Origin of the sequence: Geomonas silvestris, from assembly GCF_014193515.1 — a bacterium.
GTDB lineage: Bacteria > Desulfobacterota > Desulfuromonadia > Geobacterales > Geobacteraceae > Geomonas > Geomonas silvestris.
This window is the reverse complement of sequence record NZ_BLXX01000001.1, coordinates 806,854-859,627: the sequence shown is the minus strand read 5'-3', so window position 1 is coordinate 859,627 and position 52,774 is coordinate 806,854. Positions and strand designations below refer to the sequence as shown.

General features: G+C 64.6%; 49 protein-coding genes and 1 tRNA gene (1 of these 50 cut by a window edge). 29 read left to right on the top strand and 21 right to left on the bottom strand.

Annotated elements, in window-relative coordinates; translation table 11 throughout:
* The 3 genes from GMST_RS03645 to GMST_RS22540 form a co-directional block, all read left to right on the top strand.
* The coding region (locus GMST_RS03645; protein WP_443093438.1) for a CxxxxCH/CxxCH domain c-type cytochrome at positions 1-1,927 on the top strand (1,927 nt) is incomplete at its 5' end.
* A 75-nt stretch (positions 1,928-2,002) separates the two neighbouring features.
* Entirely contained in the window at positions 2,003-2,284 is a 282-nt protein-coding gene (locus GMST_RS03640; protein WP_183353243.1) for a hypothetical protein, read from the top strand.
* Between the two features lie 42 nt (positions 2,285-2,326).
* Positions 2,327-2,482: an FmdB family zinc ribbon protein gene (locus GMST_RS22540; protein ID WP_371873102.1), complete on the top strand. Its 156-nt coding sequence runs from the start codon at positions 2,327-2,329 to the stop codon at positions 2,480-2,482.
* A gap of 165 nt (positions 2,483-2,647) precedes the next feature.
* On the opposite strand, the gene modA is transcribed toward GMST_RS22540, so the two are convergent.
* From modA to GMST_RS03625, 3 genes are all read right to left on the bottom strand, one after another.
* Positions 2,648-3,391, bottom strand: coding sequence for a molybdate ABC transporter substrate-binding protein (modA, locus tag GMST_RS03635; protein WP_183353242.1), 744 nt, complete (start codon positions 3,389-3,391; stop codon positions 2,648-2,650).
* 305 nt (positions 3,392-3,696) lie between these two features.
* The gene (mobA, locus tag GMST_RS03630; RefSeq protein ID WP_183353241.1) at positions 3,697-4,287 is read right to left on the bottom strand and encodes a molybdenum cofactor guanylyltransferase; all 591 of its coding nucleotides are present in this window, start codon (positions 4,285-4,287) and stop codon (positions 3,697-3,699) included.
* 10 nt (positions 4,288-4,297) lie between these two features.
* Positions 4,298-4,486, bottom strand: a complete 189-nt coding sequence (locus GMST_RS03625; RefSeq protein ID WP_183353240.1) for a twin-arginine translocase TatA/TatE family subunit — start codon at positions 4,484-4,486, stop codon at positions 4,298-4,300.
* A 336-nt stretch (positions 4,487-4,822) separates the two neighbouring features.
* Between GMST_RS03625 and GMST_RS03620 the strand changes: the two genes are divergently transcribed.
* From GMST_RS03620 to GMST_RS03610, 3 genes are all read left to right on the top strand, one after another.
* Positions 4,823-5,800, top strand: a complete 978-nt coding sequence (locus GMST_RS03620) for a carboxypeptidase-like regulatory domain-containing protein (RefSeq protein ID WP_183353239.1) — start codon at positions 4,823-4,825, stop codon at positions 5,798-5,800.
* 317 nt (positions 5,801-6,117) lie between these two features.
* Positions 6,118-7,782, top strand: a complete 1,665-nt coding sequence (locus tag GMST_RS03615; protein WP_183353238.1) for a methyl-accepting chemotaxis protein — start codon at positions 6,118-6,120, stop codon at positions 7,780-7,782.
* Between the two features lie 267 nt (positions 7,783-8,049).
* Positions 8,050-8,898, top strand: coding sequence for a YitT family protein (locus tag GMST_RS03610; RefSeq protein ID WP_183353237.1), 849 nt, complete (start codon positions 8,050-8,052; stop codon positions 8,896-8,898).
* A 96-nt stretch (positions 8,899-8,994) separates the two neighbouring features.
* Here GMST_RS03610 and GMST_RS03605 read toward each other — a convergent pair whose 3' ends face one another.
* Positions 8,995-10,677, bottom strand: coding sequence for a methyl-accepting chemotaxis protein (locus GMST_RS03605; RefSeq protein ID WP_183353236.1), 1,683 nt, complete (start codon positions 10,675-10,677; stop codon positions 8,995-8,997).
* Positions 10,678-10,881: 204 nt separating this feature from the next.
* On the opposite strand from GMST_RS03605, the gene ppk1 reads away from it, so the two are divergent.
* From ppk1 to GMST_RS03560, 9 genes are all read left to right on the top strand, one after another.
* Entirely contained in the window at positions 10,882-13,179 is a 2,298-nt protein-coding gene (gene ppk1 / locus GMST_RS03600; RefSeq protein ID WP_246399176.1) for a polyphosphate kinase 1, read from the top strand.
* A 31-nt stretch (positions 13,180-13,210) separates the two neighbouring features.
* The gene (locus GMST_RS03595) at positions 13,211-14,263 is read left to right on the top strand and encodes a uroporphyrinogen decarboxylase family protein (RefSeq protein ID WP_183353235.1); all 1,053 of its coding nucleotides are present in this window, start codon (positions 13,211-13,213) and stop codon (positions 14,261-14,263) included.
* A gap of 638 nt (positions 14,264-14,901) precedes the next feature.
* Positions 14,902-16,050: a hydrogenase small subunit gene (locus GMST_RS03590; protein WP_183353234.1), complete on the top strand. Its 1,149-nt coding sequence runs from the start codon at positions 14,902-14,904 to the stop codon at positions 16,048-16,050.
* 2 nt (positions 16,051-16,052) lie between these two features.
* Complete coding sequence (hybA, locus tag GMST_RS03585) at positions 16,053-17,075, top strand: hydrogenase 2 operon protein HybA (RefSeq protein WP_183353233.1); 1,023 nt, start codon at positions 16,053-16,055, stop codon at positions 17,073-17,075.
* On the top strand, positions 17,072-18,271 hold the full coding sequence (gene nrfD, locus GMST_RS03580) for an NrfD/PsrC family molybdoenzyme membrane anchor subunit (protein WP_183353232.1): 1,200 nt from the start codon (positions 17,072-17,074) through the stop codon (positions 18,269-18,271). Before hybA ends, nrfD begins: the two co-directional genes overlap by 4 nt.
* Positions 18,272-18,387: 116 nt before the next feature.
* Positions 18,388-20,088: a nickel-dependent hydrogenase large subunit gene (locus tag GMST_RS03575; protein ID WP_183353231.1), complete on the top strand. Its 1,701-nt coding sequence runs from the start codon at positions 18,388-18,390 to the stop codon at positions 20,086-20,088.
* A 71-nt stretch (positions 20,089-20,159) separates the two neighbouring features.
* A complete protein-coding gene (locus GMST_RS03570; RefSeq protein WP_183353230.1) occupies positions 20,160-20,714 on the top strand; it encodes a HyaD/HybD family hydrogenase maturation endopeptidase in 555 nt (184 codons plus the stop codon).
* Between the two features lie 464 nt (positions 20,715-21,178).
* Positions 21,179-21,556, top strand: a complete 378-nt coding sequence (locus tag GMST_RS03565) for a response regulator (RefSeq protein ID WP_183353229.1) — start codon at positions 21,179-21,181, stop codon at positions 21,554-21,556.
* A gap of 88 nt (positions 21,557-21,644) precedes the next feature.
* Positions 21,645-21,719 (top strand) — tRNA-Gly (locus GMST_RS03560).
* A 366-nt stretch (positions 21,720-22,085) separates the two neighbouring features.
* Here the strand turns inward: GMST_RS03560 and GMST_RS03555 are convergent.
* A complete protein-coding gene (locus tag GMST_RS03555) occupies positions 22,086-22,547 on the bottom strand; it encodes a hypothetical protein (protein ID WP_183353228.1) in 462 nt (153 codons plus the stop codon).
* Between the two features lie 203 nt (positions 22,548-22,750).
* On the opposite strand from GMST_RS03555, the gene GMST_RS03550 reads away from it, so the two are divergent.
* The gene (locus tag GMST_RS03550) at positions 22,751-23,014 is read left to right on the top strand and encodes a hypothetical protein (protein ID WP_183353227.1); all 264 of its coding nucleotides are present in this window, start codon (positions 22,751-22,753) and stop codon (positions 23,012-23,014) included.
* 125 nt (positions 23,015-23,139) lie between these two features.
* Here GMST_RS03550 and GMST_RS03545 read toward each other — a convergent pair whose 3' ends face one another.
* Positions 23,140-23,451: a hypothetical protein gene (locus tag GMST_RS03545; RefSeq protein WP_183353226.1), complete on the bottom strand. Its 312-nt coding sequence runs from the start codon at positions 23,449-23,451 to the stop codon at positions 23,140-23,142.
* A 560-nt stretch (positions 23,452-24,011) separates the two neighbouring features.
* Here GMST_RS03545 and GMST_RS03540 point away from each other — a divergent pair.
* Together GMST_RS03540 and GMST_RS03535 are read left to right on the top strand one after the other, a co-directional pair.
* Positions 24,012-25,391, top strand: a complete 1,380-nt coding sequence (locus GMST_RS03540; RefSeq protein ID WP_183353225.1) for a sigma-54-dependent transcriptional regulator — start codon at positions 24,012-24,014, stop codon at positions 25,389-25,391.
* A gap of 211 nt (positions 25,392-25,602) precedes the next feature.
* The gene (locus GMST_RS03535) at positions 25,603-26,031 is read left to right on the top strand and encodes a cytochrome c (RefSeq protein ID WP_183353224.1); all 429 of its coding nucleotides are present in this window, start codon (positions 25,603-25,605) and stop codon (positions 26,029-26,031) included.
* Positions 26,032-26,099: 68 nt separating this feature from the next.
* Here GMST_RS03535 and GMST_RS03530 read toward each other — a convergent pair whose 3' ends face one another.
* Positions 26,100-27,116, bottom strand: a complete 1,017-nt coding sequence (locus GMST_RS03530) for a metalloregulator ArsR/SmtB family transcription factor (protein WP_183353223.1) — start codon at positions 27,114-27,116, stop codon at positions 26,100-26,102.
* A gap of 440 nt (positions 27,117-27,556) precedes the next feature.
* Between GMST_RS03530 and GMST_RS03525 the strand changes: the two genes are divergently transcribed.
* The gene (locus GMST_RS03525; protein WP_183353222.1) at positions 27,557-30,700 is read left to right on the top strand and encodes an ATP-binding protein; all 3,144 of its coding nucleotides are present in this window, start codon (positions 27,557-27,559) and stop codon (positions 30,698-30,700) included.
* Between the two features lie 126 nt (positions 30,701-30,826).
* On the opposite strand, the gene GMST_RS03520 is transcribed toward GMST_RS03525, so the two are convergent.
* The 5 genes from GMST_RS03520 to pstS form a co-directional block, all read right to left on the bottom strand.
* A complete protein-coding gene (locus GMST_RS03520; RefSeq protein ID WP_183353221.1) occupies positions 30,827-31,390 on the bottom strand; it encodes a flavin reductase family protein in 564 nt (187 codons plus the stop codon).
* A gap of 46 nt (positions 31,391-31,436) precedes the next feature.
* Positions 31,437-32,432: a YhdH/YhfP family quinone oxidoreductase gene (locus GMST_RS03515; RefSeq protein ID WP_183353220.1), complete on the bottom strand. Its 996-nt coding sequence runs from the start codon at positions 32,430-32,432 to the stop codon at positions 31,437-31,439.
* 41 nt (positions 32,433-32,473) lie between these two features.
* Positions 32,474-32,662: a tautomerase family protein gene (locus tag GMST_RS03510; RefSeq protein WP_183353219.1), complete on the bottom strand. Its 189-nt coding sequence runs from the start codon at positions 32,660-32,662 to the stop codon at positions 32,474-32,476.
* A 286-nt stretch (positions 32,663-32,948) separates the two neighbouring features.
* A complete protein-coding gene (locus GMST_RS03505; RefSeq protein ID WP_183353218.1) occupies positions 32,949-33,428 on the bottom strand; it encodes a PilZ domain-containing protein in 480 nt (159 codons plus the stop codon).
* A gap of 367 nt (positions 33,429-33,795) precedes the next feature.
* Positions 33,796-34,827, bottom strand: a complete 1,032-nt coding sequence (gene pstS / locus GMST_RS03500; RefSeq protein ID WP_183353217.1) for a phosphate ABC transporter substrate-binding protein PstS — start codon at positions 34,825-34,827, stop codon at positions 33,796-33,798.
* 240 nt (positions 34,828-35,067) lie between these two features.
* On the opposite strand from pstS, the gene GMST_RS03495 reads away from it, so the two are divergent.
* The gene (locus GMST_RS03495) at positions 35,068-35,754 is read left to right on the top strand and encodes a response regulator (protein ID WP_183353216.1); all 687 of its coding nucleotides are present in this window, start codon (positions 35,068-35,070) and stop codon (positions 35,752-35,754) included.
* 128 nt (positions 35,755-35,882) lie between these two features.
* Positions 35,883-36,203 carry a hypothetical protein gene (locus GMST_RS03490; protein WP_183353215.1) on the top strand — a complete coding sequence of 107 codons (321 nt, stop codon included), beginning with the start codon at positions 35,883-35,885 and terminating at the stop codon, positions 36,201-36,203.
* Positions 36,204-36,495: 292 nt separating this feature from the next.
* On the opposite strand, the gene GMST_RS03485 is transcribed toward GMST_RS03490, so the two are convergent.
* Together GMST_RS03485 and GMST_RS03480 are read right to left on the bottom strand one after the other, a co-directional pair.
* Positions 36,496-37,125 carry a response regulator gene (locus tag GMST_RS03485; RefSeq protein WP_183353214.1) on the bottom strand — a complete coding sequence of 210 codons (630 nt, stop codon included), beginning with the start codon at positions 37,123-37,125 and terminating at the stop codon, positions 36,496-36,498.
* Positions 37,122-38,024, bottom strand: coding sequence for a sensor histidine kinase (locus GMST_RS03480; protein WP_183353213.1), 903 nt, complete (start codon positions 38,022-38,024; stop codon positions 37,122-37,124). Before GMST_RS03480 ends, GMST_RS03485 begins: the two co-directional genes overlap by 4 nt.
* A 486-nt stretch (positions 38,025-38,510) precedes the next feature.
* Between GMST_RS03480 and GMST_RS03475 the strand changes: the two genes are divergently transcribed.
* The 6 genes from GMST_RS03475 to GMST_RS03450 all read left to right on the top strand — a co-directional run bounded on the left by GMST_RS03475 (position 38,511) and on the right by GMST_RS03450 (position 43,706).
* Complete coding sequence (locus GMST_RS03475; RefSeq protein WP_183353212.1) at positions 38,511-39,032, top strand: V4R domain-containing protein; 522 nt, start codon at positions 38,511-38,513, stop codon at positions 39,030-39,032.
* An 8-nt stretch (positions 39,033-39,040) separates the two neighbouring features.
* The gene (locus tag GMST_RS03470) at positions 39,041-39,967 is read left to right on the top strand and encodes a GGDEF domain-containing protein (protein WP_183353211.1); all 927 of its coding nucleotides are present in this window, start codon (positions 39,041-39,043) and stop codon (positions 39,965-39,967) included.
* A gap of 166 nt (positions 39,968-40,133) precedes the next feature.
* Positions 40,134-40,370, top strand: coding sequence for a hypothetical protein (locus GMST_RS03465; RefSeq protein WP_183353210.1), 237 nt, complete (start codon positions 40,134-40,136; stop codon positions 40,368-40,370).
* 209 nt (positions 40,371-40,579) lie between these two features.
* Complete coding sequence (locus GMST_RS03460) at positions 40,580-41,092, top strand: Spy/CpxP family protein refolding chaperone (RefSeq protein ID WP_183353209.1); 513 nt, start codon at positions 40,580-40,582, stop codon at positions 41,090-41,092.
* 227 nt (positions 41,093-41,319) lie between these two features.
* A complete protein-coding gene (locus tag GMST_RS03455; protein ID WP_183353208.1) occupies positions 41,320-42,207 on the top strand; it encodes a YMGG-like glycine zipper-containing protein in 888 nt (295 codons plus the stop codon).
* Between the two features lie 485 nt (positions 42,208-42,692).
* Positions 42,693-43,706, top strand: a complete 1,014-nt coding sequence (locus tag GMST_RS03450; RefSeq protein WP_183353207.1) for an aldo/keto reductase — start codon at positions 42,693-42,695, stop codon at positions 43,704-43,706.
* A gap of 14 nt (positions 43,707-43,720) precedes the next feature.
* Here GMST_RS03450 and GMST_RS03445 read toward each other — a convergent pair whose 3' ends face one another.
* Together GMST_RS03445 and GMST_RS03440 are read right to left on the bottom strand one after the other, a co-directional pair.
* On the bottom strand, positions 43,721-44,506 hold the full coding sequence (locus GMST_RS03445) for a PhzF family phenazine biosynthesis protein (RefSeq protein ID WP_183353206.1): 786 nt from the start codon (positions 44,504-44,506) through the stop codon (positions 43,721-43,723).
* Positions 44,507-44,602: 96 nt separating this feature from the next.
* Positions 44,603-44,866 (bottom strand): DUF2917 domain-containing protein, encoded by a 264-nt coding sequence (locus GMST_RS03440; protein WP_183353205.1) that lies wholly within the window; start codon positions 44,864-44,866, stop codon positions 44,603-44,605.
* A gap of 218 nt (positions 44,867-45,084) precedes the next feature.
* On the opposite strand from GMST_RS03440, the gene GMST_RS03435 reads away from it, so the two are divergent.
* Entirely contained in the window at positions 45,085-46,524 is a 1,440-nt protein-coding gene (locus GMST_RS03435) for an aminotransferase-like domain-containing protein (RefSeq protein ID WP_183353204.1), read from the top strand.
* On the opposite strand, the gene GMST_RS03430 is transcribed toward GMST_RS03435, so the two are convergent.
* The 3 genes from GMST_RS03430 to GMST_RS03420 are packed head-to-tail and all read right to left on the bottom strand — an operon-like array spanning position 46,514 to position 50,238.
* Positions 46,514-48,151: a methyl-accepting chemotaxis protein gene (locus tag GMST_RS03430; RefSeq protein ID WP_183353203.1), complete on the bottom strand. Its 1,638-nt coding sequence runs from the start codon at positions 48,149-48,151 to the stop codon at positions 46,514-46,516. The genes GMST_RS03435 and GMST_RS03430 overlap by 11 nt on opposite strands.
* Positions 48,152-48,179: 28 nt before the next feature.
* Positions 48,180-48,485, bottom strand: a complete 306-nt coding sequence (locus tag GMST_RS03425; protein ID WP_183353202.1) for a hypothetical protein — start codon at positions 48,483-48,485, stop codon at positions 48,180-48,182.
* The gene (locus tag GMST_RS03420) at positions 48,475-50,238 is read right to left on the bottom strand and encodes a response regulator (protein ID WP_183353201.1); all 1,764 of its coding nucleotides are present in this window, start codon (positions 50,236-50,238) and stop codon (positions 48,475-48,477) included. The genes GMST_RS03425 and GMST_RS03420 overlap by 11 nt, the downstream gene beginning before the upstream one ends.
* A 279-nt stretch (positions 50,239-50,517) precedes the next feature.
* On the opposite strand from GMST_RS03420, the gene GMST_RS03415 reads away from it, so the two are divergent.
* A complete protein-coding gene (locus tag GMST_RS03415; RefSeq protein WP_183353200.1) occupies positions 50,518-51,423 on the top strand; it encodes an NAD(P)H-binding protein in 906 nt (301 codons plus the stop codon).
* Positions 51,424-51,792: 369 nt separating this feature from the next.
* Here GMST_RS03415 and cobO read toward each other — a convergent pair whose 3' ends face one another.
* Positions 51,793-52,437 carry a cob(I)yrinic acid a,c-diamide adenosyltransferase gene (gene cobO / locus GMST_RS03410; protein WP_183353199.1) on the bottom strand — a complete coding sequence of 215 codons (645 nt, stop codon included), beginning with the start codon at positions 52,435-52,437 and terminating at the stop codon, positions 51,793-51,795.
* Positions 52,438-52,622: 185 nt separating this feature from the next.
* Positions 52,623-52,774 carry the 3' portion of a methylmalonyl-CoA mutase family protein gene (locus tag GMST_RS03405; RefSeq protein WP_183353198.1) on the bottom strand. The gene runs 2,992 nt beyond the window's last position, so 152 of the gene's 3,144 nt are visible here — the last part of the coding sequence; the start codon falls outside the window, past its right edge; the stop codon is at positions 52,623-52,625.

Sequence of the window (52,774 nt, the reverse complement as noted above, 5' to 3'; positions counted from 1 at the left end):
CAAAAACGCCACCAACGGCCACACCTTCGCCTCCGGCGCGTTGCCGGTCTGTGCCGGCTGCCACGGCACCTACCTTACCGAGGCGAGCCTCGCTGCGGATCGCGCTTCCTTCCAAAACGCTCTGGAGATCCTCAGGGCGCAGCTCGCCGCCCGGGGCATCGTGACGGCCTCCCTGGCCAACGGCTTCGCCAACACCAACTGGGGCTCCGGGGAGCAGGGGGCCAACACCATGGGAGCGGCCTTTAACTACGTGCTGCTGGACGGCGAGCCGGGGGCCTACGCCCACAACCCGATGTACGCGCGGCAGCTGGTGCTCGACTCCATCGATTACCTCGACAACGCCCAGTTCGACAACTCGGTCGCCACTCTCGCGATCCCCAACCTGGTCGCCGCGGGTGCGATCAGCCAGGCCGTGGCGGACGGCTTCGCAGGGTACCAGGCGAAGGAGAGCTGCACCACCTGCCACGGCGGCAGCGCGGCCAGCGCGACCCCGATGGCCACCGGGGGACACAGCGCGCACCTTACCCAGGCCTACGGCCCGGGGAACTACTTCGGTAACGGAGTCGACGCCTGCCAGAACTGCCACCTGTTCGACCCGGCGACCCACCTAAACGGCTCGGTCGATCTCGTTAACGGCGCGGGTTCCGCCTGTGCCGGTTGCCATCCGGGCGGGCTCCCCTCCTGGAGCGGCGGGCGGCTCTCCTGCACCTCCTGCCATGCCGCGCAGCCGTCGGTGCTGCCAAACGGTGTGGCCGCGCCGTACCAGGCGAGCTTCCAAGCGAAAGGGCACGGGCGTTACGCCGCGAGCAGCACCTGTACGGTATGCCACGATCAAAACAGCCGCCACATCTCCGGAACCCTCGGCTCCTACACCCGCCTGGCCATCTCCGGCAATGCCCTGTGCGCCTCCTGCCACAACGACGGCGCGGTGGTCGGCCCGGCGTTTCTCAACATGAGCAGCCACTTCACCGCCAAGGGGAGCGGCCAGAGCATGGGGTGCGCCGCCTGCCACGACCCCCATGGCAGCGGCAACCATTCCATGATCAGGTCGAGGATCAACGGCATCGCCATCAGCTTTACCAACAGCACCACGGGGCTGGTGGATCTGAACACCAACCTCGGGCTTTGCCAGGTTTGCCACACCCTGACCACCCACTTCCGCGCCGGGGTTCCCGAGGGGGGGCACCCGACCACCGGCTGCCTGAACTGCCACCGGCACAACGCGGCGGGGGGCGCCTTCAAGCCGTTTGGCAGCTGCGACGCCTGCCACGGCTATCCGCCGGTCCCGCGGCGTGCGGGGCTCAGCTTCGGCACCCTGAACAACTGGTCCGGCGCACGCTTCGAGTCCTATTCGGGCGGCGGCGGGGCGCACCTGTCGCACGTGGCGAAGACGGCCAAGGCCTCCCAGGGGTGGACCAACTGCACGCCGTGCCACAACGACGGTGCCGCGCGGCACGCGATGGTGCTCCCCGTCAAGAACCACCGGGAGAACGTGACCGTGTCGGTGGCTCCCCAGTACGGCTTCGGGGCAGCGCCGCAGTTCGATGCCGAGAAGAGCTGCTCCAACGTCTCCTGCCACGCGGTGAAGAGCGGCAGCTTCAGCTACTACTCGTACAACGCCGGAACCGACGAGTACGACCTGATCACGGTGAACTACGGCGGAGCGCAGCGGACCCCCGCCTGGAGCGCGACCGGCCAGCTGTGCGCGGCCTGCCACGGCAACCCGCCTTCCGACGGCAGGGTCTGGCACAGCGGCCGCCACGGCAACCAGGGGCCGACCTCGAGCTTTAACCAGTGCCAGCTGTGCCACCCCGACGCAAGCGGCGTGAACGGGCAGGGGACCACGATCACCAATCCGGCGCAGCACCGCAACGGCACTCTGGACGTGCAGGGGGCGTTCAAGACGACCTGCTTTGGCTGCCACTGACGGGTACCAAACCTGTCACCTTTGTCTGAACCCGTTGGGGCTTACTCCCGACAGCTACCTGAGGAGGGTGTCTGCATGAGACGCTACGCTAACATCATCATGTGGTTGGGTGTTCTTTGCTTATTGTTCCTGCTGGCGGTGGTCTGCGCCGCAGAGACGGTTCCCGGCGGGACGACTCTGGCCACCGAAAGCGAGGTCCCGTCGTTACCGCCCAGAGGAAAAGTCGTCAGCGATACGGCACCGCCCAAAGCGGTCGTGGGGATGATTTGGCTCGATACGACCAGCAACGTCGAGTACATTTTCGACGGCAGCAACTGGGTCCCCCATGCAGCCCCGGCCGATCTGCCGCAACAGTAGCTGCAGGTGAGGTGCGCCGTGCCCAGGTATTAGTTCCGTTGCCTGCCGCGCGGCACCCGGTTCGAGAAGCTGCAGAAGCCTGATACAGCGGAGCTTCCCAGCTGCCCCGTCTGCGGTGCGAGCGACGTCGAAAAGGTCCGGTCTCCCTTCGCCGCAACGGCACACAGCGGCAGCGCGAGGTGCACACCGATCGGCTGAAAGGCATAAAGGGCGCCGGTCCGGCGCTTCTTGGTACGGTCTTCGTCGCTCGCTTCGACACCTGGGAGCGGTACCGCGACGCTGCTCGCGGAAAAAAAGGGCCACGTCTTTGGACGTGGCCCTTTTTGCGTTCCTGGTGCCGAAGGTTCTCGGGGGAGCTTCCTCCTAGCGCGCCGCAAAGCCGTGCTTCGCCAGCACCGCCTTGCCCTCGCCGCCGTGCAGGAAGGCGAGGAAGCCGGCGGCATCGGCGTTTCTTACGCCGGAACCGGTAAGCGCCATCGGGTAGGTCACCTTGGGGTAGAGCTCCTGCGGGACCGTGAAGAGTATCCGAGCCTGTTTGGCCTGCAGCGCATCGGTGCGGTAGACGAAACCGCCGTCGACCTCCCCGCGCTCGGCGTACATGAGGCACTCGCGCACGTCGCGCGCCATGATCAGCTTCTTCTCGAGCTGCTTGTCGAGCCCCGCCTTCTTGAGGGCCTCCATGGCGTACTCGCCGGCAGGGACGCTCTTGGGGCTGCCGATGGCGATGCGCGCAAGGCGGGTGAGGTCCTTCAGCGAAGCGGCCTTGCCGGGCTGACCGGCGAAGACCAGGGTGTTGTAGGTGAAGGTGCCGATGCTTGCCGCATCAAGCAGCTTCTTTCCTTTCAGGTACTCCACCCATTCGACGTTTGCCGAGATGAAGATATCTGCCGGCGCGCCGCTTTCGATCTGCTTGGCGAGCTGGCCGGAGCCGCCGTAGTTCTTCAGGAACCTCACGCCGGGGTGCGACCTCGCGTAGCTGTCGGAGAGTTCGTTGATAACCTCCTTGAGGCTTGCCGCCACCGAGAGGTGGACCTCGCCCGCGAGGACCGGCGTCGCGGTGAGGGCGAGGCAGCAGAGGGCCAACAGACCTTTTAGCAGTGATTTCATGGGAGTGCTCCTTTCGTTTCTGCGGGGGTAGGTACTCTGTACCTCAGGCCGTGGCCGTTTAGGTCGTGGCCGCTCAGGTCACCTCGGGTGGGCCAGGTCAGGCACTGCAGGGCGTTGTGTATCTCGTTACATTACGCGTGCCAAATCGGCTCATGCCTCGGTCCCCGGCGCTACCTGCGCGGTTCTGCGCCGGAGTGCCGCCCCTTGTGCTCGGTGGGAGCTGATCGTTCGACCGGCAGGTGCCGCAAAAAGCGGCAGGCATGCTGCCTGCGGCAACGGCCTCGCTCGCCGGCCTGGCGCAGCACTCACCGGGCGATGCGTGCGTATTCCTCGGGGGTGTTCAGGTTCACGAATGCGGTCCCGGCCGGGTCGAGGCGGGAGAGCTCGTCGCCGGTAAGGTAGCGGACCTTGAGCTGCGGGTAGTAGGCGTAGGCGCAGAACTCGCCACGCTCGAGTTGCTCTTTGATGGGGCTTAGACAGCTTTTCGCGTAGAGCGCGAACAGCGGCTCGAAGCCGTGTGCGGTGCGGGGGACCACGGCGTCGAAGCCGTCGCGCAGGGCGCAGAGGCCCCTGAGGACCTCGAGGTTGGGATAGGCGAGATCGCAGGAGGCCACGAAGACGTAAGGGGTGTCGGCCTTGGAAAGCCCGGTGTACAGCCCCCCGAGGGAACTTCCCGGGAAACGGTCGGCCAGGACGGGAAGGTCGTAATCGGCGAAGCGCTCCTCCCGGTCCCCCACCAGGAGAACCCGGGAAAACTGGGACCGGAACAGCTCGAGTACCCCCTCGACGAGCGGCCGGCCGGAAAGGGGGAGGAACGCCTTGTCCCGTCCCATGCGGCGGCTCTTGCCACCCACCAGGATGACTCCGGTTACCTCCTCTCCCCAGGTTTCAGGCATAGCGATACTCTCACACCTTTTGGTCAGGCTTCTCGTCTTCTTTGGGATTGATGATCTTGCCATCCTCTTCGCTGGCCTTCTTGAAATTTCTGATTGCGCCCCCCAGCGAGGAGCCCAGTTGAGGAATCTTGCCCGGCCCGAAAATCACCAGCATGATGACCAAAAGTACGATGAGTTCCGGCATCCCGAATCCAAACATCTGGCACCTCCCCGTCTGACAGTGGTTTGCCTTGCGGCTCTCTGTTTATACCAAAGGGGTGGGGTGCTGTGCAAGGCGTTTTGGAGTTTTTTAAGGATAAGCTCTTCCCGGCAGCCGGCACGCTGGTGCAGAAACTGTCGGCATTGCCCGGAACGGTCTCGGTGAGGCTGCGGCGGGCGGCTTCCCAATGTGAACGATTCAGGTTTTGAATTGTTAGAAAATATTTACTTTCTGTTTCTTTGTGCTTTATTTTTACCTGGGCGCAGGGCGACCCGCAGTCAACCAGGAGCCGGAGGTCGCGCGGCGGCAACCGGCCACCTCACGAGGAGAACGGTCATGAGCGGATGCAGACAAGCGAAGGTAGTCATGCTGGCACTTATCGTTGCGCTGGTGGGAGGGTGTGGAGGCGGCGGTTCCTCTCCGGGGGGCGGTTCGGGGTACCAGATCGCCGGAAGCGTGCGTAGCGGGGGCTCGGGGGTATCCGGGGTCCAGGTGGCGCTGGGCGGTGCCGCGAGCCAGCTCGCCTTTACCAACTCAAGCGGCAACTACAGCTTTAACGGCCTGGGTAACGGCAGCTACACGGTCTCCGGCACCAAGAAGGACTACTCCTGCCTCCCCCGCAGCGAGAGCCTCACCGTTAACGGCGCCAACGTGGTCGCCCCCGCCATTTCGGCCACCCCCAACCCGCCGGTCTTCTACGTGGTCGACGACACGAACCACCTCGCCCGGCTGGACTTGAACGCGCAGAGCGTCCAGATCATCGGCGACACCCAGACCTTCCTCAACGACCTGGCCTTCGACACCGCCGGCAACCTGTACGGCATCTCGGGAGACCAGCTCTTCCGCATCGACGTGGCTACCGCCCAGGTCACCCCGGTGGGGGCCCTGGGGACCACCGATGCCACCTCGCTGGAGTTCAGCGCCAACGGTACCCTGTACACGGCCAACAACGCCCTCTACACCGTCAACTCGACGACCGGCCACGCCACCTTGCTGGGGAGCGGCGGCGACATCCACTACAAGTCGAGCGGCGACCTGGTCTTCCTGGGGAACCAGCTCTTCCTTACCTCCATTTTCAACAGCTCCAGTAACGCCCTGGTGAGGCTCAACCCGGCAACCGGGGTGGCGACGCTTGTCGGCACCATAGGTTTCTCGGACGTTTTCGGCCTCTCCACCAACGACCAAATGACCCTGTACGGGTTCAGCGGCACCAAGGTGCTCAAAATCGATCCTGATACCGGGCGGGGAAACCTGGTCTGGGATACCCTGGGCGCCGGCGGGCTCACCTCCATAAACGGAGCTGCGGCACGCTGACGGCTCGCTTGACGCTGCAGTAAAACGAACGCGGCCGGATCCCCCGATCCGGCCGTTTTTTCGTCTCAATTCCGCCAAAACTGCTCTTTGTTTTGAGGAGTAAAACGTGTATCGGAAGATCGGCTACCTCAACCGAGAAAAAAGCTAAAGAATACCCCCGGGGTTCCGATAGGTCTTTGGTAAAGTAGATCTCATCAATCGTGCCGAGCGATGCGCTTGTTTTAAAACGGCGGCGGGTTTCCGCCGTCTTCCAGCACAGGCTTCCGGAAGCTGAGCGCGGGTGCCTGCGGGTCCGCAGAAGGAGAAAGGAGACAGCCATGAAGTGGTTCTACAACCTGCCGGTTTCGGCGAAACTGTTGTCCGGGTTCATTGCGGTGGCGCTGATAGCGGGCGGTATCGGCTACCTCAGCATCACCAAGCTGAGCGTCCTCGAAGCCAACGGAGAGGAGCTCTTCCAGCACAACACCAAGCCCCTGGGCGACCTGCTCGACGTCTCGACTGATTTTCAGAAGCAGCGTAACTACCTGCGCGACCTGGTGCTGGACCGCACGGCCGAGGAACGCACCAAGCATCTGGCGGCGCTGAAGGAGTTGGACAAGCAGATCCGCGAGTCGCTCAAGCTCGTAGAGGAGCAGGCGCGGACGCCGGAACTTAAGAAGGCCGTCGCCGCGGTCACCGGGACACTCGCGGGCTTGGACCCGGTGGCCCAGAAGATCGCGGGGTTCGCCCAGGCCGGGAAGAGCGAGGAGGCGTTCAAGGTGCTGCGCGACCCGGCAAGCGCCCAGGTAGTGAAGGCGATCGACGACGCCATCCAGAACCTCTCGGATGTCGAGGTAAGCCACGCCAAACAGAAAAACGACCTGAACGTGGCGACCGGCAGGGCCGCGGTCCGGCTCACCGTCTTCATGGTGCTGGGCGGGGTCTTCCTGGCCATCGCCCTCGGCATCGTGCTCTCCCGGCTGGTCAGCGTGCCGCTCAAAAAAGGGGTGGAGTTCGCGGCGGCAGTGGCCGGCGGCGACCTGACCCAGAAGATCGACCTCGACCAGCAGGACGAGGTGGGGAAGCTGGTGGCGGCCATGAACCTCATGGTCGAGAAGCTGCGCGAGATCGTCACCGAGGTGAAAGCGGCGACCGACAACGTTGCTGCCGGGAGCCAGGAGCTCTCCTCCGGTTCCGAGGAGATGTCCCAGGGGGCGAGCGAGCAGGCGGCGGCCGCTGAGGAGGTCTCCTCGAGCATGGAGCAGATGACCTCCAACATCAGGCAGAACGCCGACAACGCGATACAGACCGAGAAGATCGCGACCAAGTCGGCGGCCGACGCGCGCGAGGGTGGTAGCGCGGTGCAGGAGACGGTGGTCGCCATGAAGGAGATCGCCGGCAAGATCAACATCATCGAGGAGATCGCCCGGCAGACCAACCTCCTGGCCCTGAACGCCGCCATCGAGGCGGCCCGCGCCGGCGAGCACGGCAAGGGGTTCGCGGTGGTGGCGAGCGAGGTGAGAAAGCTTGCCGAGCGGAGCCAGAAGGCCGCGGCGGAGATCTCAGAGCTCTCTGCCCACTCGGTGGGGGTCGCGGTGCGGGCCGGGGAGCTTTTGGCCAGCATGGTGCCCGACATCCAGCGCACCGCCGACCTGGTCCAGGAGATCAGCGCCTCGAGCAAGGAGCAGGACAGCGGGGCGGTCCAGATCAACAAGGCGATCCAGCAACTCGACCAGGTGATCCAGTCCAACGCCGGAGCCTCGGAGGAGATGTCCTCGACCGCCGAGGAGCTCGCTTCCCAGGCCGAGCAGCTGCAGAGCACCATCTCCTTCTTCAAGGTAGAGGAGCGGCACGCTCCCCGGTCGACCGCCAAGCCCAAGGGCGCGGTGCGGCCCAAGCTGAGCCAGGCGAAGCTCCCGGTGGGCGAGGCGGCGCTGCCGCGTGCGGCGGGGGCAAGCCTCAGCCTCGACGCCGGCAGCGACGAAGCCTTCGAGAAGTACTGAGCCACCTCCCGGGGGGGCGCTCCCTGCGCCTCCCCGCACTCCCACCCCTTTCCCCAAAGCCGCACTGCCACTCCAACACCCCATGCCGACGAACCGACGCAGGTCGGGAACTGAGCTCTTCACCGGAAGCTCTCCTGCACGGCCCAGCGTCCCGTCAAGGAGCCGCCCTGTCGCCCGGTTCGAAATCTTGTCGACAGCGTCCGTTTTTTGAGTAATATGGGGGGCCGTGCACCCCATACCTCCACGCAGAGCGAGCACACGAGCCCGATGAAAAACCTCATCTCCGAAGCTAAAAACACCCTCCTGATCCTGCTCGGCATCCTCTCCGCCGGGATGGGGATCAAGGGCTTCCTCCTCTCCAGCCACTTCATCGACGGCGGGGTCACCGGCGTCTCGATGCTGCTCGCATCGGTGCTCGGCTATCCGCTCGCGCTCCTGGTCCCGCTCATCAATCTCCCCTTCATCGCCCTGGGCTACCGGCAGATCGGCTGGAAGTTCGCCCTGAAGAGCACCCTGGCGATCGCCGGTCTCGCGCTCTGCCTCGCCTTCCTGGACTACCCCGACGTCACCCCGGACCTCCTTTTGACCTCGGTGTTCGGCGGGCTCTTCATCGGCGCGGGGATCGGGCTCGCCATCCGGGGCGGGGCGGTGTTGGACGGTACCGAGATCGCGGCACTCCTCATCAGCAAGAACAGCCACCTCCTCAAGGTGGGGGACGTCATCCTGATCCTGAACATCTTCATCTTCTCGGCGGCCGCCTTCTTCCTCGGAATCGACAAGGCGCTCTACTCGGTGCTTACCTACCTCGCCGCCTCGAAGACCGTCGACTTCCTGATCCACGGCATCGAGGAGTACACCGCCATCATCGTGATGTCCGAGCAAAGCGACCAGATCCGCGAGGCGATCGTCCGGCTCTTGAACCGCGGGGTGACCATCTACCAGGGGCGGGGTGGCATGACCGGGAACCCGATCAACATCCTCTACTGCGTGGTGACCCGGCTGGAGATCGGGCGGGTGCGGGCGGTGGTGCAGGAGATCGACCCGGCGGCCTTCGTGGTGGTGCACCCGCTGGCCGACGCCTCGGGGGGGATCATCAAGAAGACCGCGGTGCATTGAGCCCGGGGGGGGCCGCCCACGGGATGCCGGACGTGAAAAGGGCGCCTTGAGGGCGCCCTTTTTGTTGGGGAAAAGCCTGGGGAAGCGGCCGGAAGGCTAGCCGCGGAAGCGGCGCACCAGCCCCTCGAGGTCGCCCGAGAGCCCGGTGAGCGCTGCCGCGGCCCCCTCGATCTCCCGGGAGTTCTGCACCCCCAGCTGCACCGTCCCCGAGATCTGCTGCAGGCTGTCGCTGATCTCGCGGGTGGTGGCCGACTGCTCCTCGGCGGCGGTGGCGATCTGGTTGATCTGCTGGGTCACCTCGACGATGCGGCGCTGGATCTCCTCCAACGCATTTCCGGAGCGGGCGGCCTCGAGCGTCCCGGAATGCACCTCCTGGACCCCCTGTTCCATCGCCTGCACGGCCTGCCGGGTCTCGGCCTGGATGCTGCGGATCATCTGGCTGATCTCGTGGGTGGCCTTGGTGGTGCGGTCCGCCAGGGCGCGCACCTCGTCGGCGACTACCGCGAAACCGCGTCCCTGCTCGCCGGCCCGGGCCGCCTCGATGGCGGCGTTCAGGGCCAGAAGGTTCGTCTGGTCGGCGATGTCCTCGATGGTCGCCACGATGCTCCCGATCTGGTCGCTTCTCACCCCGAGCTGCTCCACCACCGCCGCGGAGTGCTGCACCCTTTCCGCGATCCGCTCCATCCCCTCTACGGTGTTCTGGACGATGTGCGCCCCTTCCTGGGCGGTCTGGCTCGCCAGGTCGGAGTTCTGGGCGGCCAGGTGGCAGTTGCTGGCGATGTCCAGGGAGGTGGCTGCCATCTCCTCGCTGGCGGTCGCCGCGGTGTTCGCCTGACCCACGATGGCGTCGGTGGAGTTTGCCATCTGGTGCGCGTTGCCGTTGAGCTGCACGGCGGAGACCGAGATGGCCTGGGAACCTTCGTTGACCTGGTGCATCACCTGGCGCAGCTGCTCCACCATCTGGCGCATGGCGCCGTAGATGCCGCCGCGCTCCGCCTCGAAGCGGTGGCTCAAGTTACCCTGGGCCACCTCTTCGGCGATCCGGGCGAGTTCCGCCGGCTCGGTGCCGATCTGGCGCAAGAGCCGCCGCGCCACCAAAACCGATCCGAGCGAGGTGACGACGAGCATGGCGAGGACCGCCGCGATCATCAGGTAGACCTGGCGCTGGTGCAGCTCCTCGTGGACGAGGGCCGCCTTCTGCACCTTCCGGCTCAGGTCGTCCACGTAGTTGCCGGTCCCCACCACCCAGCCAAAGGGCTTGAAGAGCTGGGAGTAGCCGCGCTTGGGCTGCGGTTCGGTCTCGCCCGCCTTGGGGAACCAGTAGTCGGTGAAGCCGCCGCCGGCCACCCCCTGCTTGATGATCTCCTGGATCAGGTATTTACCCTTGGCGTCCTTGGTGTTGAGGCGGTTGGTCCCCTCGACCGGCTTGCCCAAAAGGACCACGTTCACCCCTTCGGTGGTGTCGGCCCAGAAGTAGCCGCTCTCCCCGTACTTCATGCCGCGCAACAGGTCGGCGCCCACCTTGCGCGCCGCCTCGGGGGTGAGCTCGTTACGCTGCTCCATGTCGGCGACCTTCTGCAGCATCGAGATGGCCGACTGGACCTGGCTCTTCGCCTGGCTGTCAAAATCGGCGAACAGGGACTGTCGGTAAGACTCCATGAAGCCCTTGTAGGACGTATTGTATTGGGTGAGCGCAATGGCGCTTACTACCAGCGCCGTTCCGATACTGCTAAAGAGAACCAGGCAAAGTACCTTGGCTCCGAATCCCATCTTACCCATTGCTCTCTCCTTTTTGGTGCGTACTATTGGGCAGTACTGCTGCAGTTATCGGACGAAGCGGCTGGAAACTGTAGAGTGTTTAATGTTATAGTTGATTCATCTCGTCGGGCGGAATCTGACACAGGCTTGCCGTCCCGGCGCAAGCTGGTAGTATTCAGGGGCTGTAACTATCGACGCGAGGGCCCTGGGGTCCGGGAGAATACGATGGAAGATCGTCCGCTCAAACTGGTGCAACCGCTCACCCGGCAGGAAAACCCCGCAGAAGCGCCTCCTGCCCCGGCTGCCGGCAAGGCGGCTGGTCCGGGGAAACCCGCGGCCAAGGCAGAAAAGGGGAAGGCGGGAAAGGGGAAGCCCGTCAAGAAAAAGGGGAAGGCGCACCCGGCGCAAAACGAGCCGGAGAGCCCCTTCGACCTGAGCGAAAGCCAGTGGTACTTAAACCGCGAGCTCACCTGGCTCGAATTCAACCGGCGCGTCCTGAACGAGGCGCTGGACGAGCGCACCCCGCTTCTCGAGAGGCTTAAGTTCGTCGCCATCGTGGCCTCCAACATCGACGAGTTCGTCATGAAGCGGATCGGCGGCCTGAAGCAGCAGATCGGCGCGGGCTTAAACGAGCTCACCCTGGACGGGCGCACCCCGCGCCAGCAGGTCTTCGAGTGCCACCTCTCCATCCGCGAGCTGCACGCCCGCGAGCGCGAGGCCTTCGCGAACCTGCGCCTTCTCCTGGAGCAGAAGGGGGTCGTCATCGAGAGCTGGGCGAGCCTCACCCCGAAGGAAAAAAAGCACCTGCGCGAGCACTACTACGCGAACATCTATCCGCTTTTGACCCCGCAGTCCATCGACCCGGCGCACCCGTTCCCCTTCATCTCCAACCTCTCCTTGAACCTCCTGGTGACCCTGCGCTACCCCAAGGCCCGCGAGTCCTCGCTGGCCCGGGTCAAGGTGCCGGTGGGGCTTGGGAGCCCGCGCTTCATCCGGGTAGGGAAGGGGGACCACTTCATCCCGCTGGAAGAGGTGATGATGCACAACCTGGACATGCTCTTTCCGGGGATGCAGATCCTCTCCTGCGAGATCTTCCGGGTGACCCGCAACGCCAACACCGAGAAGGACGAGGAGGAGGCGGACGACCTGATGGCGATGATCGAGAGCGAGCTCAAGGAGCGGCGCTTCGCCCCCATCGTGCGCCTGGAGATCGGCGCCGGGATGGAGCCGCTGCACCGCGGCAGGCTCGCCGCCGAGCTGGAACTCGACGAGGAAAACGACGTCTTCGAGGTCCCCGGCATGCTCGCCATGCGCGACCTCTTCGAGCTGACCCGGCTCGACTACCCGCGCCTGCACGACCCGGCGCACCACCCGATCGACCACCCGCTGCTGCTCACCAGCCGCAACATCTTCCACACCATCCGCGACGCCGGCTCGCTTTTGCTGCAGCACCCCTACGTCTCGTTTGCCACCTCGGTGGAGCGCTTCCTGCGCGAGGCGGCTACCGATCCCAAGGTGCGCGCCATCAAGATGACCCTCTACCGCACCTCCACCCAAAGCCGCATCATCGACTCGCTGCTGCTGGCGGCGCAAAACGGCAAGCAGGTCGCGGTGGTGGTGGAGTTGAAGGCGCGCTTCGACGAGGCGACCAACATCCGCCTGGCCGAGCAGATGGAGGAGGCGGGGATCCATGTGACCTACGGGGTGGTGGGGCTTAAGACCCACTGCAAGGTGATCCTGGTGGTCAGGCAGGACTACCAGGGGCTCAGGCGCTACGTGCACCTCGGCACCGGCAACTACCACGCGGAGACGGCGCGCATCTACTCGGACCTGGGGCTTTTGACCTGCGACGAGACGATCGGCCAGGACATAACCGAGCTCTTCAACTACCTGACCACCGGCTTCCTGGCGCGGCGCACCTACCAGGCGATCTTCCCGGCCCCCAAGCTTTTGAAGAAGGCCCTTTTGGAGCGGATCGAGCGCGAGGTGGCGCTGAACCGGGCCCAGGGCGGGGGGCTCATTCAGTTCAAGATGAACGCGCTGGAGGACGGCGACATCGTGAAGGCCCTCTACCGCGCCTCCCAGGCGGGGGTGAAAATCGACCTCTACGTGCGCGACACCTGCCGCTTACGGCCCGGGATCCCCGGGCTTTCGGAGCAGATCCGGGTGGTGAGCATCGTGGGGCGCTTTTTGGAGCACGCGCGGATCTACTACTTCAGAAACGGCGGCGCCGAGGAGTACTTCATCTCTTCCGCTGACGCCATGAAGCGCAACCTCGAGGCACGGGTGGAGATCCTCTGCCCGGTCACCGCGCCGGAATTGACCGGCGAGATCCGGCAGGCCTTCGAGACCTACGACGCCGACCACCGCTCCGCCTGGGACATGCTCCCGGACGGCAGCTACCTGCAGCGTCACCCGGCCGAGGGTGAGCCCACCGAGGGGACCCACCAGATGCTGATCGCCCAGGCCGCCAAGAGGCTCAAGGACTCGCTCAAGGAGAAGAAGAAACTTCCCCTGCACTGACCCTTGCGCGGCGACGCCTCCAGGAGCCCGGATGAACCCCTACCAGCGCGTGCAGAACGCCCTCACCATGGACCCCGTGGACCGGGTCCCGGTCGTCCCCCTGTTGGGGGCCTACGGCGCCCGGCTCACCCGGGTCGCGCTGCGCACCCTCTTCAGCTCGGCCGAGGCCTACCTCGCCGGCCAAAAGGCCCTGCAGGCTCAGTTCGGCTTCGACCTGGTGCTCGCCCCCTTCGATTTCAGCGCCTTCGCCGAGGCCTGCGGAGGGGAGGTGGCCTGGCACGAGGCGCAGGTCCCCAACACGAGCCGCCCCCCTTTCAGTCGCCCCGCCGAGGCGCTCGGACACCCGCTCCCCGATCCGCGCCTGACCGGCAGGCTCCCGGTCTTCCTGGAAACCACCCGCCGCCTCGCCGAGCTCTACCGGGGGAGGGTCCCGGTCGTCGCCGCGGTCCCCGGCCCCTGCATCTTCCCCGCGCTGCTCTTTGGCCTGGACCGCTGGATCGAGATCCTGCTCTTCAACGAGGAGGAGGCCCGGCGCCTTTTGACGCACACCGCCCCCTTATTCCTCGCATGGTCCCGGGCGCTTCTGGAGGCGGGGGCGGACTACCTCGTGGTCCAGGAAGGAATGGCCGTTTCGGAGGTGGCGCCGCGCAGCCTCTTCGTGACCCAGTTCCTCCCCCACCTGCTCGACATGTTCCACGAACTCAAGGCGCCCGTGTTTCTGAGCGGCACCGGCGGCTCGCTGAACCACAACCTCGACCTGCTCGCCGGCCTCCCCGGCCTGCTCGCCGTCTGCCCCGGAACGAGGGACGACCTCGCCCGGGCCCGCGAACTCGCCGGACCCCAACTCCCCATCGTCGGGAACCTGGACGGCCACCTGCTGCCGGGCCTCACCCCGGACCAGGTGCGCCAGGCCGGCCTCGACTCCCTGAAGCGCTGCGCGCCCGCCGGCCCCTTCCTCCTCGGCACGGCCGGGGCCGACCTCCCGCTTGCCACCCCGCCCGTCAACCTGAGGGCGCTCAAGGAGGCGGCAGAGCGGTTCGAGGCCGAGGCAAGCTACCTGAACGCCGCAGATCTCGTTTTATAAATCCCCTCCGCTCTCGCTGCTATCTTCACGCCTGTTCCCGGTAAAACTAATGTGCTTTATCTGCGCTACCCCTTTTTGACCGACCGGCACCGGGGAGCGCGCCTTTTTTTCTCATGAAGGGGCCTTCGCACGGCTTCGGGCGGCTCCCGCAGGTCCCGTGCTAAACACTGGGTAAAATTGAGAAAACCTCCCCGGATTGCCGACAGGGACACAGCGCCAAAAAAAATGAAAAAAAGCTCCTTACATCTCTTGACATTGTATACATTGGGATAGAATTAATTAGTGTGAGCCCAGCACTTCGCTCATCGATTTTTTTTGTTTTACTTCCACCACTTCCTGTTTCATTTCCGATGCCGGCGTCAGACAGCGCTTCCCGGTCCCCTGAAACTGCCTGCCCCCGCCGCTCCCTATAGACTTCTCCCGTACCTTGACAACCCATCGCGGAGCACCGGATCCCCATCCGCTGTTCCGCCCTAATACCACCCTGGCGGAACGCGCTCCGGCTGCAGGAGTGTGTCCGCATTCTGAAAACGTGACCTTGAGCAGCCAAAGGAGGTGAATCGCATCGAAATTCCGGAACTCGGCTTCGCATTAGGCCAGGATGGTAGAGATCATCACTGTTTTGATCGGAGGGAATTATGGAGACAGATGCGTTTGCAACAGTTGGTCGCCAATTGGGAGGGATCTCCCGAAGGGATTTCATCAAGTTCTGCACGGTGCTCGCCGCAGGGATGGGGCTGCCGCTTTCCGCCGGTGCCCGCATCGCCGAAGCCGTAGTCACCGCCAAACGTCCGCCGGTGATCTGGCTCTCCTTCCAGGAGTGCACCGGCTGCGTCGAGTCGCTGCTTCGCTCCAGCCACCCCACACTGGAACACCTGCTTCTTGACCTCATCTCGCTTGACTATTCCGAGACGCTCAGTGCCGCGGCGGGTCACCAGGTGGAAGAGGCCAAGGCCGACTCCATCAAGGCCAACAAGGGGCGCTTCATCCTGGTGGTGGACGGCGCGATTCCCACCAAGGACAACGGGATCTACTGCAAGATCGCCGGCAAGACCGCCCTCGAGATCCTCAAGGAGACGGCGCCCCACGCCGGGGCCGTCATCGCCATGGGCTCCTGCGCCTCCTGGGGCGGTGTGGCAGCCGCCGGAAGCAACCCCACCGACGCCGTCGGTATCGTCGAATTGCTCCCGAAGCAGAAGGTGGTCACCATCCCGGGATGCCCGCCCAACCCCTACAACCTTTTATCCACCGTCCTCTACTACATCACCTTCAAGAAGCTCCCGGAGCTCGACGAGAAGGGGCGCCCCAAGTTCGCCTACAGCCGGATCATCCACGAGAACTGCGAGCGCCGGCCGCACTTCGACGCAGGCCGCTTCGCCCAGCAGTTCGGCGACGACCTGCACCGACGGGGTGCCTGTCTCTACAAGCTCGGCTGCAAAGGGCCTGAGACCTATGCAAACTGCCCGACCGTGCTCTTCGGCGAGACCGGTGCCGGCACCTGGCCGGTGGGGATCGGACATCCCTGCTTTGGCTGCACCGAGCAGAAGGTAGGTTTCCAGACGCCGCTTTTCACCCTCGCCAACATCAAGGAACTCTCCCCGCCGGTCTTCTTCTCGGAGGCATTCCCCGACAAGTCCGGGATCTCTTCGGGGATCAAGGTGCTTGCCGCCGGTACTGCCGGAATGGCGATCGGCGTGGGCGGTACCGCCGCCCTGGCCGCCCTCAAACGCAGCGATGCTGACGACGAGGGTGACGAGAAGGGGCGGGGCGACGGCAAGGAGGTGTAGTCATGGCGATATCAAGACGCAAGTTCGTGAAGATCGTCGCCGGCACCGGAGGCGCCCTGGTCGCTTCAGGCACCCCCCTGGCTCCCCTCGCCCAGGCTCAACTCTCGACGGAGCTTCCCCCGCAGGCGACCGGTATCCTCTACGACGCGACTCTCTGCGTCGGCTGCAAGGCCTGCATGTCGAAGTGCAAGGCCGAAAACAACGTCCCCGGAGGCGCACTCTACAAAAAGGGGAGGAGTACGCCCCCCTACGAGAAAGGGAACCTCGAGGCCAACAACGGGATCTGGGACGCCCCGCGGGAGCTCTCCGGCGACACGCTCAACATCGTGAAGCTGTACAAAAACGGCAGCGCCGAGGTGAAGGACCGCGCCGTCAACGGCTACGCCTTCTTCAAGCAGCAGTGCCTGCACTGCATCTCGCCGGCCTGCGTGTCGGTCTGTCCGGCCGGGGCCTTCCGCAAGGACCCGGAGAACGGGGCCGTTTACTACCTGGCCGAGCGCTGCATCGGCTGCCGCTACTGCCAGCTCGCCTGCCCCTTCGGGGTGCCGCGCTACGAGTGGGACTCCGCCTGGCCCGAGGTGAGGAAATGCCAGCTCTGCAGGCACCGCCAGGAGAAGGGGGGGATCGCGGCCTGTGCCGAGGCCTGCCCGACCGGGGCCACCATCTTCGGGAAGGTGGTCGATCTGCGCGAGGAGGCCAAGAGACGGCTTGCGCTGCGTCCGGGCGAGGAGTACCGCTACCCGATCCAGGTGGTCGGCTCCAAGGACTGGACCCTGCGCGGCGCGGCCCACTACGTCGCCCAGATCTACGGGTTGAAAGAGGCCGGCGGGACCCAGAACATCATGCTCTCCGGTATCTCCTTCGAGCTTTTGGGGTTCAAGAACAACATCCCGAACTACGATCTTCCCCGCCTTACCTGGGCCTACATCTCCAAAGTCCTCTGGGTGTTCTTCTGGGTCTTCGCCACCGGCACTGCCACCTACCAGATCACCCACCGGAAGAAGGATAAGGAGGGGCAATCATGATCGACATGACACGCTACGCAGGACAGACCGCCGGGACCCTCCTGAACCGGCTCTTGGACGACTCGGTCAGCAGGCACCTCGGCATCAAGCTCGACACCCCCTTGACCCGCGTCATGCTCTCGCTGATAGCGCTTGCCGCGGTGGTCGCAGGATACCGCCTGGTGTTCGGTATCGGGGCGGCCAGCAACCTGAACGACCAGTGGCCCTGGGGGCTCTGGATCGGTTTCGACGTCCTGGGCGGGGTGGCCATGGCGGCCGGGGCCTTCATGATCGCCGGCGCGGTCTACATCCTCAACTGGAAGAAGTACAAGTGCATCGCCCGCGCCTCCATCCTGAACGCCTTCTTCGGCTACCTGTTGGCGGCCATCTCCATCACCCTCGACGTCGGTCGCTCCCTGGTCATCTGGCACCCCCTGGTGATGTGGCAGATCAACTCGATCATGTTCATCGTCGCCTTGCACCTGGTGCTCTACCTGAGCACGCTCGCCACCGAGTCGAGCCCGATGGTCCTGGAAAAGCTCGGCTGGCAGCGCGCCCTGGACGGGGTGCACCGGATCATGGTGGGGGCCGTCATGTTCGGGGTGGCGCTCTCGCTCTTGCACCAGTCCTCCCTGGGGGCGAACTACCTGATCGTGCCGGGGAAACTCTCGCCGCTTTGGTACAACAAACACCTCCCCTACCAGTTCCTGGCGTCCGCGCTGATGATGGGGTTCTCCATGGTGAGCTTCGAGACGATCCTCACCGGCAAGGTCTTCAAGCACTCGGTTCCCTTCGACGTGATCAAGGGGCTGGCCCGGGGGATCATGATCGTCGGAAGCTTCTACCTGGTCTTCAAGCTCTTCGAACTGGTGCAGGGGCCGGGTCTCCTGGCCCCCTTCGACGGAAGCCTGGAGGGTGGGATGTGGCTTCTTGAGATGGCAGTTGGGGTCGTGCTCCCGCTGTTACTCCTGGCGCTTCCCAGCGTGCGCCGCAACCGGAACAAGCTTTTTGCGGTGGACATCCTGGTCATCTTCGGCGTGCTGTTCAACAGGCTCAACGTCTGCATTTTCGGGGTGGCCCGCTACAACACCGCGTTCGGGGGGGACTACTTCCCATCTGCCATGGAATGGATCCTGACCCTGGGGATGATCGCCTTCGCGGTTCTCGGCTTCAAGCTCTGCGCGAAGTACCTGAACCTCTTCCCCGAGCCGCATTAGAGGCAGGGATTAAAGGCAGGGTTTGGGGACTGGGATTGGGGAGCTCGTGGGAGAACCCGAAACGAACCTAGAACGTAGAACCTAGAACTGATGTTCACATAAAGGAGGGCTTAGGCATGACAACCAGAATAACGATCGACCCGGTCACGAGGATCGAGGGGCATCTTAGGATAGATTGCGAGATAAACGGCGGCAAGGTCTCCAAAGCCTGGTCGTCGGGGCAGATGTGGCGCGGCATCGAATCGATCGTGCAGGGGAAGGACCCCCGCGAGGTCTGGCTCTACACGCAGCGCATCTGCGGGGTCTGCACCACGGTGCACGCCATCGCCTCGGTGCGCTCGGTGGAGAACGCGCTCGGCATGGAGATCCCCCTGAATGCCCAGTACATCAGGAACCTCATGGTGGCGGCCCACGCCATCCAGGACCACCTGGTGCACTTCTACCACCTCTCCGCGCTCGATTGGGTGGACGTCACCTCGGCGCTCAAGGCCGACCCAAAAAAGACCGCGGCCCTGGCCCAGAACAGCTCTAGCTGGCCCTTGCACAGCACCCAGGTCTTCTCGGACGCCCAGCAGCGCCTGAAAGCCTTCGCCGACACGGGCCAGATGGGGATCTTCACCAACGGCTACTGGGGGCACCCCGCGATGCGGCTCTCCCCCGAGGTGAACCTTTTGGCGACCACCCACTACCTGCAGGCGCTCGAGGTGCAGAGAAAGGCGAACATGATCGTCTCCATCCTGGGTGGGAAGACGCCGCACATCCAGAACCTCGCCGTGGGGGGCGTCGCCAACGCCATCAACACCGACAGTCCGGCGACCCTCACCATGGAGCGGCTCTACTACGTGAAGACCCTGATCGACGACCTCGGCAAGTTCATCAACGAGGTCTACTTCAAGGACGTCTGCGCCATCGGGGCCGCCTACGCCGACTGGACCGCCATCGGCGCCGGCGTGAAGAACTACCTGGCCGTCCCGGACCTGCCGATAGACGGCAAGGGGATCGCCTGCCTGCTTCCGGGCGGCTACCTCCCCGGCGGCGACTTCGCGAAGTTCCACCCGATCCGTTCCCTGCAGGACGAGTACTTCCAAAAAGGGGTCCACGAAAGCGTCAAGCACTCCTGGTACCAGGGCGAGTGGACCCGGCATCCCTGGGAAGAGGAGACCAAGCCCGAGTACACCGACTTCCAGGACAACGGCAAGTACTCCTGGGTGAAGGCTCCGACCTTCTACGGCCAGCCGGCCCAGGTAGGTCCCCTGGCGAACGTGCTGGTCATGTACGCGGCGGGGCACGAACCGACCAGGAAGTACACCGAGCTGGCCCTCAACACGGTGGGGAGCCAGTTGGGGCAGAAACTCTCGGTAGATGCGCTGCATTCGACCATCGGCCGCCACGCCGCCCGCGCCGTGCGCGCCGCGGTCCTCTACGAGGCCCTGCAGAGCCAGTGGCATAACCTCATCGAGAACATCGGGACCGGCGACGCGAAGACCTTCGTGCGCCCCGAGTTCCCCAAGGGTGAGGTGAAGGGGGTAGGGTACCACGAGGCGCCGCGCGGCGTGCTCTCGCACTGGGTGGTAATCAAGGACGCCAAGGTGAAGAACTACCAGGCGGTGGTCCCGTCCACCTGGAATTCAGGCCCGAGAAACGGCCAGGACGTCCCGGGCCCCTACGAGGCTTCCCTTATTGGGACCCCGATCGCCGACCCGCAGCGGCCGCTCGAGGTGTTGCGCACGGTGCACTCGTTCGACCCCTGCCTCGCCTGCGCCATTCACCTGACCGACACCGAGCATCAGGAGATCGTCGAGGTGCGCGCAGCGTAGCGGGGCTGTGGCAGCCCGATCGGACCGATCCGTCTGATCGGGCTTCAGAACACCTGCGGGAGGTAAAAGCCATGAACATCCTGGTACTGGGCGTGGGCAACCTGCTGATGCAGGACGAAGGGGTAGGGGTGCGTGCCCTCGAGGCGCTGGAGGCGCGTTTCCTGATCCCGCCCGCGGTGGAACTTCTGGACGGCGGCACCGCCGGGCTCGAGCTGTTAAACCAGCTGGCCTGCCGGGACGCGCTGATCATCGTCGATGCCGTGAACAGCGGCAGACCGCCCGGGACCGTGGTCCGCTTCGAGGGAGAGCAGGTCCCCGCGGTGTTTCGCAAAAAGATCTCCCCGCACCAACTGGGGATCTCGGATCTCTTGGCCGTGGCCAGGCTCACCGACCTCTTGCCTCAGCACGTGGTGCTTTTTGGCGTGCAGCCGGCACAGCTCGGCACGGGGCTGGAACTCTCCCCGCAGGTGGCGGGAGTCCTCGAGGAAGTGACCCTCCTGATCGCCCTCGAACTTGCATCCTTCGGCGCCGACCTGGTACCGAAGAGCGCAGCGCCCGCACCGGTACTGACCCCGAGCGGGAAGGGAGCGCCACCGGTGCGGCTTTCCTGCCGGCTACCGGCGTGAACCTCGGGGCCATCGCCCTCTCCCGGGGAGCAAGTTCGCCGCCCAGCTTAGCAGCGGAGCGGGGAGCGGGAAACTGGTGGCAGGGAGCGCGCACGGCATCGACCTGAGCGGCGGCAGTGCTACGGCTACCCTCGGGATGAAGTAATCCACAATTGATGGCAGTACCTCGGCCTCGCGCTCTCCGGCGCGGGGCATTTTTTTGCAGGCGGCCCGTGCCTCGTTCGGCGGGTAGGCGGACTCGTTCCCCATGGGTGCTGCCCCCTGGCCGCAGGCTTGTCACTACATCCTGCCATCGCCTGTGCAATCCAGGCCCCCGATATCTTGGTACTGTTTCATTTTTGCCGTTGACTCTGTTTTTTCTCTGACATATGCTGCAAGCGCAGGGGCGGAAAAGGGTAAATGTCAGGGGAAACCTGCCGAAAAGACAGAAGACTGGGCGTTCAGGAAAATCCGTGGAGGCGTGCATGGCACTTAAGGATGTCAGGGTACTCATAGTCGACGACGAGATTTTCTTCCGCACCGTGTTGCGTGAGATCATCGGGAAGATCGGCTTCACCATAGTCGGCGAAGCAGCCGACGGCGATCAGGCGGTCCGCCAGTACGTCGCCCTGCGTCCTCACATCGTCATCATGGACATCTACATGCCGGAGAAAAACGGCATCGAGGCGACCCGAGAGATGCTGGCCCTCAACAAGAGCGCCAACGTCCTCATCTGTAGCGCCTCCGACTACGACTCCGACACCCAGGCCGCCCTCGACGTCGGGGCCAAGGCGATCCTGAAAAAGCCCTTCGTCCCCAAGGAGATCTACGAAACCGTGAAGAAGGTGCTGGGGGGGAAGTAGGGGAGGGGCTACGCGCAGAAAAAATTACCGAGCTGCAACTTTTGCTTGACTGCTATCGGCGGTTTTGCTATAAGTCAGGACTCGTTGAGCGGGAATAACTCAGTGGTAGAGTGCAACCTTGCCAAGGTTGAAGTCGCGGGTTCGAACCCCGTTTCCCGCTCCAAATTACTAGATAAAGGGCTTAGCCGGCAAGGCTAAGCCCTTTTTTCGTTGCGCCTGCCGCTGTACGTGCCGACGGCGGCCGGGACTTCGTTGCGCTCCCGGGGGCTCATCGACCGGGTCGGTGCGTTGCGGCGTGCTCCCGATCGCCCCTCGCCTGCTCCCGAGTGCGGTCCACCCCCTCCCAAGAAGTTCTTCAGCGCCCCCGAAACCTTCCCAACTGGCTTGCGACGCTCTTAAACCGCTCCTTACAGGCTATCTCCCCTTGAGGACGCGCGCTGCGGAACGGGGAGTCGCCAAAAAGAAAAAGGACAGGCTGCCTGAAGGCAGGCCTGTCCTCTCTTTTCGAATTACCGCGACCTGCTAACGGTTATTTCGCGAGGTCCTTCGCATCGTTAACCGCGGCGTCCTTGGAATCCTTTGCCTTCTTTGCGACGGCACCCGCATTCTTCTTGGTGGCGGCCGCGCTGTCTTTCATCTTTTTCTTCTTGGCAGCCACGGCCTCCTTGTTCTTGGCGGACTGGGCCTGGGACTCGGCCTGCTTGGCTGCTGCTTTGGCCTTCAGGTCCGCTTCCTTCTGTGCGGTCTGATCGGCTACCTCTTTGGACTTCTTGGCCGCCGCATCCTTTTTGGCAGCCGCCTTGGCCTTGAGGTCGGCTTTCTTGTCGGCCGCCTTCGCCTTCAGATCCCCTTCCTTTTTGCCGGCCTGGTCCACCGCTTCGTTGCTCTTGTTAATCACGTGATCCATGCCGGCCATCGGGTCAGCACCGAAGGCAGCAGCGGCAAAAGTAAGGCTCGATACGACAGCGGTCAGCAAGACAATTTTTTTCATAGTACCCTCCATGAGATTCAAAAGATCTCGGTACCATATACAATATGGGGCCGGGCGGCAATAAAAAACGAGGCTCGCTGGCATTGGTTTGGAGGCCATTGCTATTGCGTAGTGCCCGGTTCTCAGACAGGCGCTGCTGTCTTGACTTCCCCTCTTTCAGTGCTTATTCTTAAGAGGTAGTCATACTCTGAGGAGGTAGCACTATGAAGAACTCAGCACTGTTTGTGATTGCAGCACTGGTTGTGTCGAGCAGTGTCCCCGTGTTTGCCAACGACAAAGATGAGTGCCTGCTCGCATCCAAAAACTGCAAGGCCGAAGTGGACAGTCTTCAGCAGAAAATGAAAAAGCTGAACGGCGAAATCAAGAAGGGTAACAAGGTCTACAGCGCCGACGAGCTTAAAAAGCTGAACGCTAAGCTCAAAGAGGCCAACGCCATGCTCGACGAGATGCTGAAGCCGGGCAAGTAGTCTTATCCTCCGCTAACCGACGGACTCACGGCAGCCCTGGCGCCTTTTCTTCCGCTCCCCTGGCGCAGCCGGCTGCCGTAAGTCTGTCCGCTTCGGCGTCAGCCTCAACCTTCCTCAGGTCACCGTCAGCTCAGGCAGCAGGGCGGGACCCCCTGTTTCTGGGCAACCCCCCGCAACTGTCCCTTCAACTCCTTAAGCTCTCCTTCCACCTTGCCAACCTGGTGCGGATCGATGGTGTCGTCGGTGTAGATACGACGCAACTCCAGTTCCTTCGCCTTGACCTCCTGGGTCAGTTCGTCGACTCCCGCGCCCGAGAGTTGTGCCGCCTGCTGGGTGCAGGGCCCGTTCTGGCAGCAAGATCCGCCGGAGGCCTGGGCGACTCCGAAACTGGCGACTCCAAGGGTGAGGGCAACTGCAACGATCAGGGATTTTTTCATGGTCTGCTCCTTTTGTTGTGAGGTAAGGCGTCTGGTGCCTTTGCCCATCCCTATAGCCAGCAGCGTGCCAGTCAGGCTTTTTGTTGTGTAACGTTCAGTAATTAAATAAAAATGCTCATTTGCGCGCTGCGGATGGGTCCCGGGGGATCTTGGAATATGCTGCACATTCTTGGGGGAGCTTGAGAATTTTCCGCACTCCACCTTCCGCCCGCCCTGCTTCGGCCGGAGGTGGCGCTACTCGGTGCTTTCCCGTTAGTCCCGAACAACAGAGCACGGCCCGTAGAATATTCGTCAACTCCTGCGAATATTCTGCATTGTCTGGCGCTCCGGAACGGGAGCCTGTCACAGGCGGCACCCAGATCCCTTGCGATATCAAGGAGGTACCCGGTTGCACCGACTTGGCACGGACCTTGATGCCTCCCGCAGAGACGTTACGACCGTTAAAACGGTTAACCTCCTTGTTATCGGGCGCACCCTGACACCTCCCGTTTGGGCGCGCCCCTTTTTCTTGAGCGCCGCGCACCGTTAGCAAAGCTGCGAGCTCAACCACCGGAGTCCCCATGAAACACCACATTCTAGTTATCGATGACGACGTCTCGCTGCGCCGGGTCCTGGAGTACAACCTGGAAAACGACGGCTACCTGGTGCAGACCGCCAGTAGCGGCGAGGAGGGACTCGAGCTTTTCCAGCAGCACAAGCCGAGCCTGGTAATAACGGACATGAAGATGACCGGGATGACGGGGCTCACGGTGCTCACCTCCATAAAGGAGCGCTCTCCCGAGACGCTGGTCATCATCCTGACCGCCTTCGGTACCGTCGACCTCGCCGTCGAGGCGATGAAGGCGGGGGCGCACGACTACCTCACCAAGCCCTTCAACCGGGACGAGCTGCGCCTCACGGTGAAAAAAGCGCTGGAGTTCAAGGGGCTTGCCGAGGAGAACCGGCGGCTCAAGGTCGAGCTCTCGGACCGCTCGGAACTGAGGACCATGGTCGGAGCCTCGCAGCAGATGGAAAAGGTCTTCGGGGTGGTGCGCAAGGTCGCCGATACCGAGGCCCCGGTGCTCATCATGGGTGAATCCGGTACCGGAAAGGAACTGATCGCGCGTTCGCTGCATGCCAACTCCTCGCGGCGCGAAGGCCCTTTCGTCGCCATCAACTGTGCGGCAATCCCCCGGGACCTCCTGGAGAGCGAGCTGTTCGGCCACGTGAAGGGGGCCTTCACCGGAGCCGTGCGCGACAAGACCGGGAAGTTTCAGCTGGCGGACGGCGGGACGCTTTTCCTGGACGAGGTGGGCGAACTCCCGGTGGAGCTGCAGCCCAAGCTGTTGCGTGCGCTGCAGGAGCGGGAGGTCGAGCCGGTGGGTGGGACCTGCAGCTACAAACTCGACGTGCGCATCGTCTCCGCCACCAACGTAAACATCGAGAAGGCCATCGAACAGGGGAGCTTTAGGGAGGACATCTACTACCGCCTGTCGGTGATTCCCATCCAGCTCCCGCCGCTGCGCGAGCGCTCGGGGGACATCCCGCTGCTGATCCGCTACTTCTGCGCCAAGCATGGCGGCGAGAAGGTGACCTTCGAAAAGGCGGCCCTGGTGGCGCTGGTCAACTACCCCTGGCCGGGCAACGTCCGGGAGCTGGAAAATACCGTGGAACGCCTGCTCATCATGCGGGATGCCGACCTGGTGAGGCTCGACGAGCTTCCCGGAAAGTTCCACGAGCACCGGGTGAGTACAGCCTCGGTTTTGAGGCTCCCCGAGGGAGGGTACTCTCTCGAGCAACTGGAACGGGAGGCGGTGGTCGAGTCGCTGGAGCGCAACGCCTGGAACCAGGCCGCGGCGGCACGCTTTCTCCGCATCCCGCGGCACACCCTCATGTACCGCATGGAGAAGTACCAGATCGCGCTCCCGGCCGGCGCCCGACGCGGAACGGCTGCGGAGTAGCAAAACGTTGAATGGACACGGCCGTGCCGTGAGCCGTTTGCATCCACGCATTCAGCCGAGATCAGCAATCCTCGATTGCAGTGCGACCACCCGGTGGCTCGGCGTTCCTGAGCGGCTTCCTCCCGATCTTTTGGGATGCGGCTTGCCATTGCGACGTTAACGCGGTAGATAGTGGAGCGGCAGGTTCAGCTCAATCATGCGGGGGATGAATATGAAGAGAGCAGGTCTTTTTCTGGCAGGCGCAGCATTGGGAGTCGTCGCGCTCGGCGGTGTCGCCGCGGCCCACGGTACCGGGGCCCACGGCGGAATGGAACACGATCCCCAGATGCGGAAGCTGCACGCCATGATGCCGATGTTTTCGATGGCATCGGCAGAGCTCGAGACGGCACTGGAGAAAGGCGATGCTGCCGCTGCCGATAAGGAGTCCGGCAAGATTCTCGCGGCCATCCCGGATCTGAAAGTGTCGCGCCCCCACCGTAACGTGAAGCAGAAAAAGGGCTTTGTAAAACTGGCCAAGCAGCTTGAGGACCGGGCAACCGAAGTACGCGGTCTCTCCCAGAAGGGGGACTTCGCCGCGGCCCGGCCCGCCTTCCGGAAGCTCGAGGCCACCTGCGGGGAGTGCCACGACCGGTACCGTTGAGCATGGCAAAGAAAAACCCGGCAGCCAGATCGGTAGCCGGGTTTTTTAGTACCTGAAAATATCCCGCTTCAGTCCTTCGAAGCTGAACGTCTCGCCTGCTTCTCCTTTTCCCGCTCGAAGGACTTCTCACTGTTGTAACCGCGCTCGCCAAACGGCCGCAGCTTTTCCAGCCAGCGCAGCTCCAGGTCCGCCAATAGCCGGCCCTCCTGCTCCCCCGGCTGCACCGGCTTGAGTACCTCCAGCACCTCGAAGTCGAAGTTCTCCGCGCCGAACTGCTGCAGCTCCTGTTTCAGCGCCTCGTTGAAGACGACGCTCCCCATCTTGAGCTGGAAGAGGCGGCTGTTGCGCGCCCCCTCGAGGTTCGTGCTGCTGTCGATGAAGAGCTTGCCGTTTGCCTTGTTGCGGATCTGGTACACCCCCGGCTGGGTGCTCGTCTGCTTGTAGACCCTCTTGACCTCTGACCGCTTCTTCTCGTTGTTCATGGTTTGCGATCCTGTCGTTGTCGTTGCGGCCAATTCGCCCGGCGCACTCAGTTCCTGTTCCCGCCAGTACTCCGCCGCCTCGCGCCTTATGAGCCCCTCGTCCACCAAGAGCCGCCGGACGGTGCAGTAGTCGTCGAAGAGCGGCGCGATGAGGGCGGTCACCTCGGTCTCCGAGTAGTGCCGGCCCAACTCGAAGCGCAGGGCGAACTGCTCCAGTACGATGAGCCGTTTTTTGTGCTGCGCCGGGAGCTTCTCCAACGTGCCGTTCACGAAGAAGGCATCGAGCACCTTGCGCCGGTACTGCTCCATCCGCTCGTCCTGCAGCTCCTTTGCCGCCGGCGTCGCCGCGACGATTTCGCGCAACGTGGTGTTGAAGATGGCCAGGTTCGGCTCGATGACCTGGTAGTACTGCTCGCGGCGCGTGCTGATCAGCCCGGCCTGCTCCAACTTGCGCAGGTGGAACGATACGGTAGAGGGGGCCAGGGCGTGGCGCCTGGCGATCTCCTCGACGTACTGGGGGCGCTCCAACAGCGAGTTGACGATCGCCAGCCGCGATTGATCCGCCAGTGCCTTCAAGATGGCGATGCTCTGTTCGCTTTTCACGGTGTTGCCTCCAATTCGATGTATATCGAATCAATATCACCGCCAGCGCCGCCGTGTCAAACTGTTTTTGCGTTTGTCGAAATTGATTTTGAACCGGACCGCCCGGGCGCAGCACGGTTACCTACCTAATCCCGCCGCCCCCGATCAAAAAAAAGGGCACCCGAAGGCGCCCAAAGTTCAAGAGGTGAAACGTGCGACCTTTGTACCGGGTAAATGTGGAAGCAATAGGGACGCGGTGTAAAGAAAGTCGCGTCGTCCATATGCTCCGCGCCTCATTTAGACTTTTCCTGTATCGGTTGCGCCCCCAAATGTGCTATAGATCCCAAGGCTTTCCCTAAAGCGCTCGACGGGTGGATGGTGCGCCTGACCCCAACGATCGGCAGCGCGAACCGTAGCTTCCTAACAAGTAGTCGCGACGCTGCTGCAGCCCGAGGAGAACCATGAGCTCTAGCCAGTACAAACTCTTCCGGTATTCCGGAGCCGTGGCACTGGTCACCCTTGCTGTCCTTTTGCGCTACGCCCTGATGCACCTGGTCGGCGGCGGGCTTCCCCCTTTCTTCACCTTCTATCCTGCCGTGATGATCGCGGCCTTGGTCGGCGGACCGGGCCCCGGCGTCGCCGCCACCCTGGCCTCCGCCTGCATCGTCAGCTTCTATTATCTCGCTCCCCATTTCTCCTTCGATGTCGACTCGGTGCGCGACCTGCTAAGCATCGCCCTGTTCCTCGGGATGGGTATCTTCATGAGCCTCGTTGCCGGACGCTACCGGCACAGCCGGGAACACCTGCGCGAGCTGGTGGATGAGCGCACCGAACAGCTGAACCTGGCGGTGGTCGAGCTCAAAAAGGAGGTAGCGGACCACCTGGCGGCCCGGGAGTCGCTGCGTGAAAGCGAGGAGCGCTACCGGATGCTCTTCGATTCGCTCACCGAGGGGTTCTGCATCATCGAGGTGCTCTTCGACGGCGAGCTGCATCCCGTCGACTACCGTTTCCTGGAGACCAACCCGGCCTTCGAGCGGCTCACCGGGCTTAGCGGGGTGCGCGGCAGGCCGATGCGCGAGATCGCTCCGGACAACGAGGAGTACTGGTACGAGCTCTACGGCGGCATCGCGCTGACCGGGGAGGCCGTGCACACCGTGAACTACGCCCGTGCCCTGGACCGCTACTTCGACGTAAGCGCCTACCGGGTCGGCGCTCCCGAGAGCCGCCGCGTGGCGATCCTCTTCAACGACATCACCGAGATGAAGCGCAGCGAGGATGCCCTGAAGGAGAGCGAGGAGCGCCTGCGCCTTCTGGGGGACAACCTCCCCGAATCGGCCGTCTACCAGTACACCCACAACCCGGACGGCACGGTCCGTTTTCTCTACATAAGCGCCGGGATCGAGCGGCTAAACGGGGTTTCGGCCGCGGCGCTTTTGGCCGACCCGCAGATGCTCCACGGCCAGGTGCTCCCCGAATACTACGCGCAACTTCTCGACGCGGAGCGGATTTCGGCCGAAGAACTGAGCGACCTCGACATGGAGGTCCCCATGCTGAGGCCCGACGGCGAGCTGCGCTGGATGCAGCTCCACTCGCGGCCGCGCCGCTTGCCGGACGGGCGGACCATCTGGGACGGCGTGCAGACCGACGTGACCGAGCGCCGGCGCTACCAGGAGGAACTGAGGGCCCACCGCCACGAGCTGGAGTTGCGGGTCGAGGAACGCACCCGGGAACTTACCACCGCACAGGAGGTGCTGCAAACCCTCAACGAGGGGCTGGAGCGGCGGGTAGGCGAGAGGACCCTCGAGCTGCAAAACGCCAACGCCTCGCTCATCGAGTCGCAGCGCGCCGCCCTCGACATGATGGAGGACGCCGAGGTCGCCCGGCGCCTGGCGGTTGCCGCGGGGCAGCACCTGCGCAAGCTCTCCCAGCGCCTCGACCTCTTGGCCGACACCGCCAGCCGGCTTTTGGCCAGCGACTCCCCCCAGGAGATCATCGAGGAACTCTGCAGCAGGGTGATGTCCTTTTTGGAATGCGACGCCTTCTTCAACTACCTGGTCGACGCGGAGGCCGGGCGCCTGCACCTCAACGCCTGCGCCGGGATCGATGCCGCGGAGCAGCAGAACATCGAGTGGCTCGAATACGGCGTCGCCGTCTGCGGCTGCGTGGCGCGCGACGCCTGCCGTGTGGTGGTCGAGGAGATCGCGGTCACCGCGGACCCGCGGGTCGACCTGGTGCGCTCCTACGGGATCCAGGCCTACGCCTGCCATCCGCTGATCTCCCAGGGACGCACCCTGGGGACCCTCTCCTTCGGCACCCGCAGCCGCACCACGTTCACCGAGGACGAGCTCTTGCTGATGAAGGCGGTGGCGGACCAGGTTGCCATCGCCCTGGAGCGCAAGGCCGACGAGGACCGGGTGCTTAAGGCCAAGGAGGCTGCCGAGGCCGCCAACGAGGCCAAGAGCCAGTTCCTGGCCAACATGAGCCACGAGCTGCGCACCCCGATGACCGGGCTCCTCGGCATGTTCGACCTGATCCTGGACGGTCCGCTCGACCCGGAACAGCGCGGCTACCTTAAGACCGCCTGCACCTCGGCCCGCTCGCTGCTGCGCATCCTGAACGACATCCTGGACCTCACCAAGATCCAGGCCGGCAAGTTCTCCCTCGTGGAGGAACCCTTTGCCCTGCGCGGCTGCCTGGAAAACATGGTGAACACCCTGCGGCCGACCGCCCACGCCAAGCGGATCGACCTTGACTTCTCCTTCGCTCCCGAACTCCCCGCGCTGGTGCTGGGCGACCAGGTGCGCCTGGTGCAGGTGCTCACCAACCTCACCAGCAACGCGGTGAAGTTCACCGAAAAGGGGAGGGTGGCGCTCGAGGTAGGGGTGGGGCGCTGCGCGGCGGGGCGGGAGCTGCGCTTTTTGGTGATCGACACCGGGATCGGGATCCCCCCCGAGAGCCGGCGGGAGCTCTTCCAGCCCTTCACCCAGCTCGACGTCTCGCATTCGCGCAGGTACGGCGGGACCGGCCTGGGGCTCGCCATCAGCAAGGACATCGTGGAAAGGCTCGGGGGGACCATCGAGGTGGAGAGCGAACCGGGGAAGGGGAGCCGGTTCCTGGTGACGCTCCCGCTCAAGGAGGTGAGCCCGGAACAGCGCGCCGCCTGCCGGGTGGAGGCCGCGCCGGCACCGGTCCCCAGGCCCCTTCCCAAGGGAGAGCCGGGCGGGCGGCTTTTGGTCGCCGAGGACGACGGGGTGATCCGGCAGTGCCTGAAGGTGATGCTCGAGCGCGCCAACTTCGAGGTGCACTTCGCGGAGGACGGCGAAAAGGCGGTTGAGATGTGGGGGGCGGGGAGCTACGACCTGGTGCTCATGGACGTGCAGATGCCGCGCCTGAACGGTTTCCAGGCGGTCGAGCGGATCCGGGAGCGGGAAAGGCTCGCGGGGGGGCATACCCCGGTGGTGGCCATGACCGCGCACGCCTCGAAGGAGGACCAGGAGAAGTGCCGGGTGGCCGGCATGGACAACTACCTCTCCAAGCCGATCGATTTCCGCGAGACCCTGGAGCTGATCCGCAGGGTGATCGGGGAGAGCCCGCGCAGCGCCTAGACGAGGGGCCGCTTCCCGGACCGCTTCAGGGACGCTGCGGAAAATCGCTGAACATCGGGTGTAACCGGTTCTAGAGGCAAGAGGCAAAAAGCAAAAAGGGGCGCCAGTGAGGCGCCCCTTTTTTTGTTACTTCTTCCCGACCGAGAAGGCCTGCCCCAGGAAGGCCCCCACGCCGTAGTAGCCGCGGTGGGCGGTGTCGAAGAGCATCGGCTTCAGCTTGAGGATGTCGGGGAGCCCGTCGGCCGCAAGCACCGAGGGGTCCGCCTTCACGTCGACGATCTCGCCTACGAACTGGGTGTGCAGCCCGAGCTCGAAGTGGTGCACCAGCCGGCACTCGAGCACGAAGGGGATCTCGGCCGCGAAAGGGGCGTCGACCAGCTCGCTCTTCACCGGGGTAAGTCCGGTGGCGGCGAACTTGTCCCCGTCGCGCCCCGAGACGATCCCCACGTAGTCCGCGGCCTGCATCTGCGCCTCGCCGGGGATGTTGATGGTGAAGGCCTGGCGCTCCAGGATCGCCGCGTAGGAGTAGGTGGCCTTGCGCAGCGAGACCGCGACGCTTGGGGGCTGCGAGTTGCAGATGCCGCCCCAGGCCGCGTTCATCAGGTTCGGCTTGCCGTCCTTGTCGTAGGTGCCGACCAGAAGGACCGGCGTAGGAAAGAGCAGGGTCTTCGCCCCGAGGGACTGTTTCATCGTGTTCTCCTTGATGTTTAATGGTGCTCCCGTCCGTGATCTCGGGTCACGGGAGCCTGACCACCACCCGCCCGCGCAGCGCCCCCGCGAGGATCGCCTGGATCTCGCGCTCCAGGGCGTTCAGCTCCACCTCGCAGCTGAGCTCCTCGAGCTTGGGCGGCTTCCACTCCCCGGCGAGTTTCCCCCACACCTCGCGGCGCAAAGGCGCCGGACACTGCACCGAGTCGATCCCCTGCAGGCTCACCCCACGCAGGATGAAGGGGTAGACGTTGAGGGTCAATTCCGGGGAGGAGACCAACCCGCAGCAGGTGACGCAGCCGCCGTAGCGGGTCGCCTTGAGCGCGGCGGCGAGGGTGGGTCCACCCGCCACGTCCACCACCCCGGCCCAGCGCTCCTTCATAAGCGGCCGCTCCCCCCCCGCGATCACCTGCTCACGCGGGAGCACCTCGGCAGCCCCCAGGCCGTAGAGGAAGGACTCCTCGGTGGTTTTCCCGGTGGCGGCCACCACCCGGTAGCCGGCGCGCGCCAGGATGGAGACCGCGATGCTCCCCACCCCGCCGGTCGCCCCAGTCACCAGGACGTCCCCCTGTTCGGGCCGGACCCCCGCCTTGACCAGGCTCAGCACCGAGAGCGCCGCGGTGAACCCCGCGGTCCCGAGCGCCATGCTCTCGCGCAGGGTGAGCCCCTCGGGGAGCGGCACCGCCCAGGCCGAGGGGATGCGGATGTACTGGGCGTACCCGCCGTCGGTCTCCATCCCGAGGTCGTAGCCGGTGACGATCACCGCAGCCCCCGGCTGAAAGCTTCCGTCGCTTGCAGAAACCACCTCTCCGGCGGCGTCGATCCCCGGGGTGTGCGGGAAGTTCCGCGTGACGCCGGGGTGGCCGGTTGCCGAGAGGGCATCCTTGTAGTTGAGCGAGGAGTAACGCACCCGGACGAGCAGCTCGCCCGGCGGCAGGTCGTCGATGGAGCGCTCCTTGATGCTGCGCTCAAACTTCTGGTCCTGGGTCTTTTCCACCACCAACGCTTGGAATCTCGTCTCCATCTAGGTTCCCCCCTTCGGTTGTGACGCGCGAGTGCGCCTCTTCAGGCCCGGTCGGAGATCAGGGTCCCCCCCTGGGCGATGTCGTCGCGCTCCAGTTCGTTGATGATCACGTAGGTCGCCTGCCGGGGCGCACCGGCGATCTCCACGATGGCGTCGGTCATCCTCTGGGAAAGGAGGGCCTTTTGGTCCTTGCTGAGCTTGCTGGCGATATCGATGCGGATAAAGGGCATGGCTGCCTCCTTGGAAACGGTCCGCGCCGCCCGGGCGGAACCGCGCGTAAGGTCCCGCTCGCCCCGGAGGGCAGAGGGCGGCTCCCCGGAAGGTGGGCGGTACCTGGTGAGGTGACGTGTTTATTTTCCGAAGCAATAAGAGCCGGGGGTACCGGCTCTGGTTGGGTGCGGGGGCGGGCGGCAAGGGCGCAGCCTCTCAGGCTCCCCGCAAAAGGACTCGGGCTATTAGACCCAACCTGTCGCGGTTGTCAAGAGGCTTTTTGCCGGCTGTGGGCCGGGTGGGGGACTAAACGAGCTGGAGTTCTCCCTGGCGGGCGCGCAGCCGGGCCAGGTGGTGCATCCCCAGCTGCTTGAGTTTCGGGTCGTCCGAGTTGCACAGCTTGCCGACCAGTTCCTCCCATTCGTAGCTGATGAAGGAGTGCTCGGGTACCTTGAGCGCGCTGAAAAGCAGGGCCTGCAGGGACTCCTGGTCCGCCGGGTCGTCGAAATGGATCCCCATGCTGAGCGAACCGTCGGCCTCAAGGTGGCAGTGGACGCACCTGCCGGCGAACCATGTCCGGTCGACCGGCAACTGGACCCGGACCGCATCGTTCTCGACCGGAACTTCCAGCGGGTGCGCCAGGGGCGGGATCACCAGGGTGATGCCGTGGGCGGAGTAGTTGGCGACATAGCTATCTTCCAGGCCTCCCCGCCAGGACAGGGTGACTTTCCGGTAGCTGACGGGTAGCTGTTCGGAGCCGTAGCGTACGTGGTTTCGGTTGTTCATAGATCCTCCCCTCCGTGGGTCTCTCTCAATGGGCACCAGGTACTGAACGGAAGCCTGACGGTGCCGGAACGGAAACGGTTGTCCGGGTGCGTTGGATAGTATTAATATTGGGCGGCTGCTGAATCAGCATCCAATGCCTTAAGCCAAGACTCTATCACGGCAATGTTACAACTCTGTGAATATCGACACCGATAGTGCTGATATCTTCCGACAGTGCGCCGAGGTTCTGACGGCAGGCTCTCCTGGCCCGGAAAAGCTGCGCTGTTGCCAGGTCCGTGAGGGGGATTGCGGGAGAGAAGGGGAAAGGCGGGGCGGGGCGGGGTGCGGGTGCGTCGCACGCGGGCGGCGCACCCCACCGGCCTTCGGTTTACCAGGTGATGCTCCTGATGGTCTTCTCCACCTCGTCGGCGAGGTTCTTGGGGAGCGGCGTGTAGTACAGGGTCGAGGTCATCTTCTCGGCCTTTCTGAGCTCCCAGTTCAGGAACTCCACCAGTTTCTTCCCCTTTTCGGCGTCCTTTTGGCGCTGGTAGACCAAGAGCCAGGTGAGCCCCACGATGGGATAGACCTCCCTGCCGCTCCGGTTCACCAGCGAGACCCGGTGGTCGCCGCTGACCTTCTTCAGGTGCGCGGCAGCGGCCCGGGTCGAGAGCATGGTCGGCTTGACGAAGACGCCGCTGCGGTTTTTCAGCGCCGCGGTGGCAAGCCCGTGCTCTACGGCGTAGGCGATCTCCAGGTAGCCTATGCTGTACGGCGTCTCCTTGATCTGCTGCACCACCTCGCTGCTCCCCTTGGCGCCGACTCCCACCGGGAAGGGGACGCTGGTGCCGCTGCCGAGGGTGGCGCCCCACAGCTCGTTCACCCGGCTCAGGTAGTCGGTGAAGATGCTCGTGGTGCCGCTCGCATCGGAGCGGTGCACCACCACGATCGGCTGGTCGGGGAGTGCGAGGCCCGGGTTGTCGCGCAAAAGGCGCGGGTCGTTCCAGCTCCCGATGGTCCCCATGAAGATGGCGCCCAGGGTGTCCGGGGTGAGCTTAAGGGTGCCGGCCACCCCGGGGAGGTGGTAAGAGACCGCTACGGCACCGAGCACCGTCGGGATGTGCAGCAGTTTTGCCGGGGCCTTCTTCAGCTCCTCGTCGGTGAGGTACTTGTCGCTCGCGCCGAAGTCGACGCTGCCGGCCAGGATCTCCCTGATCCCGCCGCCGCTGCCGATCGCCTGGTAGCTGAAGCGGACCTCGGGATCGATCGAGGCGTAATCCTTGAACCACTTCTGGTACAAGGGGTAGGGGAAGGTCGCGCCTGCCCCGGTAAGGGGAACCTCGGCGCGGGCCTGGCAGATGCCGGCGGCCACCAAAAGCAGGGCGGCGATGACGGTACGGGCGAGTCGTGCTGCTGTAAACATGTGATCTCCTTCGCTTGCTGTCCTTGTGCCGAAACCCGGTCCGGCACTGGGAGGCATGGTAGCGGGGGTTTGTTACGATCCGGTAACGGCTGGCTGAAGGTTTCCTGAAGAGCCCCGGCGCCCCTTGCGCGAGCCGCTGGCTGCCGGGAGTTCGGCAAGTTTTTACCTCGCTGTAACGCGTTCTTCACAAACAAGTTGTATGAAGGCAACGGACGCTAAATTTTCCTGCCGAGGAGACCCATGCAAACGGTACTGATAATAGAGGACGAGCAGGACCTGGCGGAGCTGCTCGCCTTCCACCTGGAGAAGGAGGGTTACCGCACCGAAGTCGCCGGTGACGGGATCAAGGGGCTTGAGGCGGCGCGCGGCATCCTGCCGGACCTGATCCTGCTCGACCTGATGCTCCCGGGGCTTTTGGGGACCGAGGTCTGCAAGCTCCTGAAGAAAAACGAGTCGACGCAGCGCATCCCGGTCATCATGCTGACCGCCAAGGGGGAGGAGATCGACAAGGTGGTGGGGTTCGAGGTGGGGGCCGAAGACTACGTGGTGAAGCCGTTCTCCACCCGCGAACTCCTCCTGCGGGTGAAGGCGGTACTGCGCCGCAGCGCCGGGGTGGCGAGCGAGGGGCCGGTGCTCATGGTGGGACCTCTGAGTATCGACACGGAGCGGCACCAGGTGACCATCAGCGGCACCGAGATCAGCTTCACGACCACGGAGTTCAAACTGCTGCTCACGCTGGTCAAACGGCTGGGACGGGTGCAAAGCCGCGACGTTTTGTTGCGCGATGTCTGGGGCTACAACTTCGTCGAGGACACCCGGACCGTGGATACCCACGTCACCCGGTTGCGCACCAAGATGGGCGAGGCGGGCGAGATGATCAAGACGGTGCGCGGCTTCGGCTACAAGATCGAGGCGGAGTGCCGCTGACTCTCACAGGGTCTGTTGAATAAGCAACTATCCATGTCATACTGGAGCCTGTTGCACCAAGGCCCCTGGGTCTGACTGACTCAGAGGCCTTGGCGTGCCGATCAACCAACAGGTTTCCGGAGGCTGACGTGGGTATTGGAATGGTATGGAGTGTTCTCAGGCAGGCTGCCACCCGCATCCCCTGGTCCAAGGTGGTGCAAAACGCCCCGCTCGTGGTCGACGTGCTGGACCGGGTCAAGTTGCGGACCCGCGCCGGCGAAGCCGCCCAGAGATCCCTCGACGACCAGCTGCACGCGCTCGCCGAGGAGAATGCCCGCCTCTCCGCCGACCTCTTGCGTACCACCTTGCAGTTAAAACAGCTCGCCGCACGGGTCTCGCTGCTCTCCAAGCTCTCCGGCTTCGCCATCGGCTTTGCCGCTGCCGCCCTGGTGCTCGCCCTGGTAAAGTAACCCCCGCCCCCTTACAGTCTGAAGTTCCCCACCACATTCTGCAGGTCCTCGGCCAAAAAGAAGCGCTCCGTTGCCGCCTAGGCAGAGGTCTGCGCGCCACGCGCGGTCTCCTGTACCACGCCGGTCATCTGCAGGTTGTTGCAGCCGATCTCCGAGGTGGGTGCGGTCTGCCGCTTGGCGGCCGTGTCTTCCAAACGCTTGCTTGATGTTGTGAATGCCGGACGCCGGGGCAGGAATTGGAGCGGGGTGTCGGGGGGCGCCGGGCTCCCCCCAGGGAAAGGCGCGAGCCCCGTTAGCTCAGGGAGACCAGGCCGCTGCGGATGGCGTGCTTGGTGAGCTCGGCCAGGTTTGCGAGTTTCAGTTTCTTCATCAGGTTGTGCCGGTAGGTTTCCACGGTCTTGGTCCCGATGTTGAGGGCGAAGGCGATCTCCTTGATGCACTTCCCCTCGGCCAGGGCGACCAGCACCTGCTGTTCGCGCCGCGACAGGGGAGGGGGGGCGGGGGACTCGACCAGCGGGATCAGGACCCCGTACAGCGAGGGGCTCAGGTAGCGCCGGTTGGCCGCTGCGGCCCGGATGGCGCCGACCAATTCCGCGCAGGCCCCGCTCTTCAGGACGAACCCCTTGGCGCCGGCACGCAAGGCCTCGGCTACGTAGTGCTTGTCGTCGTGCATGCTCAGGACGATGACGGACACCCCCAAGGCGGACTCGCTCACCCGGCGGGTCACCTCGAGCCCGTTCATCCCCTCCATGGTGATGTCCACCACCAGCACCCGGGGGCGCAGGGTGCGGACCAGGTCGATCGCATCGGCGCCGTTGTCCGCCTCGCCCACCACGCGGATGTCGCTCTCCGCGGCGAGCAGCGCCTTGAGCCCCTCGCGCAGAATCAGGTGATCGTCGGCTATGATGACTTCGATACTCATGGCACCCCCCAGGGCCTTCCGATCTCTTCAGTTCCGGTGGGCAAAAGGAGCTCGATGCGGCACCCGGCACCGGGAGCGCTCGTTACCGTGAGCTCCCCGCCCATGAGCTCCACGCGCTGCCGGGCGCTGCTCAACCCAAAGCCCGTGCCGAGGCGTCCCCGCTCGAAGCCGACGCCGTCGTCGCTCACCTTGAGGCGCACCCGGTCCTCGTGCTGCTCCAGTTCGACGCTCACCCGCGCGGCCCGGGCGTGCTTCACCACGTTGATGAGCAGCTCGCGGGCGATCTGGTACAGGACGATTTTGAGCTCCTCGCCCAGGTTCGGTTCGGCGTGGGCCCCCACAAATTCGAAGGCAAAGCCGTGCTCCCGGGCCAGCCGGCTCCCCAGGCTGTCCAGGGTGGCCCGCAGTCCCAATTCATAGAGGATCGGCGGGCTCAGCTCGAAGCTTAAATCTCTCAGGTCGGCCATGGAATCCTGGAGTATCTCGACCAGTTCCTTGAGGGCCGGGCTCTCCGGGAGCAGCTTTTTCTTAAGGGCGAGGTCGAGCTTGATCTTCCCCAGTGCCAGGCGCTGCACCACCTGGTCGTGCAGCTGGCGGGCGATCTGGCGCCGGGCACGCTCGTCGCACAGGTTCAGCTCCGCGGCGAGGCTGGCCAGCTGCCGGCGCGAGGCTGCCAGCCGGGACTCGGTGAGCTGCCGTTCGGTGAGCTGGCGCAGCATGTCTTCCTCGAGGGCTCTTTGGCGGGCCACCAGCTCAAGGTTGCGGGCGAAGGCGCGCTCCCGGCTTTGTTCCAGCGCCTCCAGGAGCAGCTGCTGTTCGAGCATGACCTGCTCCAGCAGTTCGTCGGTGGGAAGCGGTTCTCGGGCGGTTGGTGGCTGGGCGGGACCTTGTTTGGACATCGAGCTTCGTGCATCCTTTGCCGCCGGACCCGGTGCCGGGCCGACTTCTGATAACGGCTGAATTAAAAAAACATCGGGAACCGGTGCGCGGCTGGCTGGCCGGGTGAAGCAGCCAGTCGCGCCGGGCTGCGCGGGCTCCCTGTTTCGGTATCGGTCCTTGTTGATAACATTTCCTGTCTTAATATGTCGGAAACGGTCTCTGTGTCAAGTGGCTAATGTAGTAAATTGTCAGGGCCCGATATTGTTTACGGAATTCCCAATATACTCATTATCCGTTGGGAATATTATAACAGGCAATGCGATTTTTTGATGGTAGACTTATCATGGAGTCCCCTGTGTGGCAATGTAGGACATACTTTCACGGCACTTTGCCAGTAACACCGATATTTATTCAAGATTCGTCATTGTTAATGTCAATAGACTTAAAGTTTTATGCATCGACTGCCGAAGAGTCAACGGTGGGAGCTGACCGAGGAGAAAAATCCGATGCAAAGCGAGCGCAAGTACGAATTCTCCTGGGACCTCCTGGGTGACCTGGAACTGGGGCGTCCCAACCTGGGGCCGCAGACCCGTCTTGAGGTGTACCGGCTGATGCAGTTCTGCTTCCGCGACACGCTGGAGCGGACCTACGGCACGGAACAGGCGGACCGGATCTTCTACGAGGCGGGGTATCTGGCGGGCCGGCACTTCTACGCGAACCTGTTGGGGCCGGTACACGACCAGAACCAGTTCGTGGCCAAGCTTCAGTACCTTTTGAAGGAGCTCAAGATGGGGATCCTGCGCATGGAGGAGATGGATCTCCCCGGGGGGCGGCTGGTGGTTACCCTTTCCGAGGACCTGGACTGCTCGGGGCTTCCGGTGAAGGACCACGAGATCTGCACCTATGACGAGGGGTTCATCGCGGCCCTCATGGAGAGCTTCACCGCACGCAAATTCGTGGTGAAGGAAGTCGACTGCTGGTGCACCGGGGACAGGACCTGCCGTTTCTCGGCGCAGGCCGCCCCCTAGGAGCTGCCATGGACGAGCGGACCCGGCTATTGTTGGTGGCCCTCGCCGAGGGGCGTATCCCCACCCTGATCCCGGAGGATTGCGAGTACGCCGCCGAGTTGCGGGCGCTCACCGGCCACCTCACCGGCTGCTATCAGTTCGCCATGGATATCTCCCGGGGGGACTTCTCCAACAACTACGGCGAGTTGAAGGGGATGCTGGCGGGTAGCCTGAAGACGTTGAACGCGAACCTGCGCCACCTCACCTGGCAGACCAAGCAGATAGCCCAGGGGGACCTGAACCAGCGCATCGACTTCTTCGGCGACTTCTCGAGCTCCTTCAACAGCATGGTGGAGAGCCTCCAGGAGGCCTGCGCCGCGCTGGTGCACCTGAGCACCCACGACAGCCTGACCGGTCTGTACAACCGCTCCTACTTCGACACCGAGCTCGCCCGCGTGGCGGCCGGGCGCTGTTTTCCGGCCGGGATCGTCGTGGCGGATCTCAACGGGCTCAAGGAGGTCAACGACCTCTTGGGGCACGCGGCCGGCGACCGGCTGATCCAGCGCGCCGCCGAGGTCCTCAAGGGGGCCTTCCGCGGGGCGGATGCGGTGGCCCGCATCGGCGGCGACGAATTTGCCGTGGTCATGGCGGGAGCCGGGGAGGAGGCGCTCGCGGCCTCGCTGGAGCGCATCCGTGACCTCATCGCCCGGGACAACCGGCGTCGCGGCCGTAAGGAGGCGCCGGCGCTCTCCGTGGCGCTTGGTTCCGCGGTGGCCACGAGCCGCCACGAGCTCAAGGGAGCCCTCTGTCTCGCCGACCAGCGCATGTACGCCGACAAGCGGGCCCAGAAGCAGGCGGGCCTTCCGCCCCCCGCTGCGGCCGACCCAACCCCCGCCACCCCCTATCTCTCCAAGCCCCAGCCCCGGCGTCCCCGTCCCTCGGGGAAAAGAGCATAATCTGGACTGCGCCTGCACGAACCTTGCACAGCCCCCCCCTGATGTCGCCCGGCAATTCTCATGAAATAAGGGTCTTAGCGCTGGCACGAAGTTGGCTGTGAGCTTTTCCGATGTCGCGCAGCTTGCGCCGGTTCCCCGGCCACTTACCGCGCGGCGGGAGGAAAGCATGCACGTCTACCACCTAATCGAGCTCAAGGAGATCCATCCGCCCGCCCTGACCCCGCTTTTCTACGGGCGGTACCTGGCGACCGTACAGCCCGACGGCACCGTTTTGTGCGACAACCACCAGTACGCCATCGACGGCTGCGAACCACCCGCCCCCGGTGAGCGGGTGATGATCTGGTGCAACCACGACTACTACTGCTGCCCCACCGAGGAGTTCGAAGACCTCAGGCGCAACTGAGCTCGCGGCGCCCCGGGGTTTTCCCGGGGCCCCGGCCGAAAGACGGTCCCGGGCCAGGGGCGGCGGCAGCCGCAGCGGGCCGCCAGCCCCCTCCAGGCGGCCGGTCTTTTCCGCAGGCCGATTAATCCCCATTTCCTCCCCATTTTTTCCTCATTGTTCCCGTAGAGTTGGTTGCATCGCAGGAACCAACGCTACTAAAGGAGAAAACAATGAAACCTTCACTCAGAGCACTGGTCATGGCTGCCGCGCTGGCATCGGTCACGGTACTGGGTTCCCAACTGGCCCAGGCCGACGAAACCAAAGCGGCACCGGCTGTCGGCGGGGAGCAGCGGGGGCACGGCTGCCGGCAGGGTAACCACGAGCGCCACGGCAAGCAGTTCCTGAAGCGCCTGGCGGTCAAGCTCGGGATGACCGAGGCGCAAAAGACGCAGGCCAAGGCGGTTCTCGAGACGAGCCGCAGCCAGGCCAAACCGCTGGTCGCCAGCCTCAAGACCGAGCGGCTCCAGTTGCGCAACCTGATCCACTCCGGCACGGCCGACGAGGCCGCCGTACGGGCCCAGTCCGCGAAGGTCGCCGCGGTGCAGGCCGATCTCGCGGTGCAGCGCGCCCAGACGGTCCAGAAACTGGTGGCGCTGCTTACCCCGGAACAGCAGAAAAAGCTCCAGGGGCTCAAGGCGACCTGGGGCGATAAGCACCACGGGCACGGCATGGAACAGGACTAGCGGTCCGCGGCTTGGGCGCCGGGGGGAGGTCAACCGACCTCCCCCTGGTGCGTTATCCCCTCTGAAGAGGTGAGCGGACCCCGCGGCCGGTTTTGGGGGGCGCCCGCCTGACGGTGTTTCCCCTTGCAGGGCGGCCCGGGAAGTGGTACAAAGTTCCTGCAGCAAAATGCGTGTCGAAACAGCAGCTTAACTTGAAGTTTAACTTAATGATTGGAGGTTTGGCGACCATGCGGTCCGCGTACAAGATCCTGCCATTGTCCTTACTGCTGGCCCTCGGGGGGTGCGTAACGGTCCCCGGCGGCCCCAGCGTCAACGTTCTGCCGGCCCCCGGCAAATCCTTCGAGACCTTCCAAAGGGAGGACGCCACCTGCCGGCAGTGGGCGGAACGACAGCTCGGCGCACCGACCCAGGAAGCCGCGGACCAGAAGGTCGCCACCGGAGCAGTCGCGGGTACCGCGGTCGGCGCCGGGGTCGGCGCCGTCCTGGGCTCCGCGTCGGGGCATGCCGGGGCCGGAGCCCTGATCGGCGCCGCCAGCGGGCTTTTGCTCGGTACCGCGGTAGGTGCCGACTCGGGCCAGGCCTACGGCAGGGAGGCCCAACGCCGTTACGACAACAGCTACCTGCAGTGCATGTACTCCTACGGCAACCAGATCCCCGGGCGTCGCAGCGCCGCCGTGACGCCCCCTGCGCCCGCCCCGGTCGTAGTCGCTCCCGCACCGCCTCCCCCTCCGCCCGCTCCCGTCGAGGTGATCCAGCCCGAGCCCGAGCTCTACCCGGCACCCGCCGAGGTCTACGTGAACGAGGCGCCGCAGTTCATCTACTCGCCCCCTCTGGGGATGTACGTCGCGGTCGGTGTCCCCTACGACCTTATGTACAACGGCAGCGAGTTCTACTACTTCTACGCGGGGTGCTGGTTCCACGGCCCCTACTACAACGGCCCGTGGCGGCCGCTGTACCGCCGGAGCTACCCGTCGGTCTTCCTGCGCTACCGCATCGACGGCATCCGGCACTACCGCGACGTGGAGTACCGCCGCTACGAACGTGACCGCGGCCACTACGACGGCCGGCTGCACCGCCCGGCCTACCGCGGGCGGGTCGTCATCGAGCGTCGCTAGTTTTTTCCTCACCCCATCAAAAGCACAAAGCCAAAAAGCCCCCCTGGAATCAGGGGGGCTTTTTTTTTTTCTTATTTCAGGAATCCCGTGGGGGTGCGGATAACCGTCCGCGCCCGGTTCCTTCCCGTCGAGGGGCGGCCCAACCTCTCTGGTAGGGGAGATGCGGTCGGAACGGCTGCCGTCGGGCGCGATCGCCTACGCCTTCTTGATCTCCCCTCCGGCTTCGCGGCGACCCGAAGAATAGGCTTGACGTCAAGAGTAAAATTAGTATTATCTAATGGTGCTTTTTCCGGCCCCCAGGACCCCGCCCTCACCGATACGTCTTCAGGCTCTTCGCGGCAAGCTCGAGCTCGCGGCGGGGGCCGGGCGCGGCGAGCTGGAGGAGGCGATGGCAACCCACATCTGGCGACCACCGAGCCCTCCGGTACCTACGCGCGACCAACGCGGCCCCCGTCTAAGGGCCGGAGCTTTCGAGGAGGCTTAACATGAACCGCAGAGAATTCCTGAAAAAGAGTTCGCTCGTGGCAGGTGCCGTGCTGGCGCAGCAGCTGGTGGATCTCGACCGGCTGGCCGGCGCCGCCCCGGCTCAACGGCGCGGCGAGATGCTCTACCGCCCCCTCGGGAACACCGGGGAGGAGCTCTCCATCCTGGGGCTCGGGGGGGCCCACATCGGCCGGCAGCCCGACGAGAAGCAGTCCATCGCCCTCATCAAAAGCGCCATCGACCGCGGCATCACCTTCATGGACAACTCGTGGGACTACAACGGCGGCGAGAGCGAGAAGCGCATGGGGAAGGCGCTTCAGGGGGGCTACCGCGAAAAGGTCTTCCTGATGACCAAGTTCGACGGGCGGACCCGCAGCGCGGCCCAAAAGCAGATCGACGAGTCGCTCAAGCGCCTTAAAACCGACCGCATCGACCTGCTCATGTTCCACGAGGTGATCAGGATGAACGACCCGGACCGCTTCTTCGGCCCGGACGGCGCCGTGCAGGCGGCGCTCGAGGCGAAAAAGGCCGGCAAGGCCCGCTACCTGGGCTTCACCGGCCACAAGGACCCTGCCATCCACCTGCACATGCTGGATCTGACCCGGGCCCACAACTTCAAGCCCGATGCGGTGCTCATGCCCCTCAACGTGATGGATGCCCATTTCCGCAGCTTCCAGCACCAGGTGCTCCCGAGGCTCATCTCCGAAAAGATCGGCGTCCTCTCCATGAAGCCCCTGGGCGACGCAATCATCCTGCAGTCCAAGGCGGTGAGCGCCATCGAGTGCCTGCACTACGCCATGACGGTGAACCCGGGAACCGTGGTGACCGGCATCGACAGCCTGCCGATCCTCGACCAGGCGCTCGAGGCGGTGCGCAGCTTCAAGCCCCTGACCCGGGAAGAACAGGCGGCGCTCCTGGCGCGCACCGAGCGCTTCGCCCGCTCCGGCGAATACGAACTCTTCAAGACCACCGGGCACTTCGACTCAACCGCGAAGCACCCGGAATGGATGGGGTAACCATGACACGACGCCTAGGTTTCCAGGATTATTTCTGCTTTCATGAAGGTTACGGCCGTGCCGGCCAATACCACCCGGTCCCCCTGCACCTCGCAGTCGATCCGGCCAGCGCGGCGGGAGAGCTGGGCTGCCTGAAGGACCTTCTTTTCCAGCCGTTTGGCCCAGTAGGGCGCCAGTGCACAGTGAGCCGAGCCGGTTACCGGGTCTTCAGGGATGCCGAGCTTCGGCGCGAAGAAGCGGCTCACGAAGTCGACCTCGCGCCCCGGTGCCGTGACGATCACGCCGCGTAGCCCGAGTTCGCTCAGTCGCTCGAAGTTCGGAGCGACGGCGCGGACCTCCTCCTCGCTCTCGAAAACCGCCAGGTAATCCTCGGACGCATAGAGCTCCACAGGTCTCCTCCCCAGCCCCGCAACCAGGGGGGCGGGGAGGGGACAGGGCGCGACCTCCTGGGCCGGAAAATCCATTAGATACCCCGCACCCGCACGCCGCACCGTAAGCTCGCCGCTTAGGGTCGCAAAGCGCAGCGACTCCTTGTCCCAGCCGGAGTGGCGAAAAAGGACGTGCGCGGCAGCGAGCGTCGCGTGGCCGCAAAGCGGCACCTCGGCGACCGGGGTGAACCAGCGCAATGCGTGGCGCGCCCCGGCCGCCACCAGGAAGGCGGTCTCCGAGAGGTTGTTCTTTGCGGCGATCGACTGCAAAAGTTCCTCCTCGGGCCAGCTTTCCAGCAGGCAGACCGCTGCCGGATTCCCCTTAAAGACCCGTGTCGCAAAGGCGTCCACCTGGTACTGGGTGATTCTCATCGCATCCCTCCTCCGTCGTTATCCTAAAGTTCCCGCCGTTTACTCAGCCTGGCGGCAGAAGTGTCCCGGCCTTTTCTCGGGCGTCCTCGAGTATTCCTAGCACTGCAGCGCGAGGCGGGAGCGCAGTGGCGCCCCGCTCGCCCGCTCGGCGTGCTCCCTCAGGCGAAACTCCGCCGGCCGGAGCGCCTCGACCACGGCGCTCTCCCCCGCGGCCAAAAGGAAGCTCTTCCCCTCGTGCACCAGGTAATCCACCCCGTCGCCCCGGGTGAGCCAGAGGGTCCCGGTCCGGCAGGCAACATCGGTCCCGCGGTTCCCGCCCGAGAGCCTCACGAGTTCTCCTCTTTCCAGTCCACATTCCATGTCGGCACCTCCTCGTGCTTTCTTGCGCTTACTGTAGCGCCGGCGGCTTCGGGCGTACAGACACAGCAAAAATGATTTGTAACCGTGACAGTTCTCGCCTAGGATTACTGTGCCTATCCAAAAAACGGGTAATTGTGTCTGGGGGAGGCGGGCTCTCTGCGCTACCATGAGCGTGTCGTTAATGTTTTTCGGAATCGGAGAGCAAAAGGGGGGGGGAAGTGGAGAACCTGACCGATGCAAGGCCGCTCTACGAGCGGGTGGGGGGCGAGATCGCGGCACTCATCGAGGGGGGGACCTACCGGGTGGGGGACCGGCTCCCCTCGGTGCGCCAGTTGAGTTCCAAGCTGAGCGTGAGCATCAACACGGTGCTGCAGGCCTACGCCGTCCTGGAGGACCGCCGGGTGATCCAGGCGCGCCCGCAGTCCGGCTACTACGTGGCCCCCCGGGTTCCGGAGATCACCGCGGCTCCCCTCACCGCCCAGAGGCCGAGCGTGCCGGTCGCCGCCACCTACAGCGAACTCTGCCAGCAGGTGATCCGCAACATGGCCAACCGCGAGCTGCTCCCTTTAGGGAGCGCGGTGCCGCACCCAAGCCACCTTCCGGTGGAGAAGCTGAACCGGATCATGAGCCAGGTGACCCGCCGCTTCGGCGCGCAGAGCGTCTCCTACATGATGCCCCCGGGGAGCGAGCGGCTGCGCACCCAGATCGCCCAGCGCTCCATCCTCGCCGGCTTCAGCGTCCGGCCGGACCAGGTGCTGATCACCTCGGGGTGCGTCGAGGCGGTGCAGCTCGCCCTGCGCGCCACCTGCCGTCCGGGCGACACCATCGCCGTTGAGTCCCCCTTCTACTTCAACTTCCTGCAGCTCATAGCCGACATGGGGTTGAAGGCCCTGGAGATCCCGGCCACCCCGCGCGAGGGGATCAGCATCGAGGCCTTGGAGTACGCCCTCGAGCACAACCGGGTGAGCGCCTGCCTGGTGATCCCCAACTTCAGTAACCCCCTGGGAGGCCTCATGCCCGAGGCGCGCAAGCGCGAGCTGGTGCAGCTCTTGGCGCGCCACGAGGTCCCGCTCATCGAGGACGACATCTACGGCGACCTCACCTTCGGCGCCGAGCGCCCCTTGGCCTGCAAGTCCTTCGACAAGAAGGGGCTCGTCATCTACTGCTCGTCGTTTTCCAAGACCTTGGCGCCGGGGTACCGGGTGGGGTGGGCGATCGGGGGGAGGTACCAGGGGGAGATGGAGCGGCTCAAGATGATGGCCAACCTGGCGACCTCGTCGCCGCCGCAGCTCGCCCTGGCCGAATTCCTGGCCACCGGCGGCTACGACCACCACCTGCGCGCCATCAGGCGGATCTACGCGCGCAACATCTCGCTCATGGCGGACGCCGTGGCGCGCCACTTCCCGGCGGGGACCCGGATGACCCAGCCCGCGGGAAGCTTCATGCTTTGGGTGGAGATGCCCGAGGGGACCGACTCGGTGCGCCTGTTCCAGCGCGCCCTGGAGCACGGCATCGGCATCACCCCCGGTTCCATCTTCTCGCTCTCCGACAAGTACCAAAACTGCATCCGGCTCTGCTCCGCGCTCTGGGACGAGCGGATCGAGCGGGGGGTGGAGACCCTGGGGCGCCTGGCGCGGGAACTCGCCCCTACACCCTGAAACGGGAAAGCACCCCGCGCAACTGCTCCGACTTCTCGGCAAGCCCGGAGGCCACCCCCCCCACCTCGCCGGCCACCAGGTTGTTCTGGCCGGAGAGGACGATGATCTCGCCCAAGTGCTCGATGAGTTCCTTGGTGCGGGTGGCGATGTAGGTGCTCTTGTTGACCAGCTCCGAGGCGATGGTCACCGCCCCCTCCAGCCGCTGGTCGGTCTCCCCCACGTTCTGGATCAGGCGCCGGGTCTCCTCGGCGATCTCCCGCATCCGCCCGGCGCTCTTCACGTTGGCGCCGCACACCAGGTCCACCCCCTTCACCACCGCCTGCACCCCGGCGTCGATCTGGGAGAGCGAGCTCTGGGTCTTGGCCGCCAGGGCACGCACCTCGTCCGCCACCACGGCAAAGCCGCGCCCCGCCTCGCCGGCCCGGGCCGCCTCGATGGAGGCGTTCAGGGCCAGCATGTTCGTCTGGTCGGCGATGTCCGCGATGATCTCGAGCACCTGGCCGATGTCCGCGGCGCGCGCCGCGAGCTCCTGGGTTTGCGCCGTGAGCGCGGCCTGCTGCTCGCTCTCGCCGATGATGATCCCTCCGGCGCGGTTCAGGTCCTCCACGAAGCGCTGCAAGGTGGCGCGCGTCGCCTCGATGGTCTCGGTGGTCGAGACCGCCATCTCCTCGGTGATGTCCAGGTTGTTCGCCACGTCCCGGGTGAGTCGGTTGCTCTCGCCGATCATGTCGGTCTGGCGCTGGACGTTCCCGGTGAGGTTCGCCACGATGTGGGAGAGTTCCTGGCTCGCCACCGCGGTTTCCTGCGAGCTCTCCACCGACTGGGCCACGCTGTGCTGCACCTTGGCGATGAACTGGTCGATCAGTTGCGCCGCCTCGCCTACCTCGTCCTTGTGGCTGAGCCCCAGCCGCTTGGTGAGGTCACCCTCGCCGTGCGCCAGGTCGTCGGCCATCTGCACCATCTGCTTGACCGGCACGGTTACCTGCCGGCTCACCACGACCGAGAAGGCGATGATGAACAGGGCGAAGGCGACATCCCCCCCTAAAAGGATCATCTTGATGGTGAACATCTGCTGGTACAGGTCGTCCACGTAGATGCCGCTTCCGACCACCCAGCCCCAGGGCTCGAAGAGCTTCACGTAGGAGACCTTGGGGACCGGCTTCTCCGCTCCGGGTTTGGGCCAGCGGTACTCCACGAACCCCGCCCCCTTTTCCTTTGAGACCCTGGCGAATTCGAGGAAGACCGCCTTGCCGTCGGGATCCTTGACCCCCGAGAGGTCCTTGCCGTTTAACTCCGGCTTGAAGGGGTGCATCACCATGCGCGGGGTGAGGTCGTTCACCCAGAGGTAATCCTTTTCCCCGTAGCGCAGCGCTCCTAGCCGGTTCGCGGCAAGCTTCCTGCCGTCCTCGGGGCTTAGGGCCCCGCTTTTCACCTGGCTGTCGATCTCCGAGAGGATCCCGAAGGAGAGCTCGACGACGTGGCGGGTCGCAGTCTGCTTCTCCTTCAAAATCCCCTTTTCGAAGAGCGGCAAGAGGTAGACGACGACCCAGGCGGTCATGATGCAGACCATGAGCGCCGGTGCCACGATGATCTTGTTGCGGATCTTCCAGTCTCGTAACGCAGTCATACTTCCCCTCCCGCGAGAAAAACCGTTTTTACTTCGGCTGAGCCTTAACGAGGCTTACGTTGAAGGTTTCCACCAGGCTCAGTTCCTCCATGAGCTGGTAGAGTCGTGGGTCCCCCACCGCCAGGGCTATGCGCACCCGGTCCAGGTTGACCAGCTTCATCAAAAAGCCGATCACCGTCGAGGTCATGGAGAACGATTCGGGAACCCTGAGCCGGATCCCGGCCTCGCCCTTCTTCAGGGCGGCCAGCGCCTCCTTGATGCGGGTACTGTCCTCGATGGACTTGATGTTCCCCCGGATGGTCAGTTCGTTAGTGCCAGTGACCTCAATCTGCATCGCCATCTCCTTGGTCGAGCGTTTTCAGGATGAAAAGGTGGCCGCCGGGACCACCGGTGAAAAGGGAATCGCAGAGCCTGCCGATCATGGCGAGCCCGCGCCCGCTCAGGCTTTCCCGCGCGCACCCCGCGTTCAGCGCCGCAGCCGGGATCCCGGACCCCGAGTCGAGCACCTCGATGAGCAGCAGCGGTGCCTGGGCCCCCCGCCACAGCGTGGCGTTCAGGGAGATCCCCGCCCCCGGGGGGAGCGGGAGCGCCGCGAGGGCCCCCTCGAAATCGCCCGACTCCAGAAGCTTTTGCTTCTCGTAGCGCTCCAGGCCGAGGCAGCCGTGCTCGAAGGCGTTGGTAAGCGCTTCGCTCAGCATGAGCTCCACCTCGTCCAGCTGTTTCTGCGCTACCTCGATCTCGCCGGCCAGCGCCTTAAGGAAGCTCTCGATCAGGCGTCCCAGGCCGCAGAGGCTCAACTCCGGACGGCCGCTCCAGGTCCACTGCGAGGGGAAGTCCAGGCGCCTTAGGTGCAGCACGCTGAGGTCGTCCAGGTCGCCGGGAGCGGTGCGCTCCAAAAAGCGCTTTTTCAGCCCGAGGAGCGTCGGGGTAGAGCGGAAATCCTCTTCCAGCACCTCGCGGTAGATCCCCCCCTCCTTAAGCGGCGCGTCGGTGACGCCGTCGGTCATGACGAGGAGGTTGGCGGCGTCCTTGAGCGAGAGCTTGTAGGCCCGGAACGGGGTGGGGTAGCTCGCCAGCGGCGGGTTCCCCCCCGGGATCTTCTCGACGCTCCCGTCGACGCGGCGCAACAAGAGCGGCGGCAGGGCAAAAAGGGCCGCTTCGAGCTCCTCGCGCTTCAGATCGATCAGGAGAAACCCGCAGGAGAGCACCTCCTCTTCGAGCAGGACGCTCGCCAGGTACTCCCTGAAGCACTCCAAAAGCGTCGCCAGGTCGAAATTTTGCCAGCGGTGCAGGCGGTCCACCTGGTAGTTGAAAAAAGAGGTGGTGAGCATGGCGGTGAGCGAGGCGGACATCCCGGAACCCATGGCGTCCACCAGGAAAATCAGCTGGCGCCCGTCGGAGAGCTGGCGCACCGAGTAGCCGTCGCCGCACATGATGTCGCGCGGCGCGAAGGAGACGTTGATGGCCCAGCGCGTCCCAGCGCCGTCCAGGACCCGGTGCAAAAGGTCGTGGCGCACCACGTGGCGCTCCTTGCGGCGGGCCGACTCCTGCTGCAGCGCGTTGTAGGCGTCCCGGTAGCGCAGCAGCTCGACCTCCTGCTCCCGGTGCCGCTCCACCACCCTGCGGTTCACCACTTCCGCGGCCACCGTGGTGAGGGTCCGGACCAGGTGGGCGAGATCGAAGGGTTTGGGGACGAAACGGTCCACCCCCTGGTTGATCGCCTGCAACAGCACCCGGTCGTGCACCGTGGTCATCAGGATGACCGGGGTCCGGTCCCCCTCGGCGCGGATCGCTTCCATGAGCTCGAGCCCGGTGAGTCCCGGCATCACCTGGTCGGTGAGCACCAGGTCGGGCTTGCGCTCCCGGAAAAGGGAGAGCGCCTGCCGCCCGTTCTCCGCCAGGAGCACCTCCTTGAAGAGCTCCCCGGTGCAGAAGGCGAGCAGCCCGCGGCTCACCGGATCATCCTCGGCAATCATGAGGGTGAGGGCGCGGGTCTCCGGGGTCGCCTCGACCAGCTTGGCTCGCTTAGGGCCGGCCGGGCAGGGCGCTTCGGGGTGAGCCGTTTCGGGAAGTGCTGCTGATGACATGGTTTGTTTTTTGCCGGAACCGCACTTGGTTCATGAAATAAAGTGGCGTGCCGGTTCCGGTCCTCGTTTTGTTAACGGACGTTTTTTCGCCAGGTTGCGCCGCGCGGGGCCCCTGTTTGGCCGTCTTCTTGAGGTATCCTGTACGCCTCTTCGTCACTTTCATTAGTTGACTGAAGTACTTTGTGTAACGGCGCCCCGGTTGATGGGTTAAAACGCTGTGGTATAGTCGGTGCCAGTCGTCGCTGGGTAACGGTTGGCGGAAAAAGAGGGGGAGGGATCATGACGCAGAGGGTACTGGTGACCGGGGCGTCCGGCTTTATCGGCCGGCGGCTGGTTGGCGCTCTCGCCGACGCGGGGGTGCCGGTGCGCTGCCTGGTGCGCCGCCCGGTCGAGTTTCCGGGGACGGTAGAGACCGTTATCGGGGATCTCCTGGAACCGCTCACCCTGCCCGCGGCCCTCGCGGGGGTGCACACGGTCTACTACCTGGTGCACTCCATGGCTGGCGGACGCGCGGAATTCGTGCGCCGCGACCGGGAGGCGGCAGAAAACCTGCGCCGCGCGGCGGAGCAGGCCGGGGTGCGCCGGGTCATTTACCTGGGCGGTTTAGGCGAAACCGGAGCCGGGTTTTCCGGGCACCTGGCGAGCCGGCTCGAGGTAGCCGGCATCCTCCAAAGCGGCGGCTACGCCACCACCTTCCTGCGGGCCGCCATCATCTTCGGGGCCGGCGGCGCCTCCTTCGAGATGATCCGGGCGCTGGTCCAGCACCTCCCCTTGATGATCACTCCGCGCTGGGTGAGTACCCGCTGCCAGCCGATCGCCGTAGGCGACGTGATCCGTTACCTGGTGGGCTGCCTGTTCCAGGAGGCGACCGCGGGCGAGACCTTCGACATCGGCGGTCCGGAGATCCTCAGTTACCGGGAGATGATGGAGCGCCTGGCGGCACTGACGGGGCGGCGCCTGACCATCGTGCCGGTGCCGGTACTTACCCCGCGGCTCTCCTCCTACTGGGTGGGGCTCATCACTCCGGTGAAGCCGGCCATCGCCATCCCGCTCATCGAGGGGTTGGCGAGCGAGGTCGTCTGCCGCGAGAACCGGATCCGGGAGCTGATCCCTTTCCCGCTCACCCCGTTTGACGAGGCGGTAGTGCAGGCGCTTCAGGAGGAGAAAACCCCGGGGAATCTCTGAGGGACGAGGAGAGGGTGAGGGGCGGGAAACAGCAGAGGGGGATGCCGGGAGAGACCAGGGTCCCCTTTTTTTGTGCAGGCGTGCAGATCCGGCCGCTACGTGCCGTAGTCTGCCTGCCGCAGCGAATCGTTCGCCTTGCTGGAGTGGTTGTCCGTCCCCTGGCCGAGGTTGGTAACCGCGATGAGGACCACGACGGTGATCAGCCGCAGGATGAGGGCGCTTTCGGCCGGGGCTTGCCCGGTACAGCGGTTGCCGGACTTCTGAAGAGGGAGGGGTGTTATCCGGTACAGGGAGGGGGCGCGCCGCTACCAACGGTACCAGCAGCGGCGCGCGGAAGCGATCGCGTGACGCGCAAAAAGCGCCGCTTCTTCAGTAATCGACGCCGGGTTGCGGCTCGATTCCCTTGCGGTAGGCGTGCTTGACCTCGTGGACCTCGCTCACCGTATCGGCTAACTCCACGACCTCGGGATGGGCGTCGCGGCCGGTCAGCACCAGGTGCACCAGCGCCGGTTTGCTGCGCAGCAGTTCCAAAACCGGCTCCAGGTCCACCAGCTTCAGTTTCAGAGCGTTGTTGATCTCGTCGAGGATGAGGAGATCGAACTGCCCCGACTCCAGCTTCTCTCGGGCGAGGTCCAGGGCGTCGTGGGCGTTGTCGCGGTGCTCGCTGAAAGGGTAGGGGTTCCCCTGGATGCCGCAGAACCCCTTTCCGGTAGTGTGCAGCTCCACCCCGGGGAGCTGCCGCACCCCGTCCCACTCCCCGGCGTAGAGGTCCCCCTTCATGAACTGGATGATGCAGACTTTCATCCCGTGACCGCAGGCCCGGACCGCCATCCCCAGGGCCGAAGTCGTCTTCCCCTTGCCGTTGCCGGTGATCACTACCGTAAGCCCACGGCGCTCCTTGGGTTCCAGCCTGTCGATCTTGTCCGGCAGCGTGCCGCGCTTCACCCTGATGCAGGGGATTTTCTCGTCGACAACCGCCGCCTCTCCTACCAAATCTTCGCCCACCGTTGTCATCTCGATTCTCCTCAAAAAAACATCCCAAGGGATGCTGTCGCCGCACCGCACGCCGCTTGACCCGCGTTCCAACCTCCCTACTCTCTGCGAAGGTTCATCCGGCCTGGCGGTCCAAAATCCGGGTGCTTGGGGATTTTCCCCACTCAAGCTACCAGCCTTCACCTCTTGCCATCTGCCTCTTCTCCCTACACCATCTTCCGGTAGCGCCCCCCCACCTGAGCCAGGGTCTGGGTGATCTGTCCGAGGCTTGCGTGCTTCACCGTCTCGAGCAGTTCCCCGAAGACGTTCCCCTCGTTAAGCGCCACCTCCCTCAGGCGGGCCAGGTAGCGCGGGGCGT

Bases quoted from the DNA above. Each gene is read 5' to 3' on its own strand.
- GMST_RS03640 (WP_183353243.1), top strand. From the start codon at position 2,003: ATGAGACGCTACGCTAACATCATCATGTGGTTGGGTGTTCTTTGCTTA.
- modA (WP_183353242.1), bottom strand. From the start codon at position 3,391: ATGAAATCACTGCTAAAAGGTCTGTTGGCCCTCTGCTGCCTCGCCCTC.
- mobA (WP_183353241.1), bottom strand. From the start codon at position 4,287: ATGCCTGAAACCTGGGGAGAGGAGGTAACCGGAGTCATCCTGGTGGGT.
- GMST_RS03625 (WP_183353240.1), bottom strand. From the start codon at position 4,486: ATGTTTGGATTCGGGATGCCGGAACTCATCGTACTTTTGGTCATCATG.
- GMST_RS03620 (WP_183353239.1), top strand. From the start codon at position 4,823: ATGAGCGGATGCAGACAAGCGAAGGTAGTCATGCTGGCACTTATCGTT.
- GMST_RS03615 (WP_183353238.1), top strand. From the start codon at position 6,118: ATGAAGTGGTTCTACAACCTGCCGGTTTCGGCGAAACTGTTGTCCGGG.
- GMST_RS03610 (WP_183353237.1), top strand. From the start codon at position 8,050: ATGAAAAACCTCATCTCCGAAGCTAAAAACACCCTCCTGATCCTGCTC.
- GMST_RS03605 (WP_183353236.1), bottom strand. From the start codon at position 10,677: ATGGGTAAGATGGGATTCGGAGCCAAGGTACTTTGCCTGGTTCTCTTT.
- ppk1 (WP_246399176.1), top strand. From the start codon at position 10,882: ATGGAAGATCGTCCGCTCAAACTGGTGCAACCGCTCACCCGGCAGGAA.
- GMST_RS03595 (WP_183353235.1), top strand. From the start codon at position 13,211: ATGAACCCCTACCAGCGCGTGCAGAACGCCCTCACCATGGACCCCGTG.
- GMST_RS03590 (WP_183353234.1), top strand. From the start codon at position 14,902: ATGGAGACAGATGCGTTTGCAACAGTTGGTCGCCAATTGGGAGGGATC.
- hybA (WP_183353233.1), top strand. From the start codon at position 16,053: ATGGCGATATCAAGACGCAAGTTCGTGAAGATCGTCGCCGGCACCGGA.
- nrfD (WP_183353232.1), top strand. From the start codon at position 17,072: ATGATCGACATGACACGCTACGCAGGACAGACCGCCGGGACCCTCCTG.
- GMST_RS03575 (WP_183353231.1), top strand. From the start codon at position 18,388: ATGACAACCAGAATAACGATCGACCCGGTCACGAGGATCGAGGGGCAT.
- GMST_RS03570 (WP_183353230.1), top strand. From the start codon at position 20,160: ATGAACATCCTGGTACTGGGCGTGGGCAACCTGCTGATGCAGGACGAA.
- GMST_RS03565 (WP_183353229.1), top strand. From the start codon at position 21,179: ATGGCACTTAAGGATGTCAGGGTACTCATAGTCGACGACGAGATTTTC.
- GMST_RS03555 (WP_183353228.1), bottom strand. From the start codon at position 22,547: ATGAAAAAAATTGTCTTGCTGACCGCTGTCGTATCGAGCCTTACTTTT.
- GMST_RS03550 (WP_183353227.1), top strand. From the start codon at position 22,751: ATGAAGAACTCAGCACTGTTTGTGATTGCAGCACTGGTTGTGTCGAGC.
- GMST_RS03545 (WP_183353226.1), bottom strand. From the start codon at position 23,451: ATGAAAAAATCCCTGATCGTTGCAGTTGCCCTCACCCTTGGAGTCGCC.
- GMST_RS03540 (WP_183353225.1), top strand. From the start codon at position 24,012: ATGAAACACCACATTCTAGTTATCGATGACGACGTCTCGCTGCGCCGG.
- GMST_RS03535 (WP_183353224.1), top strand. From the start codon at position 25,603: ATGAAGAGAGCAGGTCTTTTTCTGGCAGGCGCAGCATTGGGAGTCGTC.
- GMST_RS03525 (WP_183353222.1), top strand. From the start codon at position 27,557: ATGAGCTCTAGCCAGTACAAACTCTTCCGGTATTCCGGAGCCGTGGCA.
- GMST_RS03520 (WP_183353221.1), bottom strand. From the start codon at position 31,390: ATGAAACAGTCCCTCGGGGCGAAGACCCTGCTCTTTCCTACGCCGGTC.
- GMST_RS03515 (WP_183353220.1), bottom strand. From the start codon at position 32,432: ATGGAGACGAGATTCCAAGCGTTGGTGGTGGAAAAGACCCAGGACCAG.
- GMST_RS03510 (WP_183353219.1), bottom strand. From the start codon at position 32,662: ATGCCCTTTATCCGCATCGATATCGCCAGCAAGCTCAGCAAGGACCAA.
- GMST_RS03505 (WP_183353218.1), bottom strand. From the start codon at position 33,428: ATGAACAACCGAAACCACGTACGCTACGGCTCCGAACAGCTACCCGTC.
- pstS (WP_183353217.1), bottom strand. From the start codon at position 34,827: ATGTTTACAGCAGCACGACTCGCCCGTACCGTCATCGCCGCCCTGCTT.
- GMST_RS03495 (WP_183353216.1), top strand. From the start codon at position 35,068: ATGCAAACGGTACTGATAATAGAGGACGAGCAGGACCTGGCGGAGCTG.
- GMST_RS03485 (WP_183353214.1), bottom strand. From the start codon at position 37,125: ATGAGTATCGAAGTCATCATAGCCGACGATCACCTGATTCTGCGCGAG.
- GMST_RS03480 (WP_183353213.1), bottom strand. From the start codon at position 38,024: ATGTCCAAACAAGGTCCCGCCCAGCCACCAACCGCCCGAGAACCGCTT.
- GMST_RS03475 (WP_183353212.1), top strand. From the start codon at position 38,511: ATGCAAAGCGAGCGCAAGTACGAATTCTCCTGGGACCTCCTGGGTGAC.
- GMST_RS03470 (WP_183353211.1), top strand. From the start codon at position 39,041: ATGGACGAGCGGACCCGGCTATTGTTGGTGGCCCTCGCCGAGGGGCGT.
- GMST_RS03465 (WP_183353210.1), top strand. From the start codon at position 40,134: ATGCACGTCTACCACCTAATCGAGCTCAAGGAGATCCATCCGCCCGCC.
- GMST_RS03460 (WP_183353209.1), top strand. From the start codon at position 40,580: ATGAAACCTTCACTCAGAGCACTGGTCATGGCTGCCGCGCTGGCATCG.
- GMST_RS03455 (WP_183353208.1), top strand. From the start codon at position 41,320: ATGCGGTCCGCGTACAAGATCCTGCCATTGTCCTTACTGCTGGCCCTC.
- GMST_RS03450 (WP_183353207.1), top strand. From the start codon at position 42,693: ATGAACCGCAGAGAATTCCTGAAAAAGAGTTCGCTCGTGGCAGGTGCC.
- GMST_RS03445 (WP_183353206.1), bottom strand. From the start codon at position 44,506: ATGAGAATCACCCAGTACCAGGTGGACGCCTTTGCGACACGGGTCTTT.
- GMST_RS03440 (WP_183353205.1), bottom strand. From the start codon at position 44,866: ATGGAATGTGGACTGGAAAGAGGAGAACTCGTGAGGCTCTCGGGCGGG.
- GMST_RS03430 (WP_183353203.1), bottom strand. From the start codon at position 48,151: ATGACTGCGTTACGAGACTGGAAGATCCGCAACAAGATCATCGTGGCA.
- GMST_RS03425 (WP_183353202.1), bottom strand. From the start codon at position 48,485: ATGCAGATTGAGGTCACTGGCACTAACGAACTGACCATCCGGGGGAAC.
- GMST_RS03420 (WP_183353201.1), bottom strand. From the start codon at position 50,238: ATGTCATCAGCAGCACTTCCCGAAACGGCTCACCCCGAAGCGCCCTGC.
- GMST_RS03415 (WP_183353200.1), top strand. From the start codon at position 50,518: ATGACGCAGAGGGTACTGGTGACCGGGGCGTCCGGCTTTATCGGCCGG.
- cobO (WP_183353199.1), bottom strand. From the start codon at position 52,437: ATGACAACGGTGGGCGAAGATTTGGTAGGAGAGGCGGCGGTTGTCGAC.